This is a genomic window from Brevundimonas sp. 2YAF1 (assembly GCF_052114745.1).
Classification (GTDB): Bacteria; Pseudomonadota; Alphaproteobacteria; order Caulobacterales; family Caulobacteraceae; genus Brevundimonas.
Genome location: NZ_JBFRFI010000003.1, coordinates 163,820 through 218,781 on the forward strand (window position 1 = coordinate 163,820; position 54,962 = coordinate 218,781).

The following is a 54,962-nucleotide window of genomic DNA, read 5'->3' on the forward strand; positions in this document are numbered from 1 at the left end:
CCCCCGCGGACTTGAGCTTGGAAACCAGTTCGGCCGCATCGGCGACCTTGACGCCCGCCGAACGCTTCGGCGGCTCCGTCACCTTCAGAACCTTCAGGCGATCCGCGACATCGACGCCGTAGTCGGCGACCGCCTTGACCGCGATCTCCTTCTTCTTGGCCTTCATGATGTTGGGCAGGCTGGCGTAGCGCGGCGTGTTCAGGCGCAGGTCGACCGACACCACCGCCGGCAGGGTCGCCGAAAGGGTCTGCAGGCCGCCGTCGACTTCACGGGTGACGACCGCCTTGCCGCCGTCGATGACCAGCTTGCCGGCGAAGGTGGCTTGCGGCCAGTCCAGCAGGGCGGCCAGCATCTGGCCCACCGCATTGTTGTCGCCGTCGATCGACTGCTTGCCCAGCAGGACCAGGTCCGGCTTCTCTTCGTCCACCACCGCCTTCAACAGCTTGGCGACGGCCAGCGGCTCCAGGTCCGCGTCGGACTGGATCAGGATGCCGCGATCGGCGCCCATGGCCAGGGCCGTGCGGATGGTTTCCTGGGCCTGGGTCACGCCGATCGAGACGACGACGATTTCCGTCGCCGTGCCGGCTGCGTGATGCTCCTTGCCTTCCTTGAGCCGAACGGCCTCTTCGACGGCGATTTCGTCGAAGGGGTTCATGCTCATCTTGACGTTGGCCAGATCGACGCCGGTATGGTCCGCCTTGACGCGGGCCTTGACGTTGGAGTCGATCACCCGTTTCACCGGGACGAGTACCTTCATGAGCCTATCCACTTGGTCTTCGGAATGTCGGCCGAGGGATTGGACCGGCGCAACGGGCCTGTCAACGTAACGCTACGTGAACTGCGGTCGTGTCGCGGGCGTATTTTTAATCTATGAGACCTGCATGAAACGCTTCCTGACCATCGGCCGCCTGAGCGTCCTCTTCTTCAGCCTGTTCGCCGTCATGGTGGCCGGAATCTTCGTGTTCCAGCGCTACTGGATGGAGCCGGGCGAGCGCTGCGAGGCGGCAGGCAAGTGGTACGACATCGAGAGCCGGATCTGCGCCCAGCCCATCTCGATCGCCGAAGTCACCGGCCGCCCCATCGGCGTCACCCGCGCCCAGGCCTCGGCCGAGAAGAACAAGGAACTGGTCGTCATCGAGGATCAGCTGAACGCCGAGAAGCGCGCCCGCGACGCCGCGACGGCCGCTGAACGGGCGCGGATCAAGGCTATGCAGCAGCGATAAAGACGTCATCCCGGCCGCAGCTCGCTCGCGGGCGGAGAGACCGGGACCGCCCAAGACGCCGCGTTTCCTGCGGTCCCAGATAGCGGCTGCGCCGCTTCCGGGATGACGAGGCGTCGAGCCTGACCTCAGCGCGTCGCGCCGGGCTTCCAGAGGATGTCGGCGGCGCCGTTGGCGTTGGCGCGGCGGGCGGCGACGAACAGGTGGTCCGACAGCCGGTTCAGATAGCGCACCGCGTCGGGGTTCACCGGCTCGCCCGATTCCACCAGACGGATGGCGTCCCGCTCGGCCCGGCGGCAGACGGTGCGCGCCAGATGCAGGTGCGCCGACAGGGGCGCGCCGCCTGACAGGATGAAGCTGTCCAGCGGCTTCAGGCTTTCATTCATCCAGTCGATTTCGGTTTCCAACCGCTCGACCTGGGAGGCGATGATGCGCAGGGCCTCCCATTTCGGAGCCGGGTCCAGCGGCGTGGCCAGGTCGGCGCCGAGGTCGAACAGCTCGTTCTGGATGCGGCCCAGCATGGCGTCGATGCGGTCATTCTGGCCGCTGTTGAGACGGGCCACGCCGATGACGGCGTTCAGTTCGTCGACCGCGCCGTAAGCCTCGACCCGCAGATCGGTCTTGGACACGGGCGCGCCCGAGGCCAGACGCGTCTGACCGCCGTCGCCGGTGCGGGTGTAGATCTTGTTCAGCGTGACCATCGCTCAGCCGCCCATCTTGAGTTTTCCGGGCGACATCAGCCGCCGTGCGTGGATTTCCACCACATCCCGGCCATCAGCAACAGCACCGCCGTCGCCTGCAGGACGATGCGCAGCCGCATCAGCTTGTTCGAGTTGGAGCGGGCGAAATCGCCGCCGCGATACAGGGTGTAGACCCCGAAGCCCAGGGTGATGGTGACGGCCGCGATGGCGATGAGGATCAGGATGTCGAAGATTTCCATGACCGTCTTCTAAGCCTCGCGCCCGGCGCGCGCCAGCGTTCGCGAGGGGCTGGGGCTCTTGGCGAAACTGCGACCGATTCGCACATCCGGCGCGGCGACCACTTTCTTCGGCAGCTAAGCCGTTAGTCACCTTTTGACCGGCAGACTGGCCGCCATGACTGACCGCGCCGTCCGGAATCTGGAACACCTGCGCCGCAGCGCTTCGACGGCGCGGGTGCTGAACCTGCTCAAGGTCGCCGACGAACACGGCGACACCGACGACTGGGCCGAGCGCCCCATGTTCCGCACCCCGGCGCTGAACACCTGCCTGATCATCAAACACCGGCTGCGTCGCAACGAGACCGACGCCTTTCCGGGTCGCCGCCAGGTGGCGACCAAGGTGGTCGTACCCATCGACAGCACCGACCTGAAGACCGGCGGCCGCTTCGTCTTCGTCAACCAGATCGGTTTCGAACGCGCCATGCAGGAGGCGTTCGGCATCCAGGCCGACCATCCCGACCTGAAGACCCTGCGGCTGATGGATCAGTTGCCGTCGCTGGACCCCTTCCTGCTGCGCGAGCAGCTGCGGCGCGGCGGGGTCGACGCCGCCCCCTGCTATTTCGCGCTTAGCGAAGCCGACCTGGAGCGGATGCTCGCCTTCGTCCAGAAGGAGGTCGAACCCCTGGTCACCCTCAGCATGGGCGGCGGCGTGGCGGCGGTCGGCTCGACCGCGCGCATGGCGTCCAAAATCCTGTCCAACGCCCCCGGCGACCGGCTGGAGGCGCTGCGCGCCACCCTGCGGCTGGAGCCCGAGCAGTATCAGGAGGGCGTCTTCTGCTGGAAGGGCTTCCTCTACTACAAGTGGTCGCTGGCCAGCCTGATGGGCGACATCGTCCACGTCGCCGACGAGGTGGGTACGGTGAAGGCCGTCGGCCCCAGCGACCGGGCCGCCAAGGACTATATCGAGCGCGGCCGGAACGTTCTCCGCGGCCGGATCATGAAGACATGCGAGGATGTCAGCCGCACCCTGCGCTATTACGACGACGCCTATGCGGGGCTGACGCGCGAGGGCAATCCGATCGCCTTCCGCGACTTCCTGCTGGAGGCGCCCGCCCTGTTCGCGCGCCTGGGCGACCAGCTGGGCGCGGTGCAGCACATCGTCAGCTTCTGGCGTTTCCGCTTCGGCCCCAAGGCGCCGCCGGTCGGGGTCGACGAACTGATCGACATCTTCATGGACTTCGAAACCGGCCTGATGGGCCGCGAGACCGACACCTACGACCCCCGCGACGCGGCCTGAAGGCGGCTTTCCTCCCCATGGCATGGGGAGGTGGACCGCGAAGCGGTGGAGGGGCCGCTGCGCCTGAACAAGGCCGCCCCTCCGTCTCGTCGGCTGTGCCGACGATCCACCTCCCCATTTCATGGGGAGGGAAAAGAAAAACCCCGCGCCGGCGATGGCGCGGGGTTCTTTCGCTCGGACCTTCGACGGGTCCTAGTAGCGGTAGTGTTCCGGCTTGAACGGACCCTCGGTCGGGACCGAGATGTACTCAGCCTGTTCCTTGGTCAGCGTGGTCAGCTTGGCGCCCAGCTTGGCCAGGTGGAGGAAGGCGACCTTCTCATCCAGATGCTTGGGCAGGGTGTAGACCTTGTTCTCGTAGGACGCGGCGTTGGTCCACAGCTCGATCTGGGCCAGGGTCTGGTTGGTGAAGGAGGCCGACATCACGAACGAGGGGTGACCCGTGGCGTTGCCCAGGTTCACCAGGCGGCCTTCCGACAGCAGGATGATCTTCTTGCCGTCCGGGAACTCGATGTGGTGGACCTGATCCTTGATCTTGTCCCACTTGAAGTTCTTCAGGCCCGCGACCTGAATTTCCGAGTCGAAGTGGCCGATGTTGCAGACGATGGCGTTGTTCTTCATCCGGCGCATGTGGTCGACCGTGATGACGTCCTTGTTGCCCGTCGTCGTGACATAGATGTCGGCGCGGTCGGCGACGTCGTCCAGGGTCTGGACCTCATAGCCTTCCATCGCCGCCTGCAGGGCGCAGATCGGGTCGATTTCGGTGACGATGACGCGAGCGCCGCCGTTGCGCAGCGAAGCGGCCGAGCCCTTGCCCACGTCGCCGTAGCCGCAGACCACGGCGACCTTGCCCGACAGCATGACGTCGGTGCCGCGACGGATGGCGTCGACCAGGCTCTCACGGCAGCCGTACAGGTTGTCGAACTTGGACTTGGTGACGCTGTCGTTAACGTTGATGGCGGGGAAGGGCAGTTCGCCGCGCTCGGCCATCTGATACAGGCGGTGCACGCCCGTGGTCGTCTCTTCCGACACGCCGCCGATGGCGTCGCGGATGGCCGAGTAGAAGCCGGGCTTCTCGGCGATGTAGCGCTTCATCACCGCGAACAGGGCTTCTTCTTCCTCGTTCTGCGGGTTCGACAGGACCGAGATGTCCTTCTCGGCCTTCGGGCCAAGCACGCACAGCAGGGTGGCGTCGCCGCCGTCGTCGAGGATCAGGTTCGGATAGCCGCCGTCAGCCCATTCGAAGATCTTGTGGGCATAGTCCCAGTATTCCACCAGGGTCTCGCCCTTGGTGGCGAAGACCGGCGTGCCCGAGGCGGCGATGGCGGCCGCGGCGTGGTCCTGGGTCGAGAAGATGTTGCACGAGGCCCAGCGCACTTCGGCGCCCAGGGCTTCCAGCGTCTGGATCAGCACCGCCGTCTGGATGGTCATGTGCAGGCTGCCGGCGATGCGGGCGCCCTTCAGCGGCTGGGCCGCGCCGTATTCCTCGCGCAGCGCCATCAGGCCCGGCATTTCGGTTTCGGCGATGGCGATTTCCTTGTTGCCGAAATCGGCCAGGGAAATGTCGCGAACGATGTAGTCGGTCATGAAAAGGGTTCTCGCGGCGCGGTTTTTTCTGAGCCGCCGCTATAGCGCGGCCAGCCGACCGGAGCAATCAACACATAAGGACATCTTTATATGACGGCCCGCCAAGGTTCCTCCGCAATCGATACGGGATTGTACGTATTTCGCTCTTAAGGGGCGCAATACCCCTAGCCTTCAAAGGGATATGCGGGCGCGCTTTCCTAGCGCCCGCGTGGGTAGCGAGACGACGATTATGGCGGGCGAAGACATCGAACACCGCATGGGCTTCATGGGTCTGGGTCAGACCTCCGCCGGTTATCGCGCCATGGGCCCGCTGCTGCGCAAGCAGACGCCGGTCGCCCTCGCCGCCTTTTACGACCGGGTTCGCGCCGAGCCGACCACCCGCCGTTTCTTCCGTGACGAAACCCATATCGACGCCGCCAGCAAGGCGCAGGAGCGGCACTGGGACGCCATCATCGACGGCCGCGCCGACGCCGCCTACGCCCAATCGGTGCGCACCATCGGCCACGTCCACGCCCGCATCGGTCTGGAGCCGCGCTGGTATATCGGCGGCTACAGCGTCATCCTGGCCCACCTGACCCGAACCATCGCTGAACGTCCGCGCAAGTTCTGGGCGAACCGGCGCGAGCACGACCGCATCACCGGCGAGGCCGTCGCCGAACTGACCCAGCGAGTCATGCTGGACATGGACCTGGCCATCTCCATCTACCTCGAAGTTCTGCAGGAAGAGCGGGACCGCGTTCAGGCCGCCCATGACGAGGCAGAGGCGCGTCAGACCGAGGTGGTCCGCGCCCTGGACGCCGCCCTGCACGATCTGGCCGAGAACGACCTGTCGACGACCATCCCGGGCGTCTTCCCCGAACAATACCGCAGCCTGCAAAACAACTTCCACGCCGCCACCCGCGCCCTGCGCACCGCCGTCCGCGCCGTGGCCGACAGCGTCGAGGGCCTGAGCGCCGGCTCCAGCCAGTTGGCCACCGCCTCGGAAGATCTGGCCAGCCGCACCGAACGTCAGGCCGCCAATCTGGAACGCACGGTCAACGAGGCCGACGCCATCGCTCGCGCCGTGGCCTCGACCGCCGACAACGCCCGCCAGACCGCCGAGGCCCTAGCCGCCGCCCGCGTCGACGTCGAGGCCAGCAGCCAGGTGGTCGGCGAGGCCGTCGCCGCCATCCACGCCATCGCCGAGTCCTCGACCGGCATCGCCCGCTTCACCAGCCTGATCGACGAGATCGCCTTCCAGACCAATCTGCTGGCGCTGAACGCCGGGGTCGAGGCGGCGCGTGCCGGCGACGCCGGTCGCGGCTTCGCCGTCGTGGCCCAGGAAGTCCGCGCCCTGGCGCAACGCTCGTCCGAGGCCTCGGGCGAAATCCGCACCCTGATCTCGACCTCCTCGGCCCAGGTGGCGCGCGGCGTCGACCTGGTCGAACGCACCGGCGAGGCGCTGGAGCGCATCGGCGGGCGCGTCGTGGCCATCGACAGCCTGGCCGGCGGCATCGCCGGCTCCGCCCAGGAACAGGCCGAGGGCCTGGCCCGCGTCCGCCGCACCATGGGCGAGATGGACGACATCACCCAGCAGAACGCGGCCATGACCGAAGAGGCCACGGCCGCGGCCCGGCAACTGGCCAACGAGGCCGTCAGCCTGAACCAGCAGGTCGGCCGCTTCCGCCTGGATCGCGACGCCCCCCGCGCCCCGCATCTGCGCGCGGTCGGCTGACGTCTCGCGTTTAGGCACTGGCGCGCAAGGCGACGCCCGGCTTAACTCCCCCAAAGTTCGAAGGGGGAGTTTCGACCAATGAAGACCGTTCTGATGGGCGCCGTCTGCGCCCTGACGCTGGCGGCGGCCCTGCCCGCCGTCGCCCAGACCACGCCCAGCGCAGGCGCCGTGACCCTGATCCAGGCGGGACAACTGCTGGACCATCCCGGCCGGGCGCCGCGCGGCCCGTCCACCCTGGTGGTACGCGACGGCAAGGTGGTCGAAATCCGCGACGGCTTCGTCGACGCCTCGGCCTTCCCCGGCGCGACCGTGGTGGATCAGCGCGACCGCTTCGTCCTGCCCGGCCTGATCGACAGCCACGTGCACCTGGTCTCCGACATCGCCGGCCAGGCCGGCCTGCTGTCCGAGGTCACCGACAGCCTGCCCGTCCACGCCTACAGCGCCGCCATGAATGCGCGAAAGACGCTGATGGCCGGCTTCACCACGGTGCGCAACCTGGGCGACAGCGGCGGCGTCACCCTGGCCCTGCGTGAAGAGACGGCGGCCCACCGCCTGCCCGGACCGCGCATCATCGACGCCGGCAACAGCATCTCGGCCACCTCGGGTCACATGGACGGGCGTCTGGGCTTCAACGACGATTTTCGCGAACACATTGCGCACGACAACGTCTGCAACGGCGCGGACAGCTGCCGCGAGGCCGTGCGGCTTCAGGTCGGTCGCGGCGTCGACCTCATCAAGATCGCCACCACCGGCGGGGTCAACAGCCGCATCGGCGCCGGGCTGGGCGCCCAGATGTTCGACGACGAAGCCAAGGCCCTGATCGACACGGCTCATCTGTATGGCAAGAAGGTCGCGGTTCACGCCCACGGCGCCGACGGCATCAACCTGGCCCTGCGCATGGGCGCCGACTCGATCGAGCACGGCACCATCTTCGACGACGAGACCTTGCAGCTGCTGCGCCGCACCCGCGCCTATTACGTGCCGACCCTGTCGGTAGTGAACGGCTACACCGAGCGGCTGGCGGCCGATCCCGAGGCCTATCCGCCCGAGGTCCTGCCCAAGATCCGCTGGCGCATCGCCATCACCGGCCAGTCGCTGCAACGCGCCGTCCCGGCCGGGGTGCGCATCGCCTTCGGCACCGACGCGGGCGTGTCGAAACACGGCCGCAACGCCGACGAGTTCGAGCTGATGGTCAGGAACGGCATGACCCCGGCGACCGCCATCGAGGCGGCCACGGTCAACGCCGCCGACCTGCTGGGCCTGTCCGACGAGGTCGGGGTTCTGGAGCCGGGCAAGCGCGCCGACGTCATCGCCGTGGCGGGCGATCCGCTGAGCGACGTGACGAGGCTCAAGACCGTCGCCTTCGTCATGCGCGACGGCCGCATCTACAAGGACGAGCGCTAGTTCGTCGAACAGGGACGCGTGACTTCCGGCTTGGCCGCGCCGCCGCGCGCGGTTAAGCCGTCGATCATGGCTGACGACGCTTCGATCCGACCCGCCCGCGATCTCTCGATCCCCCGCCACGACTGGACCCTGGAGGAGGTCGAGGCCCTGTTCGCCCGCCCCTTCATGGAGCTGGTGTTCGAGGCCGCGACCGTGCACCGCCGCACCTTCGACCCCAGCGAAGTGCAGAAGTCCCAGCTGCTGTCGGTCAAGACCGGCGGCTGCGCCGAGAACTGCGGCTACTGCTCGCAGTCGGCCAGCTTCAAGACCGGGCTGAAGGCCGAGAAGCTGATGGAGCCGACCGCCGTCATCGCCGAGGCCATGGCGGCCAAGGCGGGCGGGGCCAGCCGCTTCTGCATGGGTGCCGCCTGGCGCGAGCTGAAGGACCGCGACACGCCCAAGCTGGCGGCCATGATCTCGGGCGTGAAGGCGCTCGGTCTGGAGACCTGCGCCACCCTGGGGATGCTGAACGCCGACCAGGCGAAACAGCTGAAGGACGCCGGCCTCGACTACTACAACCACAACCTCGATACCGGGCCCGAGTACTATGCCGAGGTGGTGACGACCCGCACCTATCGGGACCGGCTGGAGACGCTGCAGCACGTCCGCGACGCGGGCATGTCAACCTGCTGCGGCGGCATCGTCGGCATGGGCGAGAAGCGCCGCGACCGCGCCGGCCTGCTGCACGCCCTGGCCACCCTGCCCGCCCATCCCGACAGCCTGCCGGTCAACGCCCTGGTCCCCGTTGGCGGCACGCCGCTGGGCGAGCGCGTGCTCAAGGAAGGCGAGATCGACCCGATCGAGTTCGTCCGCACCGTCGCCGTCGCCCGCATCGTCTGCCCCAAGTCCATGGTCCGTCTGTCGGCCGGTCGCGAAGGCATGACGCCGGAAATGCAGGCCCTCTGCTTCCTGGCCGGCGCCAATTCCATCTTCGTCGGCGGCAAGCTGCTGACCACGCCCAACCCGGAAGAAGACGACGACGCCAGGCTGTTCGCCCTGCTGGACCTCAAGCCCATGCCGCTGAGGGGCGAAGCGCGGGGCTAGGGCGTGTCGTCGCTTCGCGCTGCGCGCACGTCTCCGGTCATGATGGCCGCCACCGCGCTCGCCTGGGCGCGGGGAGAGATTCTGGATGGGCGTGCGGCGTAGATCGCCGAAAGGTAGGATCGGTCCCATTCCGTGAGCCCCTGCTGGCCGCCGCCGGAAAAGAGGTTCAACACCGTATCGAACCCTTGTGTCTCCGCCTGGGCGTCAAGCTGCGCCAACCCTATGAAGGCGATATAGTCGCCCAACTGGACCGTGTTGACCTCGCCGATCAGGTTCAGGTCGACGATGACGATGGTCTTGAACAAGTCGTCGACGATCTGGGTGTTCAGGCGCCCCGCACCCTTCCTGCGGATGACAGGGGCGGCTCCAATCGCGCAGTCATCGGGATTGCAATACAGCATGGCCGCAATGTCCGAATCTACCCTGCCGCCGCTCAGATCGCCCGGAATCCGCACGGCCCTCAAGCCCGTTTCGCTATCCACAGGAAGGCTCAAGGACCACCAGCGCACGGGGCGGTCGGCGTTCAGAAAGTCGCGGAACGCCGCTGCGCCGCGATCCAGACCGGTCACATTCTGACGAAAGAGCCGCGGATTGGCGTCATTCAGCGCTCGCGCCACGCCGCCGCCGTCCTCCGTAAAGACCACCACCAAATTGGGCTTGCAGCCGGGCTGGCCCGTCCGAAGGTCGAGGTTCGTCGCCGCGGTCGTTATGCGGTCGATGATGGCTTGGGCGGCTTCGCGGTCAAGATTGGCGACCCCGGGACATACCTCCCCGCGCCAGCGCGCTAGCCCCCGGCCGCTGGACGGCGCAGCCACCCGCCCGACAAAGTCCCGCACCGTCTGGGGCGTCGGCCGCCCGCTCACCGTCACCTCGGGCAGGACGGTGACGTCTGGATTGAGGCCCGTCTGCGCCTGGGCTTGGCCTGCCAGGCCCAGGACGACGGCGGCGACGATTACGATGCTCCGCATAAACGGCTCTCCTGCCCGCGACGTCACGTCGCGTAACAAGACTACGCCGATCATGAGCTCGCCTCAAGCGTGGCTCAGCACCCCCGCGCTCAAGCTTGGCAGCGGCCTACCGTCCCGGACGGCGGGTCATGGCCGAGGCGGGGGCCAGTTGCAGCCCGCGCGCCTCCAGGCCCGACGTCCAGCGGGCGGCGACTTCGACGGTGACAGGGTAGCTGAAGCCCGCGCCCATGGCGGCGCCGCGCGTCTTGGCGGCGGCTTCAAGCGCGTTGAGCTGGCCCATGATGGCGGCCGGGCTCTGGGTCTCGTCGATGATGCGGTCGGCGCTGGCGCGGGCGAAGGCGCCGGGGCGGCGACGCATGGAGCCGTCGTCGAGGAAGGCGACGCCGCGCTGGCGCAGCACGGCCAGCATGGCGCCCATGCCCTCGTCCGAAGTCGCGAAGCGGTCGCCCAGATAGTTGGTCACGCCGAAATAGCCGGTGGCGCGGCCCAGCAGCCAGTCCAACTTGGCTTCGACGTCGTCGGCGCCGCCGCCGGACAGCAGGGTGTAGGGGCCAGGGTCGTTATCGGGATAGCCGGTCGGCTCCATCGGGATTTCGATCATCACCTCGTGGCCCTGGGCGCGGGCCTGGTCGATCCAGGCCTGCAGCCCCTCGGCGTAGGGCACGAAGCTGAGGGTCACCTCGGCGGGCAGGCGTTCGATGGCGGCGCGGGTGGTGACAGCGTTCAGGCCCAGGCCGCCGACGACCAGGGCCACCATCGGCTTGCCGTTCGAGCGGAAGGGGCGGGCGTAGGCCTGGGCCGGAACGCGGCCGTCGGGCGCGATGCGCGGCAAGGGGCCGTTGGGACCGGGCGAGAACAGGCCGGCGATCGGGGCCTTGGGCAGGGGATTGGAGGGGGCGCGCACCGGGGCGGCGATGGCCGAACCGCCCGCCACGCTGGCGCCGTCCGGCAGGGTGATCAGGGCCTCGCCGCCAGCGGCGCCATTGGGGTCCAGCAGGGCGGGATCGCCGCTGGCCAGGTCCTGATAGAGGTCCAGCCCGCTCATGGAAAAGGCGTCGGCGCCGGTGGGGGCGGGATCGGCGGCGGCGGGGGGACGATGCAGCGCCACACGGGCCGAGGGGGCGCCCGCGCGCGGGTCGCCCAGGACGGCGACGAACAGAGCCCCGGCGGCCAGGACGAAGACGCCCGCCGCGCCCACGGCGACCGGCGGCTTCTTCAGCGTCGTCATGACGGCGCCCAAGCTCAGGCGCGACCGGCTTTCCGGCGGCGCGCCGGCGGCGGCGGCGAGGGCGGACTGGCGCTTGGCGAACATGGACAGGGCGGCGCTCGAACGACAGGGGCGGGACTGGAGAACCGCACGACGCGGTTCCCCTCACCCTCACTTATCCCCAGCGCCGGTTAAGAAACCCTAACGCCGCATTCACCACGTTGCCGACCGGCCCCCCAGGCCGGGCTGAAACCGATCAGTCCGGGGTCGTTTCGTCGGGCTTGGGCGCCTTGGCCTCGGCCGTCTCGACCGGCTTCGAACCCGGCGCGGTGACCACGACGTTGTCCGGCGCGGCGGCCAGCCTGGTCAGGTCGCCGCCCGCGCGCAGCACGTCCAGGGCGCGTTGCAGCTGATAGTCCTTGGTCTTGTCGAAGTCCTTGCCCGGCGCCTCGTGCGGAGTGTGCGGCCCCTTGCGCTCGGCGCCGATGGAGGCGTCCAGCGCCGTGGCGTAGGCGGCCTCGGAATAGATGAAGCTGGAGCGCGAGACGATGCGCGCCTCGGCCTCGGAGCGCGCGACCTCCAGGTCCGGCTCGATGCCGATCTTCTGAATCGAGCGGCCCGACGGCGTGTAGTAGCGCGCCGTGGTGATCGACAGGGCGCCGTCCGACCCGCCGCGCAGCGGGATCACCGTCTGCACCGACCCCTTGCCGAAGCTGGTCAGGCCGACGACCGTGGCCCGTTCCTGATCCTTCAGCGCGCCCGCCACGATTTCCGAGGCCGAGGCCGAGCCGTAGTTGATCAGGACCACGACCGGCAGGCCGCCGGTCAGGTCGCCTGGCTTGGCGGCGTAGCGTTCGATGTCCGTCGGCTTGCGGCCGCGCTGGCTGACGATCTCGCCGCGTTCCAGGAAGGTGTCGGACACGTCGATGGCGGCGGTCAGCAGGCCCCCGCCGTTGTTGCGCAGGTCCAGCACATAGCCCTTGATGCCGGGCTTCTCGCGCTTGAGGCGGTTGATGGTCTCGGTCAGTTCGCGGCCCGTGTTCTCGTTGAAGGTCGAGATGCGCAGATAGCCGAAGTCGCCTTCCAGTCGCCCGGTGACGGACTCGACCTTGATGACCTCGCGGGTCAGCTTGACCTCGCGCGGCTCCTCGCCGTCGCGCAGGAAGGTGACGGTGACGCTGGTGCCGATCGCGCCGCGCAGCTTCTCGGACACTTCGGACACGGTCAGGCCGGCGGCGTTCTGGCCGTCGATGGCGCTGATGACGTCGCCCGCCTGAACGCCGGCGCGGCCCGCCGGGCTTTCGTCCATCGGCGAGATGACCTTCACCAGACCGCCCTCGGAGGTGATGGTCAGGCCCACGCCGGAATACTCGCCCGTCGTCCGCTCGCGCAGGTCGCCGTAGGATTTCGGCGGCAGATAGTTGGAGTGCGGGTCCAGCGCCGTCATCATCCCCGACAGCGCCGCCTCGATCAGCTTCTTGTTGTCGACCGGAACGACGTAGGCCTGTTCGACGATGCCCAGCACGTCGCCGAACATCTGAAGCATCCGGAAGGTCTCGTTGCGCGGGGTCTGGCTGGCGACAGCCGCCGCCGATCCGCCCAGGGCCAGGGCGGCGCAACCGATGAGAAGCAGTTTACGCATTCGGTGTCTTTCCATCGGACCCGCGCGGGCTCCGGTCGTCCAGGGAGGCGCAGGCGCTCAAGCGCCAGCGTCAGATATGACGATACAATCAGCGTCCGCGCGGATTTGAAAGGACTTTCGCGCGACGACGACCCCTATTGGAGCCGCTATTGCAGCCAGGGCGCGGGGTCGATGGGGCGCTCGTCGCGACGCAGCTCGAAATAGGCCTCGCCGTCCTCGCCGGTTCGGCCCAGGGCCTGGCCGTCGCCGACCCTCTGCCCGGTCGTGACCGACAACTGATCCAGCCCCGCCACGACGACCCGCCAGCCGGGACCGAGGTCCAGGATGACCACCTCGCCCCACTCCTTCAGCGGCCCGGCGTAGGCGACGCGGGCGGGGGCCGGGGCGGCGATGACCTCGTGGCTGGAGCGCCAGCGCCAGCCGCTGGAGCCGCCGCCGAAGCGCTGCGACGGCGCGCCCTGCACCGGCGAGGTCAGGCGGCTGCGACCGGCGGGCAGGCGGGCGGCGGGGGCCTCGACCACGGCCTCGGCGATGATCGGCGTCTGGCCGCCCAGGTCGCGGATGCGCGCCTCCAGCGCGCGGGTGGCGCGTTCGGCGCGGGCGGCCTCGGCCCGCAGCACGGCGCGCAAGGCGACCTTCCTCACCGACAGGCTTTCGATCTCGGCGCGGCGATCCCCCTGGGCGCTCTCGACGGTGAACAGGCGCTCGCTCGACAAGGCGGCCAGACGGCGGATGCGGATGACCTCGGCCTGATGCTCGACCAGGGTCCTGGCCCGCGCCTGCAGTTCCGGCGTCATGGCCCGGATCAGAATGGAGGCGCGCACCGTGTCCACCGCCTTGTCCGCCGGGATCAGCAGCGGCGGCGGCGGCTTGCGGCTCATCATCTGCAGGGCCGACAACAGGCGGCCCTGACTGGCCCGTTCGCGGGAAAGAGAGGCGACCAGGGCCGCCTCGCGGTCGCCCAGCTCCTTCAGCCGGGCGCGCTGAGATTCCATCTGCACGTCGTCCTCGGCCTCGGCCCGGCGCAGGGCGGCCAATTGGCGATCCAGATCGACGACCTCGTCGCCGGCGGCCGCGGCCTCGGACCGCAGGCGGCGGGCGCGCGCGGTCTCGTCGCGGTACTCGGCCTGAAGCCGGGTCAGTTCAGGATTGGGGGCCGGCGCGCGCTGGCTGGACGCCGGCCCGGCCAGCATCAGCGCCAGCCCGGACGACAGCAGAAGAAGAGAAAGGCCGCGCCGCATCAGTCGCGGTGATAGGGCGAGCCGGACAGGATGGTCACGGCGCGATAGAGCTGTTCCGCCAGCATGGCGCGGGCCAGGGCGTGGGGCCAGGTCTGCGGGCCAAAGGCCAGGGTCGAACGCGCGGCGCGGCGCACGCTTTCGTCCAGACCGTCGGCCCCGCCGATGGCGAAGACCAGCCGCCGCTCGCCCTGATCGCGCAGCGCCGCGATGTGGTCGGCGAAGGCGCGCGAGGCATAGGTCTTGCCCCGCTCGTCGCAGGCGATCAGGTGCGCGCCCTCGGCGGCGGCCAGGATCAGCTCGGCCTCGGGGGCCTTGCCCGATTTACGGGGTTCGAGATCCAGAAGCTCTAGCGGACCCAGCCCCAGCGGACGGCCCGCCAGGGTCGCCCGCCGGGCGTAGTCGTCGGCCAGGGCGGCCTCGGGACCGCGGCCCGGCTTGCCGATGGCCGCGATCGCCAGCTTCATGGGGTCAGCCTGTCCGAAGGATCAGGCGGCGCCGGCGCCGCCGCGGTGGGCGCTGTCGATGGCCCAGATCTTCTCGATATTGTAGAAGGTGCGCACTTCGGGGCGGAACAGGTGGACGATCACGTCGCCCGCATCCAGCAGCACCCAGTCGCAGTGCGGTAGGCCCTCGACCTTGACCTTGCCCAGGCCCATCTCCTTGAACATGCGCAGCAGGTGATCGGCCAGAGCGCCGACGTGGCGGTTCGACCGACCCGAAGCCACGATCATGGCGTCGGACATCGGGCTTTTGCCGCGCAGGTCGATCAGGACCATGTCGAGCGCCTTGTCGTCGTCGAGTTTGGCGATGATGGCGCGTTCCAGATCGGTCAGGCCGACTGGAAGCGGGGCTTGATCACCGGTACTGGGACCGCCTTCTGCCTGACCGTCTTCGGAATGGACGGAATCGATCGGGTCCATTTCATGGGCCGCGTTGGAAACGGCGGCGTTTTGCGCATCGTGCGCGGACGAGGGGGTCAGCGGAGGGCTCCGAGGAGATTACTAAAGCGGCAACCTAGCACGTTCCGGCCGAAAGGTCACCCATCGCTCGCATAGAGGCAGCCCCCCGCGGACGCTTCCCGCAAAGGAAGCGTTCCTTGCGGCTCTATCCAACGCCTCCCCGGCTCGCGCTCGGAGGTTCAGCGGTTCAGGCGCGGAGGATCGCCGCCCCGGTCATCGGATGGGTCAGCGTCACATTCTGCGCCGCCTGGAGGCGCCATTCGCCCTCGCGACGCGTCGCCACGGCGAGGATCAGGGTATCGACCTGATGCGGCCCGGCGGGATGCGCCGCGCCGGCGCTGAGCCGCGTCCAGAAATGCAGGATCACGGCATCCTCGGAGATCGGATCGACATCGGGCGCGTCGATCGCCAGCGTTGAATCGCGATAGATCGATGTGTGGATGCCGACGTGGCCGGCGACGATCTGATCGGCCCCGCGCCAATAGGTCCCGAACCGGTTCACGAAGGTCGCGTCGGGATGGAACAGCCGACCGAAGGCCTCCATGTCGTGCGCGTTCCACGCCTGCTGAAAGCGCGTGGTGATGTCTGCGGGTCCGGTGCTCTGGCTCATGACGCCCTCCCTCGGCGGACGAACTAGAGGCCTCTGGGTCTCAGCCGTCAATCAGCGGCCGTCGCCGCCCGCCCGAATGGCGGACGAGGAGCGCGGATTCAGCGGCGCTGTCAGATAGGTCCAGGCCGGCGCCTGCAGGCTGGGTAGTAGTCCCGCCTGGGCCGCCGGAATGCGAAAACGGGAAAAGCGGGCGGCGGCGGGCGCGCGGCGGCTGTCCAACTGGCTGCCCGGTCGGGCAACCACGGCCACGGGGGTCAGCCGCATGATGTCGGTCCACCCTCTCCAATGGTGGAAACTGGCCAGATTGTCCGACCCCATCAGCCAGACGAACTTGACCCCCGGATAGCGGGCGGTCAGGGCCCGCACCGTATCGACGGTCCAGCGGGTGCCGATGCGGGTCTCGAAGTCGGAAACGATCATGGCGGGGCCGACCGTGGCGGCGGCGGCGCGAGCCGAGGCCATGCGCTCGGCCAGCGGCGCGGTCTCATGGCTCGACTTCAAGGGGTTCTGCGGCGAGACCAGCCAGACCACCCGGTCCAGACCCAGGCGTCGCAGCGCCGTCTCGGCCACATGGGCGTGGCCGTCGTGGGCCGGATTGAAGGAGCCGCCGAACAGGCCGACCTTCATCCCCGGATGCAGGTCCAGCCCGTCGCGCAGGGCGCCGGGTCGAGGGCCGAAGCCTTTCGGCGCGGGACCGGCGTGAAAGAAGGACAAGGGCGGCTCTTTATAGCGGCGGCGGACTTATGCTCACCCGTGCCCTAACATGGCCTCGCGGCCCTGTCTCGTTCGGGAGATCTAGAACTCTTTCCAGCTCGAGCCCGGATCGCGTTCGCCCGGCTGAGCCAGTTGCTGACCCCAGGTCACGACCATGAAGGCCTTGTGGCTGCGGATCTTGTACTGGCCGATCATCGGCGTGACCGCGCCCAGCGGCAGGCCGCTGCGGCCGTCGTAGAGGAAGCCGGAAAACTCGGCCACGCCCATGCGGTCGCGGTTGGAATAGATCGACAGCTCGGGGATGGAGACGACGTTCAGCGTCTCGTTGATCGGCACCCGCATGTCGGGGATGCCGAACACCCGGCGCATCTGCTCCAACGACAGGGCGCCGGCGCGGACCTCGAAGATGGCGTCGGCGCTGTCGCGGTCGCGGCTGATGGCATAGCCCGCGTCCGATAGGGCGGCGCGGATGGCGCTCAGCGCATAGCGGGCGTTCTCGGCCTGGAAATAGGTCTCGTCGACGAAGACGCGCGCGCCTTGCGGGATCGGCAGGGTCAGCCCCTCGACCGCGCGGTCGGCCGCGCGGTTGACCAGCAGCATGTCGGTGGCCGTCCGGGCCGGATTGGTCTCGGTCACCGAGGCGCAGCCGCTCAGGACCAGGATCGCCGCAGCGAGGGCGACCAGACGTGCGCTCGTCAAATCACCAGGCTCCGACGTTCGCCATGGAGGCCCAGGGCTCGGCCGGGGCCAGACGCTCGCCGGCCTGCAGCAGCTCGATCGAGATGCCGTCGGGCGAGCGGACGAAGGCCATGTGGCCGTCGCGCGGCGGGCGGTTGATCACCACACCCCCGTCCATCAGGCGCTGACAGGCGGCGTAGATGTCGTCGACCGCGAAGGCCAGGTGGCCGAAATTGCGCCCGCCCTGATAGTCCTCGGCATCCCAGTTCCAGGTCAGTTCGACCTCGGGGGCCTTCTCGGCCTCGGCGCGCGTCTGATCCATAGGCGCAGCCAGATAGATCAGGCTGAAGCGCCCGGCCTCGCTGTCCATCCGGCGTGTCTGCACCAGACCCAGCAGGTCGCGGTAGAAATGCAGCGACGCCTCCAGGTCCTTCACGCGGACCATGGTGTGCAGATAGCGCATCGCTCAGTGGGCCTCGGGCGGGCGGGCCGCCGGGTCGAGGTATTCGTTCTCGGGGTGCGCGTGCGCCGACAGGACGAAGCGGCGGTCGCAATAGCCGCACTCGACGAAGTCGTCCTCGCCCATCTCCAGATAGACCAGCGGGTGGCCGAGAACGCCGCCGCCGTCGCAGGCGACGCGCTTGGACGAGACCACGATCTCTTCGGGCGGGGGGAGGATGGCGTCGGTATGGCGGGGGGGCATGGGTCCGGTCCGTCTGGAAGGCTCGCGCCGTTCCTAGAAGGACCGGACCCCGAGGTCAAACCTGCGAGGCGGGTTGGGCCGAGCGGCGGAACAGCCTGTCGATCATGGCCTTGCGCTTCTTGAACAGGGTCAGGCCCAGGCAGCCGGCGCCGACCCACAGGCCGATCTCGCCGATCAGGGCCGAGACCGCCGCGATCAGGGCGGCGTAGGTCATGTCCAGATAGTCGAGCTTGCCCGCCAAAAGAGCCAGACCCATGCCGGCGTAGCCGAGGGCGCAGACGCCCATGGCGGCGAAACCGATCAGGCGGGTGCGAGTCAGGGGCTTCTTGGTCGCGGCGGTCATGAGCGCTTCTCCATCAAGGCAGGTTGTCTTTATGGCAAGGAACCTAGACATACGAGAAACACGTGTCAAGCATCATTTACATAAAGACGCGCAACCTTGTCGCCGAACCGCGCAACAGCGCCTTGGCGAACGGCCCCGCGCGCCCTACCTATGCCGCACGCTTCCGCCGTCCGAGTGAACGCCCGCATGACCGACACCCCTGCCCTTCCCGTCAACGCCATCGAGGTGCGGGGCCTGAAGAAGACCTATGCGGGCAACAAGAAGTCGCCGCCCAAGACCGCCCTGCGCGGCGTCGATCTGACCGTGCCGCGCGGCTCGATGTTCGGGCTGCTGGGGCCCAACGGCGCGGGCAAGTCGACCCTGATCAACATCATCGCCGGGGTGGTGAACAAGTCCGAGGGCAGCGTCCGCATCTGGGACCGCGACATCGACCACGAGGCGCGCGACGCCCGCGCGGCGCTCGGCGTCGTGCCGCAGGAGATCGTCGCCGACGTCTTCTTCACCCCGCGCGAGGCGCTGGAGGTCCAGGCCGGATTTTACGGCGTGCCGGCCAACGAGCGCCGCTCGGACGAACTGCTGGCCGCGCTGGGCCTGTCGGACAAGGCCAACGCCTATGTCCGCGCCCTGTCCGGCGGGATGAAGCGCCGCCTGATGGTGGCCAAGGCCCTGGTGCATAATCCGCCGGTGCTGATCCTGGACGAGCCGACGGCGGGCGTGGACGTCGAGCTGCGTCGCCAGCTGTGGGAATACATCCGCAAGATCAACGAGGAAGGCGTCACCGTCATCCTGACCACCCACTATCTGGAGGAAGCGCAGGAGCTCTGCGACACCATCGCCATCATCAACCGGGGCGAGGTCGTGGCCTGCGAGCCGACGCGTGAGCTGCTGAAGCGTCTGGACACCCGCAACGTGGTCGTGACGCCCGAGACCCCGCAGGAGGTCCCGCCCCACCTGCACGGCTTCCACGTCGCGCCGCGCCCGCACGGCGCCTTCGTCGTCACCTATCGCACCGGCGAATCCAGCGTCGAACAGGTGCTGGCCGCCGTGCGCGCGGCCGGCGTGACCATCAAGGACATCGCCACCGAGGACCCCAGCCTGGAAGACGTCTTCCTGGCCCTGACCTACGGCGACGCCAGCCGGCCCAGCCCGACGCAGGACTGATCGTCTTCGTCACCCCGGAAGCGGCGCAGCCGCTATCCGGGACCGCCGGAAGCGCCCCTCCCTTTCGTCATCCTCCGGCGAAGCGCAGCGGAGACCGGGGGACCCGGCGGCGCCCGTAGGGCGAAAACCCCGCCGCCGCGCTTGCCGTAAAGATCGCCTTCGGCGCCGCTGGGTCCCCCGGTCGCGCCGCTACGCGGCTTGCCGGAGGATGACGGAGAGTGGGATCAAACCACCATCACCGTGCCGAGCAGCAGCTTGGCCCCCGGTTTGCCCAGCACCCGGTCGGTCGCCGCCTGCAGCGCGCGGCTCAGCCACTCCACGTCCGGCGGGGCGCCGGGCAGCAGGCGCTCGCCCGCCAGTCGGATCACTTCGTTATAGGCGGCGCTGAGACGCGGCCTCGACTGGTCGGCGCGGGTCCGCAGCGCGGCGTGGGCCACATCGACCCCGACCTCGACCGTCATCACCCCGCGTCGCCCGTCGCGGCGCAGGATGGTGGCGGTGGCCGTGGGCAGGGGGATGTAGGCGCTGGCAGGCGCGCCGCCGCCTTCGCCCTTGCCTTCGCTATTGTCCGATGCCTCGGCGGCCTCGGCGGCGGCGAGCGCGGTACCCAGGGCGGCGAGGCCGATCAATGCGCGACGATCCATGCCCCACCCTGCGCCGGTCTCGCTTAAGGCCCGGTTACGGCTGGCGGGCCGTCGCGCCCCGGCGTAATCGGGACGGATGAGCCAGACCGATCTTTCCGCCTATCGCCCCAATGTCGGGGTGGTGCTGTTCAACGCCGCCGGACAGGTCTGGCTGGGCCGCCGCGCCAGGACGCCCGAACCGTGGAACTGGCAGTTCCCGCAGGGCGGCGTCGATGAAGGCGAAGACCTGGAGGCCGCCGCACTGCGCGAACTGCAGGAGGAGACCGGGGTCCGCTCGGTCGAACTGCTGGGCCGCACCGGGGGCTGGATCGTCTACGACTTCCCCGAGGGCATGGGCGGGCCCAAGTCGTGGCAGGGCTTCAAGGGCCAAAAGCAGGTCTGGTTCGCCTTCCGCTTCACCGGCGAGGACAACGAATTCGATCTGGCCGCCCACGGCGAGCCCGAGTTCGACGCCTGGCGCTGGGGCGCGCTGGAGGAGGCGCCCGACCTGATCGTGCCGTTCAAGCGCGAGGTCTATGAGCAGGTGGTGGCGGCGTTCGAGGGACTGCCGAAGTAACGCACCACCCATCCGCTCATCCCGGCGGACGCCGGGATCCAGTGAGAGCCACGCACACGACCGGGCCAGATCCCCGTAACTTCCAACGCCGAATTTGAAGCAAGGACTGGATCCCGGCGTCCGCCGGGATGAGCGGTCTTGTGGTTTGCGCCACGAAAAAGGCCCCCCGCCGAAGCGGGAGGCCCTGATCGTTTCAGCGTCGCAAAGGGCTTAGCCCTCGACGATTTCCGAGGCTTCCTCGGCCAGGATGCTGAGGCCCTGGGCGTTGACGTCGGCGAAACCGCCCTTGACCGCGAACTGACGACGCGCAGCGCCTTCATAGACGGTCACGACGCCCTCACGCAGGGTGGTCATGAAGGGCGCGTGGCCCGGCAGGACGCCGAAGTCGCCCTCGACGCCCGGCGCATCGACCTGATCGACCGAGCCCGCGAAGATTTCGCGTTCCGGGGCGACGAGGGAGAAGTTCAGCTTGCCCGCCATGGATCAGACTTCCGCAGCCATCTTGGCGGCTTTTTCGACGACTTCTTCGATGGCGCCGACCATGTAGAAGGCGGCTTCCGGAAGGTGGTCGTACTCGCCGTCGCAGATGGCCTTGAACGAACGGATGGTGTCTTTCAGCTCGACGAACTTGCCCGGCGAGTTGGTGAACTGCTCAGCCACGAAGAAGGGCTGCGACAGGAAGCGCTGGATCTTGCGAGCGCGCGACACGACCAGTTTGTCGTCTTCCGACAGTTCGTCCATGCCCAGGATGGCGATGATGTCCTTCAGCGCCTTGTACTGCTGCAGGGTTTCCTGAACGCGACGGGCGACGCGGTAGTGTTCCTCGCCGATGACCAGCGGGTCCATGATGCGCGAGGTCGAGTCCAACGGGTCCACGGCCGGGAAGATGGCCTGGGCCGCGATGTCGCGGTTCAGAACGGTCGTCGCGTCCAAGTGGGCGAACGAGGCGGCGGGCGCGGGGTCGGTCAAGTCATCGGCCGGGACGTAGATGGCCTGGACCGAGGTGATCGAGCCCTTCTTGGTCGAGGTGATGCGCTCTTGCAGGTTGCCCATCTCGGTGGCCAGCGTCGGCTGATAGCCCACGGCCGAGGGGATGCGGCCCAGCAGAGCCGACACTTCCGAACCGGCTTGCGTGAAGCGGAAGATGTTGTCGACGAACAGCAGCACGTCCTTGCCTTCTTCGTCGCGGAAGTACTCGGCGATCGACAGGCCGGTCAGGGCGACGCGGGCGCGGGCGCCGGGGGGCTCGTTCATCTGGCCGTAAACCAGGGCGCACTTGGAGCCTTCGGTCGAGCCGTTGTTCTTGGCCGGGTCCACGTTCACGTTGGACTCGATCATCTCGTGATACAGGTCGTTGCCTTCGCGGGTGCGCTCACCCACGCCGGCCAGAACCGAGTAACCGCCGTAAGCCTTGGCGATGTTGTTGATCAGTTCCTGCATGGTCACGGTCTTGCCGACGCCGGCGCCGCCGAACAGGCCGGTCTTGCCGCCCTTGGTGTAGGGGCAGATCAGGTCGATGACCTTGATGCCCGTGACCAGGATTTCCGACGAGGTCGACTGCTCTTCGAAGGTCGGAGCCTCGCGGTGGATCGAGCGGTATTCCGTGGTCTGGATCGGACCGGCTTCGTCGATCGGCTGGCCGACGACGTTCATGATGCGGCCGAGGGTGCCCGGGCCGACCGGCGCCATGATCGACTTGCCGGTGTCCACGACGGCTTGACCGCGGGTCAGGCCCTCGGTGGTGTCCATCGAGATGGCGCGGACCATGTTCTCGCCGAGGTGCTGAGCGACCTCGAGGACCAGGGTGAAGGGCTCGCCCGTCTTCTGGTCGACGTTCTGGGTTTCCAGCGCGTTCAGGATCGCCGGCAGGGCGCCGGTGAACTCAACGTCGACGACGGCGCCGATGACCTGGGCGATCTTGCCCGTGCCAGCAGCTTGGCCAGCGACAGCGGCGGCTGCGGCCTTCTTGGGAGCAGCCGGCTTCTTGGCTGCGGTTTTCTTCGGGGCGGTGGCGTCGGTCATGGGGTGCGTCCGGTTCGGATTGTCTGGTCGGTCGGGATCAGAGCGCTTCAGCGCCGGCGATGATCTCGATCAGCTCGGTTGTGATCTGGGCCTGGCGTTTGCGGTTGTACTGGAGCGTCAGGCTGTTGATGAGGTCGCCCGCATTGCGCGTGGCGTTGTCCATCGCGGCCATTTGCGCGCCGAAGAAACCGGCCTGGTTTTCGTAGAGGGCGGCCAGGATCTGCGTCGTCAGGTTGCGCGGCAGCAGGGTCTCGAGGATTTCCTCTTCCGAGGGCTCATACTCATAGACCGCGCCGTTCAGGTCGATCGGCTCAGCGTCGCCGGCGACAACCGCCGGGATCAGCTGGTTCGCGGTCGGGACCTGCGAGATCACCGACTGGAACTTGCTGTAGAACAGGGTGACGACGTCAGCCTGTCCGCCTTCGAAGCTTTCGGCGATCAGTTCGGCGATCGGCTGCGCAGCAGCGAGACCCAGGACCTTGTGCTCGCTCAGCTCGAAGGTCTTCACGACCTTGTCGCCGAACAGGCGCGTCAGGGGATCACGCGACTTCTTGCCCACGGCGATGACGCGGACGTCCTTGCCGTTGGCGATCAGGCTGTTGATCCGGTCGCGCGCGGCGCGGACGACGTTGGACGAGAAGCCCCCCGCCAGACCCTTGTCCGCCGTGGCGACCACGATCAGGTGACGCTGATCGGCGCCCGTGCCCGCCAGCAGTTTCGGGGCGCTGTCGCCCGAGACGCCGGCGGCCAGATTGGCGATGACCGAGGCCATCCGCGTCGCATAGGGGCGGGCGTTCTCCGCCTGCTCCTGGGCGCGCTTCAGCTTGGCCGCGGCGACCATCTGCATGGCCTTCGTGATCTTCTGCGTCGCTTTGACGCTTCCGATCCGATTGCGCATTTCCTTGAGGCTGGCCATCCGGCGCTACTCTCGCTCTCTGGTCAGTTCTTAAGCGAAGGTCTTGGCGAAGGCGGCCAGGACGTCCTTGAGTTCAGCTTCCAGCTCCGGCGTCAGAGCCTTCTTGGTGCGGATGCCTTCCAGCAGCGAAGCGTGGTTCGAGTGGACGCGGGCCAGCAGCTCGCTCTCGAAGCGGCCGATGTCCGACACCGCCACGTTGTCCAGGTAGCCGCGCGTGCCGGCGTAGATCGACACGACCTGCTCCTCGACGGCCAGCGGCGAGTATTGCGGCTGCTTCAGCAGCTCAGTCAGGCGGGCGCCGCGGGCCAGAAGCTTCTGGGTCGAGGCGTCCAGGTCCGAGCCGAACTTCGCGAAGGCGGCCATTTCACGGTACTGGGCCAGCTCGCCCTTAATCGAACCGGCGACTTGCTTCATGGCCTTGATCTGGGCCGAGGAGCCGACGCGCGAGACCGAGATGCCGACGTTCACGGCCGGACGGATGCCCTGATAGAAGAGGTCCGATTCCAGGAAGATCTGGCCGTCGGTGATCGAGATCACGTTGGTCGGGATATAGGCCGAGACGTCGTTGGCCTGGGTTTCGATGATCGGCAGAGCGGTCAGCGAGCCCGAACCATTGTCTTCGTTCAGCTTGGCCGAACGCTCCAGCAGGCGGCTGTGCAGGTAGAAGACGTCGCCCGGGTAGGCTTCACGGCCGGGCGGACGGCGCAGCAGCAGCGACATCTGACGATAGGCCACAGCCTGCTTGGAAAGGTCGTCATAGACGATCAGGCCGTGCATGCCGTTGTCGCGGAAGAACTCGCCCATGGCGGTGCCGGCGAACGGAGCCAGGAACTGCAGCGGGGCCGGTTCCGACGCCGTGGCGGCGACGATGATGGTGTATTCCAGCGCGCCGGCTTCTTCCAGGGTCTTGACGATCTGGGCGACGGTCGAACGCTTCTGGCCGATGGCGACGTAGATGCAGTAGAGTTTGGCGCTCTCGTCGTTCGAGGCGTTGATCTTCTTCTGGTTCAGGATGGTGTCGATGGCGATGGCGGTCTTGCCGACCTGACGGTCGCCAATGATCAGCTCGCGCTGGCCGCGGCCGACGGGGATCAGGGTGTCGATCGCCTTCTGGCCGGTCTGCATCGGCTCATGAACCGATTTACGCGGGATGATGCCCGGCGCCTTGACGTCGACGCGGCGACGCTCGGTGAACTGGATCGGGCCCTTGCCGTCGATCGGCTCGCCCAGCGGGTTGACGACGCGGCCCAGCAGGCCCTTGCCGACCGGCACGTCCACGATCTCGCCCAGACGACGGACTTCGTCGCCCTCGGCGATCTGCGCATCGGCGCCGAAGATCACGGCGCCGACGTTGTCGCGCTCGAGGTTCAGGGCCATGCCCTTCACGCCGGCCTTGGGGAACTCGATCATTTCGCCGGCCTGGACATTGTCCAGACCGTGGATGCGAGCGATGCCGTCGCCGACCGACAGCACTTGGCCGACGTCGGAAACATCGGCTTCAACGCCGAAGTTGGCGATCTGCGACTTGAGGATGGCCGAGATTTCGGCGGCGCGGATGTCCATGGTGGGCTCTCTGGCTTTCGTCTTCGGTGCGGACCCGCTGGCCCGGCTTGAACTTGGAATTCGGGGTCTTTAGGCGCGCTTGAGCGCGAACTTCATCTGGTCGAGCTTGGTCTTCAGCGAGGCGTCGAACAGCTTCGAGCCCACCTTGACCTTCAGGCCGCCCAGGATCGATGGATCGACGCGGGCGGTCAGTTCGGGATCGCGGCCCAGAGACGCGCGCAGGGCCGACAGAATGCTCTTGGTCTGGGCCCCCGACAACGGCAGGGCCGAGACCACCTCGGCGGCGACGACGCCGGTCTTCTTGGCGTACAGCGCCTGGAAGCCCGCGATCACGCCCGGCAGGTCGCGAGCACGATGGTTCGCCGCCAGCAGACCAAGGAATTTCTTGGTGACAGCGTTGAACTTCGCCTTGTCGGCGATGGCCGACAGGCCCTTGCCCTGGTCCTCGGCGGAGATCACCGGCGACTGGGCCAGGCGGCGCAGGTCGGCGCTGTCCAGCCAGGCGGCCTTCAGCGAGGCGAGATCGCCGCGCACGGCGTCGAGCGCCCCCGTCTCTTCCGAGAGGTCGAACAGCGCCTGAGCATACCGTCCGCCGACTTCCGTCGTTCTGAAATCGTCCGCCACGTAATAAAGGTCCGCGATTTGAAGCGTTTGGGTCGAGTCCGGCCGCGATCTCTCGCGCCAGCCAAGGGCTTGATTTGCTTATGGAAAGCATACTTGGGACACATCTTTCGATGCATCCTTCGTCAAAGCCGCGCGGCTGATAACACGCAAGCCCCCCGGTCGCAACCAACGGGAACGGAACGATAAGGTCGCACCCGCGCTCTTTCGGCGCGCTACAACGGGGTTTCGATGGCCGCCTCGACTTCGAAGAACGTCATCCTCGCCGCCCTGGCCGGCAATACGGCCATCGCCGTGATCAAATTCGCCGCCGCCCTGTTCACCGGCAGCGCGGCCATGATGAGCGAGGCCATCCACTCCGCCGTCGATACCGGCAATCAGGTTCTCTTGCTCATCGGGCTGAGGCGGGCCGCCCGTCCGGCCAGCGAGACCCACCCCTTCGGCCACGGGCTGCAGCTCTACTTCTATACGTTCGTCGTCGCCGTGCTGATTTTCGGCCTCGGCGCCGTCATCTCCGTCCTGCACGGGATCGAACGCATCCGCGCCCCCCAGCCGATCGAGAACCCCTGGGTCAACTATGTCGTCCTGGGCCTGGCGGTCCTGTTCGAGGGCGGGTCGTGGTGGGTGGCGCTGAAGGCCTTCAATCGTGAAAGGGCGGGCCGCCCCCTGCTGCGCTCGGTGCAGGACAGCAAGGACCCGACCATCTTCACCGTCCTGTTCGAGGACACCGCCGCCCTGACCGGCCTGGTCATCGCCCTGATCGGCGTCGTCGCCAGCCATGTCTTCGACCTGCCGATGATCGACGGCGTCGCCTCGGTGGCCATCGGCGCGGTCCTGGCCGTCACCGCCGGCTTCCTGGCCTATGAGAGCCAGAGCCTGTTGACCGGAGAGGCGGCCGATCCCGCCACGCGCGCGGGGATCGCCGCCATCGCCAAGGCGGAGGCGGGCGTGGTCGGACTGAACGACCTGCGCACCATGCATTTCGGACCCAATGAAATCCTGGTCGCCCTCAGTCTCGATTTTCAGGACGACCTGACCGCCGCCGAGGTCGAGGCCACCGTCGCCCGGCTGGAGCATCGCCTCCGCGCCGCCTATCCCCAGGCGGGCCGCATCTATGTCGAGGCCCAGAGTCTGGCCAGCCACGCGGCCGTTCGCGCCGCCGTCATGGCCGGCGGCGGCCCCGGCGCCCTGGTCTCCGACGTGCCGGGTGCGACGACGCCGCCGCCGGCGCCCGCTTGATGCAACCTCACGATCCCGTTACCGCTTAGGCTTCATCACATCTCAGGACCCCCGATGCTTGAAAGCATAACCCCCCTGTTGAGCGACCCGGCCGCCTGGGCGGCTCTCGTGACCCTGGTGGTCATGGAGGTCGTTCTCGGCATCGACAACCTGATCTTCATCTCGATCCTGTCGAACAAGCTGCCGCCCGAGCATCGTCAGCGCACGCGCCGCATCGGCATCGGCCTGGCCCTGATCATGCGTCTGGCCCTGCTGGCCGCCATCGGCTGGATCGTCGGCCTGACGGCGCCCGTCTTCGACCTCGGCATCCACGGCGAGAGCTTCGACACCGCCTTCAGCTGGCGCGACCTGATCCTGATCGCGGGCGGCCTGTTCCTGGTGTGGAAGGCCACCAAGGAAATCCACCACGCCGTCGACGTCACCCCGACGAACGACATGCTGGAGAAGGACAAGAAGGACGTCGTCATCACCAACGTCGGCGCCGCCATCGTCCAGATCATCCTGCTGGACCTGGTGTTCTCGGTCGACTCCATCCTGACCGCCGTCGGCATGACCGATCACGTGCCGATCATGATGGTCGCCGTGATCATCGCCGTGGCCGCCATGCTGCTGGCCTCGGACCCGCTGGCCGACTTCATCGACAAGAACCCGACCGTGGTCATGCTGGCCCTGGGCTTCCTGCTGATGATCGGCGCCGTGCTGATCGCCGACGGCTTCGGCGTCCATGTGCCCAAGGGCTATATCTACGCCGCCATGGCCTTCTCGGCCCTGGTCGAAGGGCTGAACATGTGGTCGCGCAACGCCCAGATCAAAAAGGACCGGGCCGAAGAAGCCGCCCAGCGCGCGCTGAACAAGGCCGAGACCGCCGAGCCCGGCGTCTGATCGTGCGTCTCTGGCCAGTCCTGGCGATGCTTCTGTTGGCGCTTCCCGCGTCGGCCGAGGCGCAATCGCCGGGGCCGACCGCCCCTTCTGCCGCCGCCACGCGACCGCCGGTCTATGGCTATGAGGTGGTGCGGGCCTTCCCCCACGACCCGACAGCCTTCACCCAGGGTCTCGTCTTTCGCGACGGTGAACTGATCGAGAGCACGGGCCGCGAGCCATCCAGCGTTCGCCGCGTGCGGCTGGAAGATGGCGTCGTGCTGCAAAAGCGCGAACTCGACCCCGAATATTTCGGCGAAGGCCTGACCGAGATCGGCGGCCGCATCATCAGCCTGACCTGGAACAACGGCGTCGGCTTCGTCTGGAACGCGACCGACCTGACCCAGACCTCCCGCTTTACCTATACGGGCGAAGGCTGGGGCCTGACCCACGATGGAACGCGACTGATACTGTCGGACGGATCGCCCAGTCTGCGCTTCTTCGATCCTACGACTTTCACTGAGACCGGAAGTGTCGCCGTCACCCTGAACGGCCGTCCGGTGCGTCAGCTGAACGAGCTGGAATGGATCGACGGCGAGATCTGGGCCAACGTCTGGCAGACCAACTACATTATTCGCATCGACCCGGCCTCGGGCCACGTCGTCGGCGTCGTCGACCTGAAGGGCCTGCTGCCCGCGGGTCAGGTGAAGGACCCGCGCGACGACGTCCTGAATGGCATCGCCTGGGACGAAAAGAACCGCCGCCTGTTTGTCGCCGGCAAGAACTGGCCCAGCCTGTTCGAGATTCGGCTGACCGGGCCGCGTTAGCCCCCTCCCCGCTCATCCCGGCGGACGCCGGGATCCAGTCCTTTGGCTTCAAGCCCCGGCACCTGAAGTTCTCACTGGGCCCCGGCGTCCGCCGGGGTGAGCGGGAGTGAGTGGCGGCGCTCAAGCAGCGAGCCGCCGCGCGGCGAGCGTTAGCGCCCCCTACAGGAAACTATAAGGATCCACATCCACCGTCAGCCGCACCGAGGCCGGCACCTTCACCCGCGCCAGCCAGGCGCGCAGGAAGGCCTGGAGGTTCACATCGCGGTCGGCCCGGACCAGCAGCCGCTTGCGCCGTCGCCCGCGCACCAAGGCCAGCGGCGCGTCGGCGGGGCCATAGACCTCCAGCCGCTCGGCGTTGGGGATGGCCTCGGCCAGATCGCGGGCGACCTTTTCGACCGCCATGGCGTTCTCGCTGGACAGGATGATCGCCGCCAGACGGCCGTGCGGCGGCAGGGACGCCGCCTCGCGCTCGCCCATCTCGGCCTCGACGAAGGCGTCGCGGTCGCCCGCCGCCAGGGCCATCAGCACCGGATGTTCCGGCGTCCAGGTCTGCAACAGGGCGCGGCCCGGCTTGTCGGCCCGCCCGGCCCGGCCCGTGGCCTGGGCCAGCAGCTGATAGGTCCGCTCGGCGGCGCGCAGGTCGCCGCCGCGCAGGCCCAGATCGGCGTCAACCACCCCGACCAGGGTCAGGCGCGGGAAGTTGTGGCCCTTGGCCGCCGCCTGGGTTGCCACCAGAATGTCGATCTCGCCCTCGGCCATCGACTGGATCAGGGCGCGCGCCGATGCCCCGTCCGGCACAGTGTCGGAGCTGAAGACGGCGGTGCGCGCCTCGGGGAAGAGCTGGCGCACCTCCTCCTCGACCCGCTCGACGCCCGGGCCGACCGGGACCAGCGAGTCCTCGGCTCCGCACGACGGACAGAGCTTGGGCTTCATCATAGAAAAGCCGGTCAGGTGGCAGACCAGCCGCCCGGTGTAGCGATGCTCGACCAGCCAGCTATCGGTGTCGGGCGCCGTCAGCCGGTGGCCGCAGGCGCGGCACAGCACCACCGGGGCATAACCGCGCCGGTTGAGGAAGAGCAGGGTCTGTTCGCCACGCGCAAAAGTCTCGCCTATGGCCTCGCGCAGCGGCGCTGACAGCCAGGTCTGCGGGTCCGGCGGACAGGTGCGCAGGTCGATCAGGTCGATGTCGGGCAGGACCGCCGCCCCGTGCCGCGCCGCCAGCTTCAGCCAGCCGTAGCGGCCTTGGCGGGCGTTCCACAGGGTCTCCAGCGACGGGGTGGCCGAGGCCAGAACCACGGTCGCGCCCTCGATCCGGCTGCGCGCCACGGCTAGGTCGCGGCCGTGATAAACCAGACCCTCTTCCTGCTTGAAAGAGCCGTCGTGTTCCTCGTCCACCACCACAAGCCGCAGGTTGGCGTAGGGCAGGAACAGGGCCGAGCGCGCCCCGACGACAATGTTGCAGCGCCCGGCGACCACCGCCTCCCACACCTGACGGCGGCGCGGCGGCGTCACGCCCGAATGCCATTCCGCCGGGGCCGCGCCGAAGCGGGCGGTGATCCGTTCGATCAGGGCCTGGGTCAGGGCGATTTCGGGCAGCAGGATCAGCACCTGCGCCGCCGGGTCCGCGCGCAACGCTCGCGCCGCCGCCTCCAGATAGGCCTCGGTCTTGCCCGAGCCCGTCACCCCGTCCAGCAGGAAGGGGGCGAAGCCGCCCTTGGCCACGGCTTCGGCGATCACGGCCGCCGAAGCCGCCTGATCCGGGTTCAGGGTGGCGGGGGCATGGTCGGGATCGGGGGCGTCGAAGACGGCGACCGCCGGGGTCTCGACGACCATCAGCACGCCCTCGTCGACCAGCCCCTTGACCACGCCCGACGACACATTCGCCGCCCGCGCCAGATCGGGCCCGGTCATCGACCGCTGGCCCAGGGCCTCCAGCACCGCCGTCCGCGTCGCCGTGGGGCGGGCGGGGCTGCGGCCCTCGACCCGTTTGACCCGTCGCTCGGGCCGGGGCCGGGGCGCGCGCAGACCCTTCAAGGCCGTGGCCGCCATTTCGCCCGGCGGGCTTAGCGTCCAGCGCGCCGCCCATTCGACAAAGGTCAGGGTCCGTTCCGGCAGGCGATGCTCGCTCAGCACCTGATCAATCGCCTTCAGCCGCCGGTTCGAGCCCGTGGTCTCGAACACTTCCGCCACCACGCCCCGGATCAGACGCGGGCCCAGCGGCACGGTCACCTGATCGCCGCGCACAGCCGACAGCCCCTCTGGGACCTCGTAATCGAAGGCCTCGGGCACCGGCAGGGGAATGAGGACGGAGGCGACTTTCACCGCGCTTCTCCTCCCCATGAAATGGGGAGGTGGATCGGCGGCGCAGCTGACGAGACGGAGGGGCCGCTTGATTTCGCCGCAACAGCCCCTCCACCCCTTCGGGGTCCCCCTCCCCACACAGTGGGGAGGAAAAAGGAAGCTCGCCCTTCGCCTTTGTCGGCGCTAAAACCTCGTCCCATGAAACTCTTTCTCGACACCGCTGACGTCGCCGTCATCAAGGACATGCTGCCCACCGGGATGGTGGACGGCGTCACCACCAATCCGTCGCTGATCGCCAAGTCGGGTCGGAACATCGCCGAGGTCATCGCCGAAATCTGCGCCCTGGTCGAGGGGCCGATTTCCGCCGAGGCCGTCGCGACCGATTTCGAGACCATGGTGAAGGAGGGCGACAAGCTGGCCGCCATCGCTCCGAACGTGGTCGTCAAGCTGCCCCTGACCTGGGACGGCCTGCGCGCCACGCGGGCCTTTGCCGACAAGGGGATCAAGACCAACGTCACCCTGTGCTTCTCGGCCGCCCAGGCCATGCTGGCCGCCAAGGCGGGCGCCACCTTCATCTCGCCCTTCGTCGGTCGTCTGGAAGACGTCGGCGCCGACGGCGTGGGCCTGCTGGAGGAAATCCGCGCCCTCTACGACATCCACGATTTCGACACCGAAATCCTGGCCGCCTCGCTGCGCAATCCCGATCACGTCACCGCTGCCGCCATCGCCGGCGCCGACGCCGCCACCCTGCCGACGGACGTTTTCAACGCCTTGGTCAAGCACCCGTTAACCGACAAGGGTCTTGATGCGTTTTTGGCCGACTGGGGCAAGACTGGTCAGTCGATCCTGTAACTCCGACCCCGGAAAGAGGTCCTGCTTGAGCACTTCCCTGGACCTCTCTTCTGATCACGCCGAAGGCCTTCACTGGCCCGAGGTGCGGGCCTGGCTGAACGCCCACCCCGACCGGCTGCTGGACGACCGCACCCTTCTGGAAGAACTGGGCCTGCGCGCCACCGGCCGCAACGTGGTCGATTTCGGCCGCGCGGCCCTGACCCGGCTCGAAGCCGTGGTCCAGCGCGAGGCTGGCGCGCGGAAACAGATCGAAGAGATCGCCCGCGCCAACTTCGCCGCCCAGACCCAGACCCACGTCTCGGCTCTGGACCTGATGGAAGCGACCAGCCACGCCGAGCTGTCGCGTCAGTTGGACGCCACCTCGCAAGGTCGCTTCGGTCTGGCCGGGGGCGCCATCGCCATCGAGAAGCCCGGCGGCGTTCCCTTCGGCTGGAAATCGCTGGAGCCGGGCCGCGTTGATGCGCTTCTGGGCGACGACGGTCTGGACTGGCTCGGCCCCAACTTCACCGGTCTGGACCTGTTCGGCCCCGCCGAGGGCGCGGTGAAATCCGTCGCCCTGGTGCGGATGAGCCTGCACCTGCCCGGGTCGGACGGCGCCCGCCCGGCCCTGTGCGCCTTCGGCTCGCACGAGGACGACGGCTTCACCCCGGCCATGGGCTGCGAACTGGTGGCCTTCATCACCCGCGTCGTCGAACGCATGGCCGAGCGATGGGCGTTGCAGGCCTGACCGCGCCTGAAGCCCTCCTCGCCTGGCTTGAGCATCTGGCGCACGAACGCCGCCTGTCGCCAAGCACGCTGGAGGCCTATGGCCACATAGGACGGCACTATGTCGCCTTCCTGGAGCGCCATCGCGGCGAACCTCAAACCCTGGCCGATCTGGGCGCCGTCACGGCGGCCGAGGTCCGCGCCCATATGGCCGAGCGCCGCAGTGGCGGGCAGCATGGGGGCGACCGCCCCCTGAACGCCCGCTCGCTCAGCCAGACCCTGGCGGCCATCCGCGGCTTTCACGTCTTCCTCGACCGGCGCTGCGGCACGCCCGCGCCGCAACTGGCCCTGGTGCGCGGCCCGCGCGTCAAGCCGTCCCTGCCCCGCCCGGTCACCGAAGATCAGGCCATGGGCCTGCTGCATGAACCCGAGTCGGACCCCGACGCCGCGCCGTGGGAGGCCGCGCGCGACCGCGCCGTCCTGACCCTGCTCTACGGCTGCGGCCTGCGCATTTCCGAGGCCCTGTCGCTGAAGCGCTCAGACGCCCCCCTGCCCGACGCCCTGCGCATCGCCGGCAAGGGCGGCAAGATGCGGCTGGCGCCGGTCCTGCCGCAGGTGCGCGAGGCCATCGACGCCTATCTGGCGCTTCAGCCCTTCATCCTGGAGGCGGACCAGCCCCTGTTCCGCGCCAGGCGCGGCGGCCCCTTGAGCCCCCGTCAGGTTCAGGCCACGGTCCAGCGCCTGCGCGGCCGCCTCGGCCTGCCCGCCTCGGCCACGCCCCACGCCCTGCGCCACAGCTTCGCCACCCACCTTCTGAGCGCCGGGGCGGACCTGCGCTCCATCCAGGAACTGCTGGGCCACGCCAGCCTGTCCACCACCCAGAAATACACCCAGGTCGACGCCGCCCGTCTGCTGGCCGCCTACGCCGAGGCCCATCCTCGGGGCTGACCCGGCCTCGGGGCTGACTGGTCAGCGGCCTCGAACGGCGCCTATTCTCCGTGCGGGGATGGATCGCGGCGTGGAGGCAGGCCGGTGCGTGAACCGAAATCCGTCAGCCATCCCTCGCGGCGAGCCGCGCTCGTTCTGACAGCGGGCGGCGTGGTCGCCCTGGCCCTTCCCGGCCAGGGCGCGGCCCAGACCCCGCCGCCGGCTTCGCCTCCGCCCGAACCCGACGAAACCGCGCGTCTGCTCGAAAACCTGCTGACGCGTATGGGCGTCAAGGTGAACGTCGGCAGTCTGCGCGAGCCCCTGTTCGTCATCGACACGGGGGCGGAGCGCACGGCCATTTCGGATCGTCTGGCGAACGAGCTGAACCTGCTCCCCGGCCCGCCGGTAATGGTCCACGGCATCACGGCGGCGGAGGCGGTGCGGACCCTCGAACTGCCGCGGCTGGATTTCGCGGGGCGGCGCTTCACCCATCTGACGCCGCCGGTCTTCCCCTATGAGGTGCTGGGCGCCGACGGGCTTCTGGGGCTGGACGTCCTGTCGCGCTTTCGGCTGACGCTGGAGCTGCGCCAGCGCCGGGTCATGCTGGCGCCCTCAGGTCCCGACGTGGTCGAGCGCGGCATCGCCTTCGGCGTGGCCAGCCGGATGCGCAGCAATATCACCGACACGCGCAGCGGCCGCTTCGGCCAGTTGATCCTGACCAATGTCCAGGTCGAGGGCGTGCCGGCCATGGCCTTCGTCGACAGCGGCGCCCAGTATTCGATCGCCAACCTCGCCCTGATGCGCGCCATCGACGCGCGGATCGGCCCCGCCGCGCGCCAGTCCATCCGGGTCTATGGCGTCATCGGCCAGTCGCTGATGGTCGACAGCGGCGCCGTCTCCAGCCTGCGGCTGGCGCGCCGCGAACTGGGGGCCACGCCCCTGCTGTTCGGCGACCTGCACGCCTTTCAGGTTCTCGGCCTGATCGAACGACCGGCCCTGCTGCTGGGAGCCGACATCCTGACCCGCTTCAGCCGCATCACCCTGGACTACGGCCAATCGCGCATGGCTTTCGGCGGTCTGCTCAGACGCCCGCCGCCACTCCAGACGCTTCCGGGCGTCAGATCGCCCTGACAGCGCCCCCGTCCACACGGATCAACGAACCGGTGACATAGCCGGCCAGGGGGCTGGCCAGAAAGGCGGCGACGGCGCCGAACTCCTCGGTCGTGCCGATGCGGCCGGCGGGGATGGACTTGACCGATTCGGCGCGGGCCTCGGCGGGTTCGACCCCGGTGGCGGCGGCGCGGGCGGCGTCCAGACGCTCGATGCGCGGGGTGTCGATGCGGCCCGGCAGCAGGGTGTTGACCGTCACGCCGTTGGCCGCGACCTCGCCCGCCAGGGTCTTGGCCCAGGCCGCCACCGAGGCGCGCAGGGTGTTGGACACGCCCAGCGTCGCCGCCGGCTCGATCACGGTGATGGAGGCCACGTTGAGGATCCGCCCCCAGCCCATGGCCCGCATCCCTGGCAGCACCCGGTCCGTCAGACGAAAGACCGACAGCACCATGGACTCGAAATGATCGCGCCAGACCGAGGGATCCAGCCCGTTCACGCCCGACGGCGGTGGCCCGCCGGTGTTGTTCAGCAGAATCTCGATCGGCCCGCCCAAGGCCGCCTCGGCGACGTCCACCGCCTTCAGCAGTCCCTCATGATCGGCCAGATCGGCGGGGGCGATCACCGCCTTGCCCGGCCCCATGGCGTTCAACTCGTCGGCCACGGCCTGCAGCTTGGCCGCATCGCGCGACAGCAGGGCCACATGCGCCCCCTCGGCCACCAGAGCCCTCGCCACAGCCCGTCCCAGGCCGCTGGAGCCGCCGCAGATCAGGGCGCGCTTGCCGGTGAGATGAAGGTCCATGGCATGATCCGGTATCATTGAAAGGTGAGACTACGGATATGGTCACGCAGAATGCAAAATGCGATGCGCCAGCGTTCTCATCTTCGTCCGCCGCCTTCCATCTTCACGCCTCCTCGAAAGAAGCCCCAGGTGAAAACCTCCATATTGTTCGCTGCCGCCGTGCTGACCGCCAACGGCGCCGTGGCGCAGGATTTCATTCCCCCGACCTGGGCGACGCCGCCGGATGGAGACCTAGCGAGCGACCTCTTCCCCGGCTTTGCAGGCTTTCTCGGCGTCGATGGCCACGCGACCGTGACGTGCCGCGTCTCCGAGGATGGCCCTCCATTTCGTTGTCGAATAATGGAGGAAATGCCCGCCGGCCTGGGTTTTGGGGCCGCCGCGCGCTTGGTCGTCGCCAGCGGCCAAATCCGCGCAGCACGCCGGAAGGGAGGCATTATCCCGGCGACCATCCAAACCACCGTGCGCTTCGTCCACCCCGAAGTCCCGACTTTCGGCGGATGGACCGGGCCGGAGCCGTCCGCCCAGAGGTTGGCTCTGGCGAAAGCGCTGCTGGCGAGCGGAAAGAAGAACACCAAGTACCTGCCCTCCTATCGCGAAATGATGCTGGACGGCTTGGACACTGACAGAAGGAACGTGGTGCGTGCCTGGCTCGACGAGTTGATGCCGTATGATGAAGCGCAGGAAACCTCGGCGGCGATGACGCAACTCGCGCGCCTGTTCAGCGAAGATGAGCTTCGTAGCCTGCTCGCCGGAGAGGAGGTGGCGCCGCCTTCCGAAGAGGAGCTTCTGGCCGCATGTCCCGACCCGACGCCGAAGCAGCAGACGGCCCTGGACGAGTTGCGGCGTCGCTACTGCGGGCGCTACGGCTGCGACAATTGATCGAACGGCGCGCGCGGACCTTCACCGCGACCGTTTCTGACGACCCAACGAAAACGGCGCGCCCCTTGCGGAGCGCGCCGTGATGCGTTCGGGCTGAGGGCCTGGCCTTAGGCCTGCATGGTCCAGCCTTCGACGCCCATGGCCGCCTGGCGGACGGCTTCGGAGCGGGTCGGGTGGGGGTGGCAGGTGCGGGCGATGTCTTCCGACGAACCGCCGAAGGCCATGGTCATGCAGGCCTCGCCGATCAGTTCGCCGGCCTGCGGGCCGTAGATGTGGACGCCCAGGACCTTGTCGGTCGCGGCGTCGGCCAGGACCTTCACGAAGCCCTCGGTCTCGTGGTTGATCTTGGCGCGACTGTTGGCGGCGAAGGGGAACTTGCCCTTCTTGAAGGCGACGCCCGCAGCCTTGAGCTGCTCTTCGGTCTTGCCGACCCAGGCCACTTCCGGGCCGGTGTAGATGACGCTGGGGACCAGGTCGTAGTCGACGTGGCCCGGCTTGCCGGCGATCAGTTCGATGACCGCCACGGCGTCTTCCTCGGCCTTGTGCGCCAGCATCGGGCCATAGGTGACGTCGCCGATGACCCAGACGCCGGCAGCCGAAGTCTTGAAGTGGTTGTTCGGGATGACGCCGCGCTTGTCGGTCTCGACGCCGACCGTCTCCAGGCCCAGGCCGGCGGTGTAGGGACGGCGGCCGATGGCCACCAGAACCACGTCGCCCTTGAGGGTCTCGGCGGCGCCGCCGGCCGAAGGCTCCAGCGTCAGCTCGACGCCGTCCTTGGTCGAGGCCGCGCCGGTCACCTTGGTGCCCATGCGGAAGGTCATGCCCTGCTTGGTCAGGCCGCGCTGGAAGGCGGTGGCGACCTCGGCGTCCATGCCGGCGCCGACCTTGTCGAGGAACTCGACCACGGTGACTTGCGCGCCCAGGCGGCGCCAGACCGAGCCCAGCTCCAGGCCGATGACGCCCGCGCCGATGACGATCAGGTGTTTCGGAACCTTGGGCAGGAAGAGGGCGCCGGTCGAGTCGATGACCTTGCCCTCCTCGAAGGCGACGCCCGGCAGCGGGGTCGGCTCGGAGCCGGTGGCGATGATGATGTTCTTGGCGTCGTAGATCATCTTGGCGCCGTCGGCGGCCTCGACCTCGACCTTGTTCGGCCCGGCGATGCGGCCGCGGCCCTTAAGCCAGACGACCTTGTTCTTCTTCATCAGGAATTCGATGCCCTTGGTCAGGGCCTCGACGCTGTCGTCCTTGGCCTTGTGCATCTGGCCCAGGTTCAGCTTGGGCTTCACCTCGATGCCGATGCTGGCGAATTCGGTGTTGGCGGCCTCGTACAGCTCCGAGGCGTGCAGCAGGGCCTTGGACGGCATGCAGCCGACGTTGAGGCAGGTGCCGCCGAGGGTGGCGCGCATTTCGACGATGGCGACCTTCATCCCCAGCTGGCCGGCGCGAATGGCGGCGTTATAGCCGCCCGGCCCGCCCCCGATGATCACCACGTCGTAGGTCTGGGAAGCGGCGTCGGCCATATGGTCCTCTGATCGTTCAGGCGCTGGGAAGGGAGCGGCGCGGACACTAGCGCCGGCCCCGGCGGGGTCAACCGCCACGGTCCATATAGGCCGCGACGGCGGCGGGGGCCATGCCGATCAAAGTCAAAGGGAAGGGCAGGACCGGGGCCTGAAATGCGAAACGGGGCCCGACCTTGCGGCCGGACCCCGTTTTCCCAGTCTCGACTGGAGCGGGCGAAGAGATTCGAACTCTCGACCCCAACCTTGGCAAGGTTGTGCTCTACCACTGAGCTACGCCCGCATTCCCGTGGGAGCGGTGTGCTGCTCCCCGTCGAGGAGGGGCGTATAGCGGACCTTTCTTGGCCCGCGCAACCCCCTTTTTCGTTTTCTTTCAATCGGCCTGAAGTCTTTTTCCGATACCGACGTCATCGCGGCATCCCGCCGGTCGAAATCGGCCCTCGCTGCATGAAAACAATGCCTTGCGCTCAAGCAGCGAGGCTCCGCGAGCCTCGCGTCAGCGCCCTTCCTCGCGTCAGCGGGGCGCCAGTCTGATGGCCCCGTCCAGACGGATGCACTCGCCGTTGATGTAGACGTTCTCGGCCAGGTGCAGGGCCAGGGACGCATAGTCGGCCGGGGTGCCCAGGCGGCTGGGGAAGGGGATGGCGGCGGCCAGGCTGTCCTGAACCTTCTGGTCCATGCCGGCCATCATCGGCGTCCACATGATGCCAGGCAGGATGGTGTTCACGCGAACCCCGTCTTGGGCCAGATCGCGGGCGATCGGCAGGGTCATGGCGTAGACGCCGCCCTTGGACGCCGCATAGGCGGCCTGGCCGATCTGGCCGTCCTGGGCCGCGACGCTGGCGGTGTTGACGATCAGGCCGCGCTCCCCGTCGGCCATCGGCTCGGTCTGGACCATGCCCAGGGCCGACTGCGACAGGACGCGGAAGGTGCCGAACAGGTTGATCGTGACCGTACGCTCGAAGGACGCCATGTCGTGCGAACGGATCTCGCCGGTGTCGCGCTTGCGGCTGACGGTCTTCTGGCCCGTGGCGATGCCGGCGCAGTTGACGGTCAGGCGCTCCTGGCCGTGGGCGGCGCGGGCCTTGACGAAGCCAGCGGCGACGCTCTCGTCCGAGGTCACGTCGACCTTGCAGAAGACGCCGCCGATTTCCTGGGCGATGACCTCGCCGCGCTCCTCGTTCAGGTCGAACAGGGCGACCTTGACGCCCTTGGCCGCCAGCGCCCGCGCCGTGCCCTCGCCTAGGCCCGACGCCCCGCCCGTCACCACCGCCGCAATCGAACCGTCGAGTTTCATGAGGATCGTCCCTATATTCTTTGAACCGAGTGTCTGTGCGAGGATTTAGCGGCCATGACCGCCAAAGCCAAACCGGCGTCTGCCGAATCCATGGCCGACGCCATCGATCCTGAAAGGGCGTTGGTCCCCACGGTGCAGAGGGTCAATGAAATGCGCGTCAGCAAGGGCTTCTGGCCCAAGATCCGGCGCACCGCCGCCCGCATCCCCTTCGCCGATCAGGCCCTGGCCGCCTGGTACGCGACGCAAGACCCCCAGACGCCGATCGCGGCCAAGGGGATCATGCTGGGGGCGCTGGCCTATTTCGTCATGCCCATCGACGCCATTCCCGACGTCTTCGCCGGGATCGGCTTCACCGACGACGCGGCGGTGATCGCCGCCGTGCTGGCCACCCTCGGCGCCCATGTGAAGCGCAAGCACCGCGAACAGGCCGAGGCGGCGCTGAAACGGGTGCGCGACGACGCCGAGGCCTAACTCCTGTTCAAGGGCTTGGCCCGCCACCAGCCGGTGACCGAATAGCGCGGGCCGCCCGCGAAGGGCGCGACCGTCGAGACCGCGTGCATCTGCGGCACGGTGAAGACGTTCAGGGCGCCGAAGCTGGGCGTGAAGGTCTCGGTGATCTCGCCGCCCTCGTCGAGGAACTGCAGCAGGCCGCCCCACTCCGCCCGCCAGCCCGGCGACAGGTTCAGCACATAGGCGTAGAGCCGCTCGGTCTTCGCATTGGCGTCGCTGTGCCGGTTGAGGAAATGCCCCGGCAGGTAGCGGGTCACCTGGCCGTCGGAAAAGGCGATGCGGTCGTCGCCGGTCAGGCGGCGGGCGAAGTCCAGAAAGGCCTCGGTGTTAAACAGGTCCAGCAGGTCGAACAGGATCTGCGGCGTGGCCATGCCCGCCTCGCGCGCCGGGCCCAGCCGCAGCCGGTCGAACAGGAACTGCAAGCCCTCGGTCGCCCCGGCGTAGGCCTGCTGCGTCACATGGGCCTGATCCTCCGGCGAGGACGCCTCCAGCGTCGCCACGGGAATGTCCGCGCCCAGAGGATTGAGGAAGGTGCGGACCCAGGCCTGATCCGGCGCCGTCACAGCGGCGTGCAGGGCCTCGGCCCCGGCGCCGAACAGGCCGGGCACGCGGCTGCGGCCGGTGCGGGCCAAGCGTTCGGCAGCGGCGGCGAAATCCGTCTCGCCGACCGCCAAATTCAGCACGGGAGTCAGGGGCGCGCTCATGCGTCGGTCGTCACGACGATCTTGCCCATGGCCCGACGGTCGCCCAGGGCCCTGATCGCTTCATGCGCCTCCTCCAGAGGATAGGTGCGGCTGACGCGCGGCTTGATCTTGCCGTCCTTCCACAGCTGCATCAGCTCGGCCATGTTGGCGGCGTGTCCGGCCGGATCGCGGGCGACGGCCGCGCCCCAGAAGACCCCGATCACCGACACCGACTTCAACAGGGTCAGGTTCAGCGGCAGGGATGGAATGCCCGCCGGGAAGCCGACCACCAGATAGCGGCCGTTCCAGTCCATGGCGCGAAGGGCCGGCTCGGCGTAGTCGCCGCCGACCGCGTCATAGACCACGTCGGCCCCGTCGCGGCCGGTGGCCAGCTTCAGCTCGCCCGACAGGGCCTTCTGCGCCGCCTTGTCCATCGGACCGGACGGGTAGATCAGGCCGTTGTCGGCCCCCAGCTCCAGGGCGAACTCGACCTTGTCGTTGGTCGAGGCGGCGGCGACGACGCGCGCCCCCATGGCCTTGCCCAGCTCGACAGCGGCGGCGCCCACGCCCCCGGCCGCGCCCAGCACCAGCAGGGTCTCGCCAGGCTGCAGCTGGGCCCGATCCTTCAGCGCGTAATAGGAGGTGCCGTAGGTCATCACCAGCGTGGCGGCGTCCTCGAAACTCATGCCGTCGGGCATGGGGATCAGGCTGACGGCCGGCACCGCCAGACGCTCGACCAGACCGCCCCAGCCCGGCACGGCGATAACGCGGTCGCCGCGGAACACGCCCTTGACGCCCTCGCCCACCGCGTCGACCACGCCCGCCACCTCTCCGCCCGGCGAGAAGGGACGCTCGGGTTTGAACTGGTATTTGTCCTCGATGATCAGGGTGTCGGGATAGTTGATCCCCACGGCCTTGACCTCGATCACCACCTCGCCCGGCTTGGGCGTGGGGTCCATGACCTCCTCGACGACAAGGCTGTCCGGGCCGCCGACGGCCTTGGAGAGGACTGCGCGCATACTGGCTTCTTCCATGATCCCCCGTCGACCATGGCGCCGACGCGTTTGAGAGGCTAATCAGCGCGCGGCCCGATGCAAAGAGGCCGAAGGGACTTTCAGGAGACGACCATGGCGCGACCCGCCCTCATCCTTCACGGCGGCGCCGGCGCCCGGCGCGAGCGCAACTACGACGCCGAGGTCGTACAGATGCGCCAGGTCGTCGAGGCGATGAAGGCGCGGCTGGACGCGGGCGCCTCCGCCGTGGACGTGGCGGTCGAGGCCGTGGTCATGCTCGAAGACTCCGGCCTCTACGTCGCCGGACGCGGCGCCTCGCCCAATCTGGCCGGCGCCTATGAGCTGGACGCCAGCCTGATGGACGGCTCTTCGGGCAAGGCCGGGGCCGTCGCCGCCCTGCAGGGCTTCCGCAACCCGGTCGTCGCCGCGCGCGCCGTGATGGACCGCACCCCCCACGTCATGCTGGCTGGCGAAGGCGCCGCCCTGTTCGCCCATGATCAGGGGCTGGAGCCGATCGGCGACGAGGAGGTCTGGTTCACCCGCGCCGGTCAGGGTGAAGACAACCATCCGCCGGCCCTCAGCCACGGCACCGTCGGCTGCTGCGTTCTGGACAGCCAGGGCCGCCTGGCCGCCGCCACCTCGACGGCGGGCGTGTTCGGCAAGATGCCGGGCCGCGTCGGCGACACCCCCATCCCCGCCGCCGGCACCTGGGCCGACGACTGCGCCGCCGTCTCCTGCACCGGTCAGGGCGAGTATTTCATCCGCATCGCCGCCGCCGCGCGCACCGCCTGGGGCGTGGCCGCCGGTCAGACCCTGGCCCAGGCGTCGCAGGCGACCATCGACCGCATCGGCGGCCTGGGCGGCGACGGCGGCCTGATCGCCCTGGACCGCGACGGGAACATCGTCGCCCCCTTCAACAGTCAGGGCATGAAGCGCGCCTGGCTGACGACGGACGGCGAGGTCGGCGTCGAGGTGTTCGGGCGATAAAAGTTGAACCGTGCTTCTCGGCCCTTTGCCGAGAAGCACATGAGCGCATTTTCCTACCTGTCGGCGATCTCCCTTCCCCCTCGATGGGGCAAGGGTCGGGGATGGGGGGGAGTGAGCGCACGGCGGTTAAGGATAGGCCGCTAGAGACGCCTCGGCGTCTCCCCGTCTTCATTGGAAACGTTTCGCCTCCACCCCCACCCAACCCTCCCCCATCGAGGGGGGAGGGCTTCAGGCAGTTCATTACAGAGCTGTAAGGTGCGCGGCGGGTTTTTCGGCTGCTAGGTTTCGCACGCCCGCGTCCGGGCGTCGGAACCTGACGACATGAAGACCCGCCTGATCCTGACCGCCTGCGCCTCGGCGCTGCTGCTCGGCCTGCCCGCTGCGGCTTGGGCCGAAGCGTCGCCGCCCGCCGCCGCCGTGATCGCCGCCCAGGGCGGGGTCGCGGTGCCGCCGCTGGGCTTTAACAAGCGGGTTCTGGCCAACGGCATGGAGGTCTATTCCGCCCGCGACGCCTCGACCTCGAACGTTACGGTTCAGGTCTGGTACCGCGTCGGTTCCAAGGACGATCCGGCGGGCCGTTCGGGCTTCGCCCACCTGTTCGAACACCTGCTGTTCAAATCGACGAAGAACATGCCGTCGGAGACGTTCGACCGTCTGACCGAGGACGTCGGCGGCATGAACAACGCCTTCACCGCCGACGACGTGACGGCCTATTACGAGGTGGTGCCCGCCAACCACCTGCAGCGCATCCTGTTCGCCGAGGCGGACCGCATGGGCTCGCTGGTGGTGGATCAGGCGACCTTCGTCTCCGAGCGCGACGTGGTGAAGGAGGAATACCGTCAACGCATTCTGGCCAGCCCCTACGGCCGCCTGTTCGGCCTGTTCGCGCCCGAGACCATCTATCAGGACCATCCCTATCGCCGCTCGGGCATCGGCTCGATCGAGGAGTTAAACGCCTCGACCCTGGACGACGTGCTGCGTTTCCACGCCACCTACTACCGGCCCGACAACGCCATGCTGATCGTGGCGGGCAACTTCGATCAGGCCCAGTTGGACGCCTGGGTCGATCAGTATTTCGCCCCGCTGCAGCGCCCGTCGACGCCCATGCCGGTCAACGACGTGAAGGAGCCGGAGCCGACCGGTCCGCGCACCGCCACCTACTACGCGCCCAATGTGCCGCTGCCCGCCGTGGTGCTGGCCTGGAACACGATCGCTTACAAGGACGCCGACCGCGCCGCCCTGACCGTGCTGGACGGGGTGCTGTCGACCGGCGAATCCAGCCGCCTTTACCGCTCGCTGGTCTATGAGCAGCAGATCGCCGCCTCGATCGGCTCCAACCCCGACTTCGCCCAGCAGGCTGGCAATCTGACCGCCTACGCCATCATGGCCGACGGCCAGTCGCCCGAGGCCGGCCAGGAGGCCCTGGAGGCCGAGATCGCCCGCCTGCGCGACGAACCGATCACCGCCGCCGAACTGAACGAGGCCAAGAACGAGCTGGTCGCCAACGCGCTGCGCGGCCGCGAGACGGTGGATGACCGCGCCACCACGCTCGGCATGGCCCTGATCATGACCGGCGACGCGACCGCCGCCGACCGTGAGATCGCCGAGATTCAGGCCGTCACCGCCGCCGACGTGCAACGGGTGGCCCGCCGCTATCTGACGCCGCAGCGCCAGATCACCATCACCTACCTGCCCGCCGACGAGGAACACCCGGCCAGCGTGCAGAAGATGAACGTCGGCGCCCCCGTCACCGTGGCCGAACTGGCCCCCGCCGGTCCGGTCGCCGTCCTGCTGCCGGAAGCCCAGCGCGCCCGCTTGCCCCAGCCCGGCGCCGAGGTGGCCCCCGCCACGCCGGCCGTCGCCGACTTCCGTCTCGACAACGGGATGCGGGTGCTGGTCGCCCCGACGGACGGTCTGCCTCTGGTCTCGGCCCGCCTGAACTTCAACGCCGGCTCAGCCAACGACCCCGTCGGCAAGCCCGGCGTCGCCGCCATGACCGCCGCCCTGCTGACGCAAGGCACGGCCACCAAATCCGCCCCCGAGATCGCCACCGCCATCGAACAGCTGGGGGCCAACGTCGGCGCGGGCTCGGGCGCGGACTTCACCAATGTCTACGCCAATGCGCCCAAGGACGTCTTCGCCCGGTCGCTGACCCTGATGGCCGATCTGGTGCGCCACCCGGCCTTCGCCGCCGAGGAGCTGGAGCGCCAGCAGTCGCAGACCCTGGACGGGCTGCGCGTGGCCCTCAGCCAGCCCGGCTCGATCGCCTCGCAATCGGTCGGCCGCGTCATCTACGGCGCCGCCCCGTACGGCGCGCCCGGCGGCGGCACCCTGAAGAGCATCCCCGCCATCACGCGCGAGGACGTGGCCGCCTTCCACGCCGCCCGTTATCGCCCGTCGCAGGCCACGATCGTCTTCTCGGGCGCCGTGACCCCGGCCGAGGCCCGCGCGTTGGCCCAGGCCGCCTTCGGCGACTGGCGCGATCCGGCCCAGCCCGCGCCGGCTCCGGTCGCCAAGGCCGGCCAGACCCTGCCGACGCGCGTCGTCGTCATCGACCAGCCGGGCGCGGGCCAGGCCGCCGTCATCGCCGCCATTCGCGGCATCAAGCGCACCGACGCCGACTACTTCCCCCTGACCCTGGGTAACACCCTGTTGGGCGGCGGCTTCTCCTCGCGGCTGAACCAGGAGATCCGCATCAAGCGCGGCCTCAGCTACGGCGCGCGCTCCTCGGTCGGCGCCCAGCAGGACGTCGGCGTCTTCACCGCCTCGACGCAGACCAAGAACGAGACGGCGACCGAGGTGGCCGACCTGATCCTGGCCGAGGTCGGCAAGCTGGGCACGACCCAGGCGACCGAGGCCGAACTGGCCCCGCGCCGCGCCACCCTGATCGGCGGCTTCGGCCGCTCGCTGGAGACGGTGGACGGTCTGGGCGGTCTGGTCGCCAACCTGGCGCTCTACGACCTGCCGATGAGCGATCTGGCCGACTATGCCGGGCGCGTTCGTTCGGTCACGCCGCAACAGGTCGAGACGGCCTTCGCCGGACACCTGCCGACCGACCGCGCCAGCCTGGTCATCGTCGGCGATGCGTCGAAATTCATCGACGGCCTGCGGGCGAAATATCCGAACGTCGAGGTCGTTCCGCTGACCGCGCTGAACCTGGACAGCGCCACGCTGAAGTAGGGCGCTACGACAATGGTCCCGGATAGCGGCTGCGCCGCTTCCGGGATGGCCGGCGGAGCGTCAGGTCGTCAGACAGACCACCTGGGCCACCCGCAGGTCGCGCCGCAGACGATCTGCGACCTGGCCGTAATTCTCGGTCGTCACAGCCTCGCCCAGCGCCTTCTCGTCGGCGCGCTGCTCGCCCCGGATGGCGGGGGCGAAGGTGTCGGGCGCCGTGGTGTAGATCAGGCCCCGGCGCGGCGCCTCGGCGATGGTCACGCCCAGCACCCGGCCGCGGCCGTCGAGAACCGGCGCCCCGGACAGGCCCGACAGCGTCCCCTTCAGGCCCTTGGTGCGCCCGGCCTCGGCCCAGGCCAGCACCGGCTCGTCACGCTCGCCCCGTCCCCGTATCTTCAGCGTCTCGCGGCCCAGCAGGCGCGACGCCACCTCGCCCGGCTCGCCCTGGGGAAAGCCCGGATGGAAGGCGCGTTGGCCCTTGCGCAGCGGCGTCTGCGTCGCGATCGGCAAGGCGGGGGGGCCGCCCTCAGTCAGCAGCACGGCCACGTCGGCGCGCTCGGCCAGGCGCACGTCGGCGGCCAGGGCGCGCCCGCCGCCGATCACCAGCGCCGGGCGGCGGCAGCCTTCGACCACGTGCCGGGCCGTGACCCAGCGCCCCTCTCCGGCGATGGAAAAGGCCGTGCCGGACGAGGGCTGGAAGGGAAGGTCGGGGGCGATGATGGTGACCGAAGGATCGAACGGCGTCACCGGTCCCAGCAGAGGGCCGTGCGCCTCGTCGCCCTCGGGCGCATGAGGGGCGTCGGCCTTTTCGCGTCGCCCCAGCGACACGATCAAAATCGCCCCGACCACCGCCGCATAGATGGTCCAGTCAGGAAGATGGGGAAAGCGCATCGCCGCGCCGTCTCAGCCCGTCAGGGCGGCGGCGAGGATCAGGGCCGTGGCCAGTTTGGCGCCCGCCAGCACCACGGCGGCGGCGATCTCGCCCTTCTCGATCCGTTGCGGCAGACCGGTCAGCAGCAGGTCGACGACGCGGAAGGCCAGCAGCTGCAGCACCACCGTCGCCACGCCCCAGATGGCGATGTCGCGGATCGAGGTCGAGACCGACAGGGAGGTCGCCAGCGGAATGGCCAGACCGACCAGCACGCCGGAAAACGCGACGGCGGCGGCGGCGTTGCCCTGACGGATCAGGGCGACCTCGCGCCACGGCGTCAGCAAGGCATAGACGGTCGCCCCCATGGCCAGCAGACCGAAGGTCACCAGCAGATGCAGCACCAGGATGGGAAAGCCGGTGGCGAAGGCCTGAACCTCGGGACTCGACAGGACGCTGGGCAGAGACGACGAGTCCATGATGTGCGAGCCCGCAGCCTCCAGCTGAAAACGGAACGAAAGCAAAACACCCATGCCCAAGCCCGCACGGCGGCGCTAGAGCAATGCAGCCACACTCACGAGAGAAAACAGCGTTCGTCCGCCACGAGCGACGTCAGGCCGCCGCTGCGTCGTCCGTTCCGGCTTCCGCCCGCTCGGCCTTGATCCGGGCGCTGGCCCTCTGCTTCTCGCTCTCGGACTTCAGCTGGCCGCAGGCGGCCAGGATGTCGCGGCCGCGCGGGGTGCGGATAGGCGAGGCGTAGCCGGCCTTGTTCAGAATGGCGGCGAAGCGTTCGATCGTCTTCCAGTCCGAGCATTCGTAGTCGGTGCCGGGCCAGGGGTTGAACGGGATCAGGTTGACCTTGGACGGGATGCCCTCGATCAGCTTGACCAGGGCGCGGGCCTCGTCCGGGCTGTCGTTGACGCCCTTCAGCATGACGTATTCGAACGTCACCCGGCGGGCGTTGGCCAGGCCCGGATAGGCGCGGATGCCGGCCATCAGCTGATCCAGCGGATACTTCTTGTTCAGCGGCACCAGAACGTCGCGCAGGGCGTCGTTGGTGGCGTGCAGGCTGATCGCCAGCATGGCCGCCGTGCGGTCGCCCAGAGCTTGAAGCTGCGGCACGACGCCCGAGGTCGAGACCGTGATGCGGCGGCGCGACAGGGCGATGCCCTCGTTGTCCGAAATGATGTCGATGGCGTCGGCGACGTGCTCCAGATTGTAGAGCGGCTCGCCCATGCCCATGAAGACGATGTTGGACAGGCGGCGGTCTTCCTTGGGCGACGGCCATTCGTCCAGATCGTCGCGGGCCACCTGCACCTGGGCCACGATCTCGGCCGTGGTCAGGTTGCGGACCAGCTTCTGCGTGCCGGTGTGACAGAAGGTGCAGTTCAGGGTGCAGCCGACCTGGGACGAGACGCACAGGGCGCCGGCCCGGCCCACGTCAGGAATATAGACGGCCTCGACCTCGATGCCCGGCGCGGTGCGGATCAGGTATTTGCGGGTGCCGTCCTTGGACACCTGACGCTCGACGATCTCGGGGCGGGCCAGGGTGAAGGCCTCGGCCAGGGCCGCGCGGGTCTCCTTGCCGATGTCGCTCATCAGGGCGAAGTCGGTGACGCCGTAGTGGTGGATCCAGCGCCACACCTGGGTGGCGCGCATCTTGGCCTTCTCGGGCGGACAGATGTTCGCTTCGATCAACGCGTTGCGCAGCCCCTCGCGCGTCAGACCGTTGAGGTTGACGGGGGCTTTAACCGGGGCGGAAGCGCGCGAAAGGTCGAGCGTGATGCTCAAGGCTGGATATCCTGCGGCGGGGGTGAAGCGGCGGCGTCTAGCACAAATGGGGGGCCTTGTCGCGCCCGGCCAGCCCCGCGGGCTTGAACCCCGAGCTCCCAGCCGCTAGAGGGGCCGCGTTGGGGAGTAGCTTCCGGCGTCGTTCAGCCGGGATCGCGTCAACACACTTGCTCCGGCACGGGGCATGGCGCGATCAGCGGACCAGTTCCGCCTAGCGAGACCAGCACGATCCGGGGGCCGAGCCGGCCTGCGCCCGGACGTGCTGTCACGCGCCCGGCTAAGTGAGTTCCGTCTTGACCCCCATCGCCATCGCCATCCTGTCCCTCAGCATGTCGGCCGACGCCTTCGCCGCCGCCATCGGCCGGGGGGCCGTGCACCGCCCCACCCTGCCCCAGGCCCTGCGCTCGGGCCTGGTGTTCGGCGTGGTCGAGGCCATCACCCCCCTGATCGGCTTCGGCCTGGGCATCGCCGCCGCCAGCTTCGTCGCCGCCATCGACCACTGGATCGCCTTCGGCCTGCTGGGCGCGGTCGGCGGCAAGATGATCTGGGAGGCGCTGAAGCGCGAGGACGAGGCTGAAGAGGAAGCCGAGACCAGGAAGGCCGTCTCGCGCGGCGTGATCGCCCTGGTCGCCACCGCCGTCGGCACCTCGATCGACGCCGGCGCGGTCGGCGTCGGCCTGGCGCTGCTGGGCGAAAACATCTGGCTGATCGCCGCCTGCATCGGCGCGACCACCTTCACCCTGGCCACCCTCGGCCTGCTGATCGGCAAGGCGGCGGGCACGCGACTGGGCAAGATCGTCGAACTGATCGGGGGGATCGCCCTGATCGCGCTGGGCCTCAAGATCCTGCTGGAGCATCTGGGCGTGCTGGCGTTCTGAAAGGCGTCTTGCATCGTCGGCGCGACTGACGGAACGTCCGCCGACGCCTGACCGTTACGCCGTCAGTCGCAAGGAGACTCCGTCATGCGCACCGCGCTCGTCCTCGCCGCCCTCGTCGCCCCCCTCGCCCTCGCCGCCTGCGCCTCGGGCAGGCCTCTCCCCACCTATCAGCAGGACCTCGACAGGCTTGAGGCCGACTGCTCGGCGCGCGGCGGCATATTGGCCCCCACGGGCGCCAACACCGGCCGGGCGCAGACCGACTATCTGTGCAAGATCACCGGCGGCGCGTCGCGCCTGCCGAACTACTGAGATCAATCTGACCGAGAAATCCGTGGTGGTTGGAGGCGGGATCGAACCGCCGACCTGTGGGTTATGAATCCACCGCTCTAACCATCTGAGCTACCCAACCCCTTACGGGACCCCGCGCAAGTCGTTGACGACCGGAGCGCGCGAGAGGCGTGCGTATATCGCCGCCTTCCGTCGGGTTCAAGCCGCTTAAGCGCGGAAATCACGCCGGAGGAACCGTTGCGGGCGGATTCGGCTCGCGCCCGGAACCGTGAGGCTTCATTCTGGCCGCGACACATCTGCCGTTCAGGAGAGCCCCATGCGTCCGACCTTCCTCGCCGCTTCCGCCTCGCTCCTCGTTCTCGCCGCCGCCTGCGGGGCCAATGGCCAGGATCGGCCCGGCGCGCCCGTCGAGACCCGTCCCGCCAACAATCCGGAGCAGAAGCCCGCCTTCGAAGGCCAGACCCGGGCGCCGGGCGTGCGCACCGAAGCCGCCTTGACGCACAGGGTGGTGGCGTCTGGCCTCGTCCATCCGTGGGGCCTGGCCTTGCTGCCGGACGGCCAGTGGCTGGTGACCGAACGGCCCGGCCGCCTGCGCGTGGTCAGCAATGAGGGTCAGATCGGCGAACCGATCACCGGTCTGCCCGCCGTCGATGCGCGCGGCCAGGGCGGTCTGCTGGACGTCATCCTGGGCCCGAGCTTCGGCCAGGACCGGATGATCTACTGGAGCTACGCCGAGCCTCGGGAAGGCGGCAACGGCACCGCCGTGGCGCGCGGCCGCCTGTCCGACGATCTGTCGAAGGTCGAGAACGTCCAGGTCATCTTCCGCGCCCAGCCGACCTACGACGGGGACAAGCATTTCGGGTCGTCGCTGGCCTTCGCCCCGGACGGCAAGCTGTTCATCACCCTGGGCGAGCGCTCCGACAAGCCAATGCGGCCCCAGGCCCAGGACCTCGGCTCGCATATGGGCAAGACCATCCGCATCAACGCCGACGGCAGCGTCCCATCCGACAATCCTTTCGTCGGGCAGACGGGCGCGCGGCCGGAAATCTGGTCGCTGGGCCACCGCAACATGCAGGGCATCGCCGTCCAGCCGGGGACGGGCGCCATCTGGACCGTCGAGCACGGCACGCGCGGCGGCGACGAGATCAATCTGGATCGGGCCGGCAAGAACTACGGCTGGCCCGGCGTCGCCTACGGCATCGAATACAATGGCCAGCCCATCCCGGCCGTCACGGCCAAGGAAGGCACGGAACAGCCGGTCTATTACTGGGACCCGGTGATCGCGCCGGGCGGCATGACCTTTTACAGCGGCGCCATGTTCCCCGGTTGGCAGGGCAACCTGCTGGTCACCGGCCTGGGCGGCAAGCAGTTGGCGAGACTGGTGATCCAGAACGACCGCGTCGTCGGCGAGGAGCGGCTGCTGACCGACCTGAACGCCCGCATCCGCGACGTGGCCGTGGCCGCCGACGGCGCTGTCTGGGTCATCACCGACGAGGACGACGGCAAGCTGGTCCGGCTCGCCGTCGCCCGGTAGGTCCGCAACGGTTGCGGGAGGTCAGCGCGCCTCCCGCATCTCCATCCCCGGTCGGCCGCCGGCACGCATCATCGGCGCCTTGGCCATGGCGAAGGCGTTGTCCTCGCCATGGAAGACATGGGTCTCGGCCGGGATTTCGGGATGCCCCTTAAGCTGGGCCATCGCGCTTTTCTTGCGCGCGCGCATCCGCTCAGCCAGATCGTCCATGTCCAGGCCCGCGGCGCGGGCCTGGGCGAACATGCCGTCCGAGCGCGTCTCCTCTTCCTTGACGTGGTGCTTGATCATCTCGCACAGCACCTTGACCTTGGCGTCGTAGAAGGCCTCGTCCGGGCCGCCCGCCTCGATGTCGTTGATCAGCCTCTTAGCCGAGTCGTGCTCGACATAGGCCTCGTTCATCACATCCTCTTCGATCCGGCTGCGACAGGCGGGATAGAAGATTTCCTCCTCGATGATGGTGTGGACCTTCAGTTCCAGGCAGGCCTGTTCGGCCAATGCCTGCTTGCGGTCCTTGCCCCGCGCCTTCTCGAAACTGGCGAAGATCTCCTCCACCTTGCGGTGGTCGGCCTTCAGCATGGCGACGGCGTCCATCTCTTCATAGGTCTGGGTCACGGCGGTCCTCCTGGGGTGATTGCCTCCTGAGGGAAGGCAACCCGCGCCAGGTCGTTCCTAACGCCCAGCTAGATGCGAGACATTCGCGACAAAGCCTCACGCCGGTTGTTACTTGACGTTGACGTAAACGTAGGGTTTCTGAGCCCCAAGTTTCAATTCCAGATCCGTCCCTCAAGCCGCAAGCCGCCGCGCGGCGAGCGATAGGGACCCTAGAAGTCCGACCTGTCCCTCATGCAGCGAGCCGCCGTGCGGCAAGCGGTAGGGACCCTAGAAACAAAGAGAGACGCACCTCATGGCCGACGCCTATATCTACGACGCGGTGCGCACCCCGCGCGGCAAGGGCAAGAAGGACGGCTCTCTGCACGAGATCACCGCCCTGTCGCTGGCCAGCCAGGTGCTGCAGGCGCTGCGCGACCGCAACGGCCTGGACACCTCGAAAGTCGACGACGTCATCCTCGGCTGCGTCTCGCCGGTGGGCGAGCAGGGCGCCGACATCGCCCGCACCGCCGTGCTGAACGCCGGCTGGGCCCAGACCACGGCCGGCGTCCAGGTCAACCGCTTCTGCGCCTCGGGCCTGGAAGCCGTGAACATGGCGGCCGCCAAGGTGAAGTCCGGCGAGGCCGACTTCGCCGTCGGCGGCGGCGTCGAGGCCATGAGCCGCGTGCCGATGGGCTCGGACGGCGGCGCCTGGCCGGTCGATCCGTCCAGCGCCTTCGCCACCTATTTCGTGCCGCAGGGCGTCTCGGCCGACATGATCGCCACCAAGTGGGGCTTCAGCCGCGCCGACGTCGACGCCTATTCGGTCGAGAGCCACAAGCGCGCCGCGCAGAGCTGGGCCGAGGGCCGCTTCAAGAAGTCGGTCATCCCCGTGCTGGACCAGCTGGGTCTGGTCCGCCTAGACCATGACGAGACCATTCGTCCGAACACGGACATGCAGACGCTCGGCGCGCTGAACGCCTCCTTCGCCATGATGGGCGAGATGGCCTTCGACGCCGTGATCAACCAACGCTACCCCGAGGTCGAGCGCGTCAACCACGTCCACACCCCCGGCAACTCCTCCGGCATCGTCGATGGTTCGGCGGGCGTCCTGATCGGTTCGCTGGAAGCTGGCAAGGCCCTGGGCCTGAAGCCGCGCGCCAAGATCCGCGGCGCCGCCTCGATCGGCTCGGAGCCGTCGATCATGCTGACCGGCCCGGAGTTCGTGACTCACAAGCTGCTGGGTCGCCTGGGCATGAAGTCGACCGACGTCGACCTCTATGAACTGAACGAAGCCTTCGCCGCCGTCGTCCTGCGCTACATGCAGGCGCTCGACATCCCGCACGACAAGATCAACGTCTGCGGCGGCGCCATCGCCATGGGCCACCCGCTCGGCGCCACCGGCGCCATGATCACCGGCGTGGTGCTGGACGAGCTGGAGCGCTCGGACAAGGAAACCGCCCTCATCACCCTGTGCATCGGCGGCGGCATGGGCACCGCCACCGTCATCGAACGCGTCTGATCCGGGAACCAATGACCATGGAAAACTTCAAGATCGACGTGGACGCCGACGGCGTCGCCCTGATCACCTTCGACGTCCCGGGACGCTCGATGAACACCCTGACCTCGTCCGTCATGGCCGAGATTCCGCAGCTGGTGGAACGCATCAAGACCGACGACGCCATCAAGGGCGCGGTCCTCACCTCGGGCAAGACGTCGGGCTTCTGCGCCGGCGCCGACCTGGGCGACATCGCCGGCGGCATGATCGGTGGCGCCAATCTGCAGGACGCCTATGACGCGGGCTGGAAGATGAACGGCGCCCTGCGCGCGCTGGAAACCTGCGGCAAGCCGGTGGCCGCGGCCATCAACGGCCTGGCGCTGGGCGGCGGCCTCGAGCTCACCCTCGCCTGCCACTATCGCGTGGTCGAGAACGACAACAGGATCCAGCTGGGCCTGCCCGAGATCAAGGTCGGCCTCTTCCCCGGCGGCGGGGGCACCCAGCGCCTGACGCGCCTGATCGGCGTCCAGGCCGCGATGATGGCCATGACCGAGGGCAAGTCCTTCCGCCCCAACGACGCCAAGGGCGCGGGCATCGTCCACGAGGTCGTCGAAAAGGGTCAGTCGGTTGCGGCCGCCAAGGCCTGGATCAAAAATGGCGGCAAGGCCGTCCAGCCGTGGGACGACAAGGCCTTCAAACTGCCCGGCGGCGGCCCCTACCACCCGGCCGGCATCCAGAACTTCCTGGTCGGCAATGCGATGATCCGCAAGCAGACCTACGGCAACTATCCCGCCGCGACCAACCTGATGAAGGCCGTCTATGAGGGCGTTCAGGTGCCGATGGACGCCGCCCTGCGCATCGAGACCCGCTACTTCATCAAGACCCTGATGACGCCGCAGGCCCAGGCCATGATCCGCAGCCTCTTCCTGTCCAAGCAGGAACTGGACAAGGGCGCCGTGCGCCCGGCGGGCGTGCCCAAGTCCGATCCCCGCAAGGTTTCCGTTCTTGGCGCCGGCATGATGGGCGCGGGCGTGGCCTATGTTCAGGTCATGGCCGGCATCGAGACCGTCCTGATCGACCAGACCCAGGAAGCCGCCGACAAGGGCAAGGCCCATGTCGCCGAGTTGCTGCAGAAGCGCCTGTCGCGCGGCCAGATGACCCAGGAGAAGTTCGACGCTGCGCTGGCCCTGGTCACCGCCACCACCGACTACGACCTGATCAAGGGATCGGACCTGGTCATCGAGGCCGTGTTCGAAAACCGCGAGATCAAGGCCGACGTGACCAAGCGCGCCGAGGCGCAACTGGCTGAAGGCGCCGTCTTCGGCTCCAACACCTCGACCCTGCCGATCACCGGCCTGGCCGAAGCGAGCGTCCGCCCCGAGGACTTCATCGGCATCCACTTCTTCTCGCCCGTCGACAAGATGATGCTGGTCGAGATCATCCTCGGCGAGAAGACGCAGCCGGCCGCCATCGCCAAGGCCATCGACTATGTCCTGAAGATCAAGAAGACGCCGATCGTCGTCAACGACAGCCGCGGCTTCTACACCTCGCGCTGCTTCTCCACCTTCCTGATGGAAGGCATGGCCATGCTCGAGGAAGGCTATGCCCCGGCCCTGATCGACAACGTCGGCCGCATGACCGGCATGCCGCGCGGCCCGCTGGAGATGCACGACGACGTCGCGCTCGACCTGTCCTACAAGATCGCCAAGCAGACCGCGATCGACCTGGGCGACGCCTATGTCCCGGCCGAGGGCGCCGACATCGTCGCCAAGATGGTCGAGGGCGGTCGCTATGGCCGCAAGAACGGCAAGGGCTTCTACGACTATGACAGCAAGCCCAAGACCCTGTGGGCGGGCCTGTCGGAACTGGCCCCGGTCAAGATCGACGACTCCACCCCGGAGATGGTCGAGGAGCTGAAGACGCGCCTGCTCTATCGTCAGGCCGTCGAAGTCGCCCGCTGCTGGGCCGAGGGCGTCATCGACGACCCCCGTGAAGCCGACCTGGGCGCCATCCTGGGCTGGGGCTTCGCGCCCTGGTCGGGCGGCCCGATCACCCTGATCGACCAGACCG

General features: G+C 68.4%; 55 protein-coding genes, 2 tRNA genes and 1 riboswitch (2 of these 58 running past the window's edge). Of the genes, 23 read left to right on the plus strand and 34 right to left on the minus strand.

Features of this window, described 5'->3' with window-relative positions:
* Positions 1–757: the 5' portion of an electron transfer flavoprotein subunit beta/FixA family protein gene (locus tag AB4Y68_RS06005; protein ID WP_441454598.1), read on the minus strand. 8 nt of this gene lie to the left of the window's left edge; the window shows 757 of its 765 coding nt (coding positions 1–757); it begins with the start codon at positions 755–757; the stop codon falls past the left edge of the window.
* A 124-nt stretch (positions 758–881) separates the two neighbouring features.
* Between AB4Y68_RS06005 and AB4Y68_RS06010 the strand changes: the two genes are divergently transcribed.
* Positions 882–1,223 (plus strand): hypothetical protein, encoded by a 342-nt coding sequence (locus AB4Y68_RS06010; protein ID WP_441454599.1) that lies wholly within the window; start codon positions 882–884, stop codon positions 1,221–1,223.
* A gap of 125 nt (positions 1,224–1,348) precedes the next feature.
* Here the strand turns inward: AB4Y68_RS06010 and AB4Y68_RS06015 are convergent, their stop codons facing one another.
* Together AB4Y68_RS06015 and AB4Y68_RS06020 are read right to left on the minus strand one after the other, a co-directional pair.
* A complete protein-coding gene (locus tag AB4Y68_RS06015; protein ID WP_441454600.1) occupies positions 1,349–1,921 on the minus strand; it encodes a cob(I)yrinic acid a,c-diamide adenosyltransferase in 573 nt (190 codons plus the stop codon).
* A 35-nt stretch (positions 1,922–1,956) separates the two neighbouring features.
* Positions 1,957–2,160, minus strand: coding sequence for a twin transmembrane helix small protein (locus tag AB4Y68_RS06020; protein ID WP_441454601.1), 204 nt, complete (start codon positions 2,158–2,160; stop codon positions 1,957–1,959).
* Positions 2,161–2,314: 154 nt separating this feature from the next.
* On the opposite strand from AB4Y68_RS06020, the gene AB4Y68_RS06025 reads away from it, so the two are divergent.
* The gene (locus tag AB4Y68_RS06025; protein ID WP_441454602.1) at positions 2,315–3,436 is read left to right on the plus strand and encodes a hypothetical protein; all 1,122 of its coding nucleotides are present in this window, start codon (positions 2,315–2,317) and stop codon (positions 3,434–3,436) included.
* Positions 3,437–3,628: 192 nt separating this feature from the next.
* Here AB4Y68_RS06025 and ahcY read toward each other — a convergent pair whose 3' ends face one another.
* The gene (gene ahcY, locus AB4Y68_RS06030) at positions 3,629–5,020 is read right to left on the minus strand and encodes an adenosylhomocysteinase (protein ID WP_441454603.1); all 1,392 of its coding nucleotides are present in this window, start codon (positions 5,018–5,020) and stop codon (positions 3,629–3,631) included.
* Positions 5,021–5,249: 229 nt separating this feature from the next.
* Between ahcY and AB4Y68_RS06035 the strand changes: the two genes are divergently transcribed.
* The 3 genes from AB4Y68_RS06035 to bioB all read left to right on the plus strand — a co-directional run bounded on the left by AB4Y68_RS06035 (position 5,250) and on the right by bioB (position 9,221).
* Complete coding sequence (locus AB4Y68_RS06035) at positions 5,250–6,734, plus strand: globin-coupled sensor protein (protein ID WP_441454604.1); 1,485 nt, start codon at positions 5,250–5,252, stop codon at positions 6,732–6,734.
* 78 nt (positions 6,735–6,812) lie between these two features.
* On the plus strand, positions 6,813–8,138 hold the full coding sequence (locus AB4Y68_RS06040; RefSeq protein WP_441454605.1) for an amidohydrolase family protein: 1,326 nt from the start codon (positions 6,813–6,815) through the stop codon (positions 8,136–8,138).
* Between the two features lie 66 nt (positions 8,139–8,204).
* Positions 8,205–9,221, plus strand: coding sequence for a biotin synthase BioB (gene bioB / locus AB4Y68_RS06045; protein WP_441454606.1), 1,017 nt, complete (start codon positions 8,205–8,207; stop codon positions 9,219–9,221).
* On the opposite strand, the gene AB4Y68_RS06050 is transcribed toward bioB, so the two are convergent.
* The 12 genes from AB4Y68_RS06050 to AB4Y68_RS06105 form a co-directional block, all read right to left on the minus strand.
* Entirely contained in the window at positions 9,218–10,243 is a 1,026-nt protein-coding gene (locus tag AB4Y68_RS06050; protein WP_441454607.1) for a hypothetical protein, read from the minus strand. The two genes, bioB and AB4Y68_RS06050, sit on opposite strands and share 4 nt — an antisense overlap.
* Before the next feature lie 52 nt (positions 10,244–10,295).
* Positions 10,296–11,501 carry a divergent polysaccharide deacetylase family protein gene (locus AB4Y68_RS06055; RefSeq protein WP_441454608.1) on the minus strand — a complete coding sequence of 402 codons (1,206 nt, stop codon included), beginning with the start codon at positions 11,499–11,501 and terminating at the stop codon, positions 10,296–10,298.
* A 151-nt stretch (positions 11,502–11,652) separates the two neighbouring features.
* The gene (locus tag AB4Y68_RS06060; protein WP_441454609.1) at positions 11,653–13,038 is read right to left on the minus strand and encodes a S41 family peptidase; all 1,386 of its coding nucleotides are present in this window, start codon (positions 13,036–13,038) and stop codon (positions 11,653–11,655) included.
* Between the two features lie 146 nt (positions 13,039–13,184).
* Positions 13,185–14,279, minus strand: coding sequence for a murein hydrolase activator EnvC family protein (locus AB4Y68_RS06065; RefSeq protein ID WP_441454610.1), 1,095 nt, complete (start codon positions 14,277–14,279; stop codon positions 13,185–13,187).
* Positions 14,279–14,743, minus strand: a complete 465-nt coding sequence (gene rlmH / locus AB4Y68_RS06070) for a 23S rRNA (pseudouridine(1915)-N(3))-methyltransferase RlmH (protein ID WP_441454611.1) — start codon at positions 14,741–14,743, stop codon at positions 14,279–14,281. Before rlmH ends, AB4Y68_RS06065 begins: the two co-directional genes overlap by 1 nt.
* Before the next feature lie 21 nt (positions 14,744–14,764).
* A complete protein-coding gene (gene rsfS / locus AB4Y68_RS06075; RefSeq protein ID WP_441454612.1) occupies positions 14,765–15,199 on the minus strand; it encodes a ribosome silencing factor in 435 nt (144 codons plus the stop codon).
* 226 nt (positions 15,200–15,425) lie between these two features.
* Complete coding sequence (locus tag AB4Y68_RS06080; RefSeq protein WP_441454613.1) at positions 15,426–15,848, minus strand: SgcJ/EcaC family oxidoreductase; 423 nt, start codon at positions 15,846–15,848, stop codon at positions 15,426–15,428.
* Between the two features lie 51 nt (positions 15,849–15,899).
* Entirely contained in the window at positions 15,900–16,562 is a 663-nt protein-coding gene (locus AB4Y68_RS06085; protein ID WP_441454614.1) for a nicotinate-nucleotide adenylyltransferase, read from the minus strand.
* Positions 16,563–16,643: 81 nt separating this feature from the next.
* Entirely contained in the window at positions 16,644–17,261 is a 618-nt protein-coding gene (locus AB4Y68_RS06090; protein ID WP_441454615.1) for a DUF6655 family protein, read from the minus strand.
* A 1-nt stretch (position 17,262) separates the two neighbouring features.
* Positions 17,263–17,703: a VOC family protein gene (locus AB4Y68_RS06095; protein ID WP_441454616.1), complete on the minus strand. Its 441-nt coding sequence runs from the start codon at positions 17,701–17,703 to the stop codon at positions 17,263–17,265.
* Positions 17,704–17,706: 3 nt separating this feature from the next.
* On the minus strand, positions 17,707–17,943 hold the full coding sequence (locus tag AB4Y68_RS06100) for a zinc-finger domain-containing protein (protein ID WP_441454617.1): 237 nt from the start codon (positions 17,941–17,943) through the stop codon (positions 17,707–17,709).
* A gap of 55 nt (positions 17,944–17,998) precedes the next feature.
* Entirely contained in the window at positions 17,999–18,286 is a 288-nt protein-coding gene (locus AB4Y68_RS06105; protein WP_441454618.1) for a hypothetical protein, read from the minus strand.
* Between the two features lie 186 nt (positions 18,287–18,472).
* On the opposite strand from AB4Y68_RS06105, the gene AB4Y68_RS06110 reads away from it, so the two are divergent.
* Positions 18,473–19,447: an ABC transporter ATP-binding protein gene (locus tag AB4Y68_RS06110; RefSeq protein WP_441454619.1), complete on the plus strand. Its 975-nt coding sequence runs from the start codon at positions 18,473–18,475 to the stop codon at positions 19,445–19,447.
* A 224-nt stretch (positions 19,448–19,671) separates the two neighbouring features.
* Here the strand turns inward: AB4Y68_RS06110 and AB4Y68_RS06115 are convergent, their stop codons facing one another.
* The gene (locus AB4Y68_RS06115) at positions 19,672–20,091 is read right to left on the minus strand and encodes a Tat pathway signal protein (protein ID WP_441454620.1); all 420 of its coding nucleotides are present in this window, start codon (positions 20,089–20,091) and stop codon (positions 19,672–19,674) included.
* Positions 20,092–20,167: 76 nt separating this feature from the next.
* Here AB4Y68_RS06115 and AB4Y68_RS06120 point away from each other — a divergent pair, with 76 nt between their 5' ends.
* Positions 20,168–20,647 (plus strand): RNA pyrophosphohydrolase, encoded by a 480-nt coding sequence (locus tag AB4Y68_RS06120; protein ID WP_441454621.1) that lies wholly within the window; start codon positions 20,168–20,170, stop codon positions 20,645–20,647.
* A 210-nt stretch (positions 20,648–20,857) separates the two neighbouring features.
* Here AB4Y68_RS06120 and AB4Y68_RS06125 read toward each other — a convergent pair whose 3' ends face one another.
* The 5 genes from AB4Y68_RS06125 to AB4Y68_RS06145 form a co-directional block, all read right to left on the minus strand.
* On the minus strand, positions 20,858–21,127 hold the full coding sequence (locus tag AB4Y68_RS06125) for an ATP synthase F1 subunit epsilon (RefSeq protein WP_441454622.1): 270 nt from the start codon (positions 21,125–21,127) through the stop codon (positions 20,858–20,860).
* 3 nt (positions 21,128–21,130) lie between these two features.
* The gene (gene atpD, locus AB4Y68_RS06130; protein ID WP_441454623.1) at positions 21,131–22,669 is read right to left on the minus strand and encodes a F0F1 ATP synthase subunit beta; all 1,539 of its coding nucleotides are present in this window, start codon (positions 22,667–22,669) and stop codon (positions 21,131–21,133) included.
* A gap of 37 nt (positions 22,670–22,706) precedes the next feature.
* Positions 22,707–23,585 carry a F0F1 ATP synthase subunit gamma gene (locus AB4Y68_RS06135; protein WP_441454624.1) on the minus strand — a complete coding sequence of 293 codons (879 nt, stop codon included), beginning with the start codon at positions 23,583–23,585 and terminating at the stop codon, positions 22,707–22,709.
* Between the two features lie 30 nt (positions 23,586–23,615).
* Positions 23,616–25,148 carry a F0F1 ATP synthase subunit alpha gene (gene atpA, locus AB4Y68_RS06140; RefSeq protein WP_441454625.1) on the minus strand — a complete coding sequence of 511 codons (1,533 nt, stop codon included), beginning with the start codon at positions 25,146–25,148 and terminating at the stop codon, positions 23,616–23,618.
* Positions 25,149–25,217: 69 nt separating this feature from the next.
* A complete protein-coding gene (locus AB4Y68_RS06145) occupies positions 25,218–25,772 on the minus strand; it encodes a F0F1 ATP synthase subunit delta (RefSeq protein WP_441454626.1) in 555 nt (184 codons plus the stop codon).
* 228 nt (positions 25,773–26,000) lie between these two features.
* On the opposite strand from AB4Y68_RS06145, the gene AB4Y68_RS06150 reads away from it, so the two are divergent.
* From AB4Y68_RS06150 to AB4Y68_RS06160, 3 genes are read left to right on the plus strand one after another with little or no spacing between them, the layout of a single operon-like run.
* Positions 26,001–27,008, plus strand: a complete 1,008-nt coding sequence (locus tag AB4Y68_RS06150; RefSeq protein WP_441454627.1) for a cation diffusion facilitator family transporter — start codon at positions 26,001–26,003, stop codon at positions 27,006–27,008.
* Between the two features lie 54 nt (positions 27,009–27,062).
* Entirely contained in the window at positions 27,063–27,890 is an 828-nt protein-coding gene (locus tag AB4Y68_RS06155; RefSeq protein WP_441454628.1) for a TerC family protein, read from the plus strand.
* A 26-nt stretch (positions 27,891–27,916) separates the two neighbouring features.
* Positions 27,917–28,693, plus strand: coding sequence for a glutaminyl-peptide cyclotransferase (locus AB4Y68_RS06160; protein WP_441454756.1), 777 nt, complete (start codon positions 27,917–27,919; stop codon positions 28,691–28,693).
* A 159-nt stretch (positions 28,694–28,852) separates the two neighbouring features.
* Here AB4Y68_RS06160 and AB4Y68_RS06165 read toward each other — a convergent pair whose 3' ends face one another.
* Positions 28,853–31,033, minus strand: coding sequence for a primosomal protein N' (locus tag AB4Y68_RS06165; protein ID WP_441454629.1), 2,181 nt, complete (start codon positions 31,031–31,033; stop codon positions 28,853–28,855).
* A gap of 159 nt (positions 31,034–31,192) precedes the next feature.
* Between AB4Y68_RS06165 and fsa the strand changes: the two genes are divergently transcribed.
* From fsa to AB4Y68_RS06185, 4 genes are all read left to right on the plus strand, one after another.
* Entirely contained in the window at positions 31,193–31,846 is a 654-nt protein-coding gene (gene fsa / locus AB4Y68_RS06170; protein WP_441454630.1) for a fructose-6-phosphate aldolase, read from the plus strand.
* Positions 31,847–31,871: 25 nt separating this feature from the next.
* Positions 31,872–32,573: a DUF484 family protein gene (locus AB4Y68_RS06175; RefSeq protein WP_441454631.1), complete on the plus strand. Its 702-nt coding sequence runs from the start codon at positions 31,872–31,874 to the stop codon at positions 32,571–32,573.
* Positions 32,555–33,499: a tyrosine recombinase XerC gene (locus tag AB4Y68_RS06180; protein ID WP_441454632.1), complete on the plus strand. Its 945-nt coding sequence runs from the start codon at positions 32,555–32,557 to the stop codon at positions 33,497–33,499. The genes AB4Y68_RS06175 and AB4Y68_RS06180 overlap by 19 nt, the downstream gene beginning before the upstream one ends.
* An 84-nt stretch (positions 33,500–33,583) precedes the next feature.
* Positions 33,584–34,609 (plus strand): retroviral-like aspartic protease family protein, encoded by a 1,026-nt coding sequence (locus tag AB4Y68_RS06185; RefSeq protein WP_441454633.1) that lies wholly within the window; start codon positions 33,584–33,586, stop codon positions 34,607–34,609.
* On the opposite strand, the gene AB4Y68_RS06190 is transcribed toward AB4Y68_RS06185, so the two are convergent.
* Entirely contained in the window at positions 34,596–35,387 is a 792-nt protein-coding gene (locus AB4Y68_RS06190; RefSeq protein ID WP_441454634.1) for an SDR family oxidoreductase, read from the minus strand. The genes AB4Y68_RS06185 and AB4Y68_RS06190 overlap by 14 nt on opposite strands.
* A 129-nt stretch (positions 35,388–35,516) precedes the next feature.
* On the opposite strand from AB4Y68_RS06190, the gene AB4Y68_RS06195 reads away from it, so the two are divergent.
* A complete protein-coding gene (locus AB4Y68_RS06195) occupies positions 35,517–36,266 on the plus strand; it encodes an energy transducer TonB family protein (RefSeq protein ID WP_441454635.1) in 750 nt (249 codons plus the stop codon).
* Positions 36,267–36,373: 107 nt separating this feature from the next.
* Here AB4Y68_RS06195 and lpdA read toward each other — a convergent pair whose 3' ends face one another.
* The 3 genes from lpdA to AB4Y68_RS06210 all read right to left on the minus strand — a co-directional run bounded on the left by lpdA (position 36,374) and on the right by AB4Y68_RS06210 (position 39,080).
* Positions 36,374–37,786 carry a dihydrolipoyl dehydrogenase gene (lpdA, locus tag AB4Y68_RS06200; protein WP_441454636.1) on the minus strand — a complete coding sequence of 471 codons (1,413 nt, stop codon included), beginning with the start codon at positions 37,784–37,786 and terminating at the stop codon, positions 36,374–36,376.
* Between the two features lie 205 nt (positions 37,787–37,991).
* Positions 37,992–38,066 (minus strand) — tRNA-Gly (locus tag AB4Y68_RS06205).
* 231 nt (positions 38,067–38,297) lie between these two features.
* The gene (locus AB4Y68_RS06210; protein WP_441454637.1) at positions 38,298–39,080 is read right to left on the minus strand and encodes an SDR family oxidoreductase; all 783 of its coding nucleotides are present in this window, start codon (positions 39,078–39,080) and stop codon (positions 38,298–38,300) included.
* Between the two features lie 54 nt (positions 39,081–39,134).
* Here AB4Y68_RS06210 and AB4Y68_RS06215 point away from each other — a divergent pair, with 54 nt between their 5' ends.
* Entirely contained in the window at positions 39,135–39,551 is a 417-nt protein-coding gene (locus tag AB4Y68_RS06215; protein WP_441454638.1) for a YkvA family protein, read from the plus strand.
* Here AB4Y68_RS06215 and AB4Y68_RS06220 read toward each other — a convergent pair.
* Together AB4Y68_RS06220 and AB4Y68_RS06225 are read right to left on the minus strand one after the other, a co-directional pair.
* Positions 39,548–40,294, minus strand: a complete 747-nt coding sequence (locus tag AB4Y68_RS06220) for a 2OG-Fe(II) oxygenase (protein ID WP_441454639.1) — start codon at positions 40,292–40,294, stop codon at positions 39,548–39,550. The genes AB4Y68_RS06215 and AB4Y68_RS06220 overlap by 4 nt on opposite strands.
* The gene (locus tag AB4Y68_RS06225; RefSeq protein ID WP_441454640.1) at positions 40,291–41,292 is read right to left on the minus strand and encodes an NADPH:quinone oxidoreductase family protein; all 1,002 of its coding nucleotides are present in this window, start codon (positions 41,290–41,292) and stop codon (positions 40,291–40,293) included. The genes AB4Y68_RS06220 and AB4Y68_RS06225 overlap by 4 nt, the downstream gene beginning before the upstream one ends.
* 108 nt (positions 41,293–41,400) lie before the next feature.
* On the opposite strand from AB4Y68_RS06225, the gene AB4Y68_RS06230 reads away from it, so the two are divergent.
* A complete protein-coding gene (locus tag AB4Y68_RS06230) occupies positions 41,401–42,273 on the plus strand; it encodes an isoaspartyl peptidase/L-asparaginase family protein (protein WP_441454641.1) in 873 nt (290 codons plus the stop codon).
* 321 nt (positions 42,274–42,594) lie between these two features.
* Complete coding sequence (locus AB4Y68_RS06235) at positions 42,595–45,453, plus strand: M16 family metallopeptidase (RefSeq protein WP_441454642.1); 2,859 nt, start codon at positions 42,595–42,597, stop codon at positions 45,451–45,453.
* Positions 45,454–45,513: 60 nt separating this feature from the next.
* Here the strand turns inward: AB4Y68_RS06235 and AB4Y68_RS06240 are convergent, their stop codons facing one another.
* From AB4Y68_RS06240 to rlmN, 3 genes are all read right to left on the minus strand, one after another.
* Positions 45,514–46,341: a S1 family peptidase gene (locus AB4Y68_RS06240; protein WP_441454643.1), complete on the minus strand. Its 828-nt coding sequence runs from the start codon at positions 46,339–46,341 to the stop codon at positions 45,514–45,516.
* Positions 46,342–46,353: 12 nt separating this feature from the next.
* On the minus strand, positions 46,354–46,797 hold the full coding sequence (locus AB4Y68_RS06245) for a DUF350 domain-containing protein (protein WP_441454757.1): 444 nt from the start codon (positions 46,795–46,797) through the stop codon (positions 46,354–46,356).
* 133 nt (positions 46,798–46,930) lie between these two features.
* On the minus strand, positions 46,931–48,109 hold the full coding sequence (gene rlmN / locus AB4Y68_RS06250; protein WP_441454644.1) for a 23S rRNA (adenine(2503)-C(2))-methyltransferase RlmN: 1,179 nt from the start codon (positions 48,107–48,109) through the stop codon (positions 46,931–46,933).
* Between the two features lie 114 nt (positions 48,110–48,223).
* A riboswitch (yybP-ykoY riboswitch) is annotated at positions 48,224–48,322 on the plus strand.
* Between the two features lie 80 nt (positions 48,323–48,402).
* Here rlmN and AB4Y68_RS06255 point away from each other — a divergent pair.
* Together AB4Y68_RS06255 and AB4Y68_RS06260 are read left to right on the plus strand one after the other, a co-directional pair.
* Positions 48,403–48,987 (plus strand): manganese efflux pump MntP, encoded by a 585-nt coding sequence (locus AB4Y68_RS06255; protein ID WP_441454645.1) that lies wholly within the window; start codon positions 48,403–48,405, stop codon positions 48,985–48,987.
* Between the two features lie 84 nt (positions 48,988–49,071).
* Positions 49,072–49,296, plus strand: a complete 225-nt coding sequence (locus AB4Y68_RS06260; RefSeq protein WP_441454646.1) for a hypothetical protein — start codon at positions 49,072–49,074, stop codon at positions 49,294–49,296.
* Between the two features lie 23 nt (positions 49,297–49,319).
* Here AB4Y68_RS06260 and AB4Y68_RS06265 read toward each other — a convergent pair.
* Positions 49,320–49,396: transfer RNA gene (locus AB4Y68_RS06265), tRNA-Met, on the minus strand.
* Positions 49,397–49,591: 195 nt separating this feature from the next.
* Between AB4Y68_RS06265 and AB4Y68_RS06270 the strand changes: the two genes are divergently transcribed.
* Positions 49,592–50,809 carry a PQQ-dependent sugar dehydrogenase gene (locus tag AB4Y68_RS06270; protein ID WP_441454647.1) on the plus strand — a complete coding sequence of 406 codons (1,218 nt, stop codon included), beginning with the start codon at positions 49,592–49,594 and terminating at the stop codon, positions 50,807–50,809.
* Positions 50,810–50,830: 21 nt separating this feature from the next.
* On the opposite strand, the gene AB4Y68_RS06275 is transcribed toward AB4Y68_RS06270, so the two are convergent.
* Positions 50,831–51,418 (minus strand): hemerythrin domain-containing protein, encoded by a 588-nt coding sequence (locus AB4Y68_RS06275; protein WP_441454648.1) that lies wholly within the window; start codon positions 51,416–51,418, stop codon positions 50,831–50,833.
* Between the two features lie 292 nt (positions 51,419–51,710).
* Here AB4Y68_RS06275 and AB4Y68_RS06280 point away from each other — a divergent pair, with 292 nt between their 5' ends.
* Positions 51,711–52,916 (plus strand): acetyl-CoA C-acetyltransferase, encoded by a 1,206-nt coding sequence (locus AB4Y68_RS06280; RefSeq protein WP_441454649.1) that lies wholly within the window; start codon positions 51,711–51,713, stop codon positions 52,914–52,916.
* Positions 52,917–52,933: 17 nt separating this feature from the next.
* Positions 52,934–54,962: the 5' portion of a 3-hydroxyacyl-CoA dehydrogenase NAD-binding domain-containing protein gene (locus tag AB4Y68_RS06285; protein ID WP_441454650.1), read on the plus strand. It continues 143 nt past the right edge of the window; 2,029 of the gene's 2,172 nt are visible here — the first part of the coding sequence; the start codon lies at positions 52,934–52,936; the stop codon falls past the right edge of the window.

Excerpts from the sequence above, each read along its gene's own strand:
- AB4Y68_RS06025 (WP_441454602.1), top strand. The coding sequence starts at position 2,315 with ATGACTGACCGCGCCGTCCGGAATCTGGAACACCTGCGCCGCAGCGCT.
- AB4Y68_RS06110 (WP_441454619.1), top strand. The coding sequence starts at position 18,473 with ATGACCGACACCCCTGCCCTTCCCGTCAACGCCATCGAGGTGCGGGGC.
- AB4Y68_RS06270 (WP_441454647.1), top strand. The coding sequence starts at position 49,592 with ATGCGTCCGACCTTCCTCGCCGCTTCCGCCTCGCTCCTCGTTCTCGCC.
- AB4Y68_RS06100 (WP_441454617.1), bottom strand. The coding sequence starts at position 17,943 with ATGCCCCCCCGCCATACCGACGCCATCCTCCCCCCGCCCGAAGAGATC.
- AB4Y68_RS06010 (WP_441454599.1), top strand. The coding sequence starts at position 882 with ATGAAACGCTTCCTGACCATCGGCCGCCTGAGCGTCCTCTTCTTCAGC.
- AB4Y68_RS06215 (WP_441454638.1), top strand. The coding sequence starts at position 39,135 with ATGACCGCCAAAGCCAAACCGGCGTCTGCCGAATCCATGGCCGACGCC.
- AB4Y68_RS06155 (WP_441454628.1), top strand. The coding sequence starts at position 27,063 with ATGCTTGAAAGCATAACCCCCCTGTTGAGCGACCCGGCCGCCTGGGCG.
- AB4Y68_RS06040 (WP_441454605.1), top strand. The coding sequence starts at position 6,813 with ATGAAGACCGTTCTGATGGGCGCCGTCTGCGCCCTGACGCTGGCGGCG.
- AB4Y68_RS06115 (WP_441454620.1), bottom strand. The coding sequence starts at position 20,091 with ATGGATCGTCGCGCATTGATCGGCCTCGCCGCCCTGGGTACCGCGCTC.
- AB4Y68_RS06020 (WP_441454601.1), bottom strand. The coding sequence starts at position 2,160 with ATGGAAATCTTCGACATCCTGATCCTCATCGCCATCGCGGCCGTCACC.
- AB4Y68_RS06165 (WP_441454629.1), bottom strand. The coding sequence starts at position 31,033 with ATGGGGAGGAGAAGCGCGGTGAAAGTCGCCTCCGTCCTCATTCCCCTG.
- rsfS (WP_441454612.1), bottom strand. The coding sequence starts at position 15,199 with ATGGACCCGATCGATTCCGTCCATTCCGAAGACGGTCAGGCAGAAGGC.
- AB4Y68_RS06260 (WP_441454646.1), top strand. The coding sequence starts at position 49,072 with ATGCGCACCGCGCTCGTCCTCGCCGCCCTCGTCGCCCCCCTCGCCCTC.
- fsa (WP_441454630.1), top strand. The coding sequence starts at position 31,193 with ATGAAACTCTTTCTCGACACCGCTGACGTCGCCGTCATCAAGGACATG.
- lpdA (WP_441454636.1), bottom strand. The coding sequence starts at position 37,786 with ATGGCCGACGCCGCTTCCCAGACCTACGACGTGGTGATCATCGGGGGC.
- bioB (WP_441454606.1), top strand. The coding sequence starts at position 8,205 with ATGGCTGACGACGCTTCGATCCGACCCGCCCGCGATCTCTCGATCCCC.
- atpA (WP_441454625.1), bottom strand. The coding sequence starts at position 25,148 with ATGGACATCCGCGCCGCCGAAATCTCGGCCATCCTCAAGTCGCAGATC.
- AB4Y68_RS06065 (WP_441454610.1), bottom strand. The coding sequence starts at position 14,279 with ATGCGGCGCGGCCTTTCTCTTCTTCTGCTGTCGTCCGGGCTGGCGCTG.
- AB4Y68_RS06235 (WP_441454642.1), top strand. The coding sequence starts at position 42,595 with ATGAAGACCCGCCTGATCCTGACCGCCTGCGCCTCGGCGCTGCTGCTC.
- AB4Y68_RS06190 (WP_441454634.1), bottom strand. The coding sequence starts at position 35,387 with ATGGACCTTCATCTCACCGGCAAGCGCGCCCTGATCTGCGGCGGCTCC.
- AB4Y68_RS06220 (WP_441454639.1), bottom strand. The coding sequence starts at position 40,294 with ATGAGCGCGCCCCTGACTCCCGTGCTGAATTTGGCGGTCGGCGAGACG.
- AB4Y68_RS06135 (WP_441454624.1), bottom strand. The coding sequence starts at position 23,585 with ATGGCCAGCCTCAAGGAAATGCGCAATCGGATCGGAAGCGTCAAAGCG.
- AB4Y68_RS06125 (WP_441454622.1), bottom strand. The coding sequence starts at position 21,127 with ATGGCGGGCAAGCTGAACTTCTCCCTCGTCGCCCCGGAACGCGAAATC.
- AB4Y68_RS06240 (WP_441454643.1), bottom strand. The coding sequence starts at position 46,341 with ATGCGCTTTCCCCATCTTCCTGACTGGACCATCTATGCGGCGGTGGTC.
- AB4Y68_RS06015 (WP_441454600.1), bottom strand. The coding sequence starts at position 1,921 with ATGGTCACGCTGAACAAGATCTACACCCGCACCGGCGACGGCGGTCAG.
- AB4Y68_RS06225 (WP_441454640.1), bottom strand. The coding sequence starts at position 41,292 with ATGCGCGCAGTCCTCTCCAAGGCCGTCGGCGGCCCGGACAGCCTTGTC.
- AB4Y68_RS06035 (WP_441454604.1), top strand. The coding sequence starts at position 5,250 with ATGGCGGGCGAAGACATCGAACACCGCATGGGCTTCATGGGTCTGGGT.
- atpD (WP_441454623.1), bottom strand. The coding sequence starts at position 22,669 with ATGACCGACGCCACCGCCCCGAAGAAAACCGCAGCCAAGAAGCCGGCT.
- AB4Y68_RS06055 (WP_441454608.1), bottom strand. The coding sequence starts at position 11,501 with ATGTTCGCCAAGCGCCAGTCCGCCCTCGCCGCCGCCGCCGGCGCGCCG.
- AB4Y68_RS06245 (WP_441454757.1), bottom strand. The coding sequence starts at position 46,797 with ATGGACTCGTCGTCTCTGCCCAGCGTCCTGTCGAGTCCCGAGGTTCAG.
- AB4Y68_RS06280 (WP_441454649.1), top strand. The coding sequence starts at position 51,711 with ATGGCCGACGCCTATATCTACGACGCGGTGCGCACCCCGCGCGGCAAG.
- AB4Y68_RS06095 (WP_441454616.1), bottom strand. The coding sequence starts at position 17,703 with ATGCGCTATCTGCACACCATGGTCCGCGTGAAGGACCTGGAGGCGTCG.
- AB4Y68_RS06080 (WP_441454613.1), bottom strand. The coding sequence starts at position 15,848 with ATGAGCCAGAGCACCGGACCCGCAGACATCACCACGCGCTTTCAGCAG.
- AB4Y68_RS06150 (WP_441454627.1), top strand. The coding sequence starts at position 26,001 with ATGGCCGCCTCGACTTCGAAGAACGTCATCCTCGCCGCCCTGGCCGGC.
- AB4Y68_RS06210 (WP_441454637.1), bottom strand. The coding sequence starts at position 39,080 with ATGAAACTCGACGGTTCGATTGCGGCGGTGGTGACGGGCGGGGCGTCG.
- AB4Y68_RS06180 (WP_441454632.1), top strand. The coding sequence starts at position 32,555 with ATGGGCGTTGCAGGCCTGACCGCGCCTGAAGCCCTCCTCGCCTGGCTT.
- ahcY (WP_441454603.1), bottom strand. The coding sequence starts at position 5,020 with ATGACCGACTACATCGTTCGCGACATTTCCCTGGCCGATTTCGGCAAC.
- AB4Y68_RS06230 (WP_441454641.1), top strand. The coding sequence starts at position 41,401 with ATGGCGCGACCCGCCCTCATCCTTCACGGCGGCGCCGGCGCCCGGCGC.
- AB4Y68_RS06105 (WP_441454618.1), bottom strand. The coding sequence starts at position 18,286 with ATGACCGCCGCGACCAAGAAGCCCCTGACTCGCACCCGCCTGATCGGT.
- AB4Y68_RS06120 (WP_441454621.1), top strand. The coding sequence starts at position 20,168 with ATGAGCCAGACCGATCTTTCCGCCTATCGCCCCAATGTCGGGGTGGTG.
- AB4Y68_RS06050 (WP_441454607.1), bottom strand. The coding sequence starts at position 10,243 with ATGATCGGCGTAGTCTTGTTACGCGACGTGACGTCGCGGGCAGGAGAG.
- rlmH (WP_441454611.1), bottom strand. The coding sequence starts at position 14,743 with ATGAAGCTGGCGATCGCGGCCATCGGCAAGCCGGGCCGCGGTCCCGAG.
- AB4Y68_RS06160 (WP_441454756.1), top strand. The coding sequence starts at position 27,917 with ATGCTTCTGTTGGCGCTTCCCGCGTCGGCCGAGGCGCAATCGCCGGGG.
- AB4Y68_RS06060 (WP_441454609.1), bottom strand. The coding sequence starts at position 13,038 with ATGCGTAAACTGCTTCTCATCGGTTGCGCCGCCCTGGCCCTGGGCGGA.